Origin of the sequence: Cupriavidus sp. OV096 (assembly GCF_900115455.1) — a bacterium.
GTDB lineage: Bacteria > Pseudomonadota > Gammaproteobacteria > Burkholderiales > Burkholderiaceae > Cupriavidus.
The window spans coordinates 34,443-92,113 of the sequence record NZ_FOWM01000018.1; the positions used below are offsets into that span (position 1 = coordinate 34,443).

Annotated in this window: 46 protein-coding genes (1 of these 46 only partly in view); 24 read left to right on the plus strand and 22 right to left on the minus strand. The window is 68.9% G+C overall.

The annotated features are described in order from the left end of the window. Window positions 1–109: 109 nt before the first annotated feature. Complete coding sequence (locus BM115_RS25830; protein ID WP_255370992.1) at window positions 110–2,005, minus strand: PAS domain-containing hybrid sensor histidine kinase/response regulator; 1,896 nt, start codon at window positions 2,003–2,005, stop codon at window positions 110–112. Between the two features lie 307 nt (window positions 2,006–2,312). Next, the gene (locus tag BM115_RS25835) at window positions 2,313–2,495 is read right to left on the minus strand and encodes a hypothetical protein (RefSeq protein ID WP_092301406.1); all 183 of its coding nucleotides are present in this window, start codon (window positions 2,493–2,495) and stop codon (window positions 2,313–2,315) included. A 244-nt stretch (window positions 2,496–2,739) separates the two neighbouring features. Here BM115_RS25835 and BM115_RS25840 point away from each other — a divergent pair, with 244 nt between their 5' ends. The 4 genes from BM115_RS25840 (at window position 2,740) to treY (ending at window position 11,772) form a co-directional block, all read left to right on the plus strand. Next, complete coding sequence (locus BM115_RS25840) at window positions 2,740–5,265, plus strand: glycogen/starch/alpha-glucan phosphorylase (protein ID WP_092301409.1); 2,526 nt, start codon at window positions 2,740–2,742, stop codon at window positions 5,263–5,265. A 364-nt stretch (window positions 5,266–5,629) separates the two neighbouring features. Beyond that, window positions 5,630–7,234 carry a glycogen synthase GlgA gene (gene glgA, locus BM115_RS25845; RefSeq protein WP_255370993.1) on the plus strand — a complete coding sequence of 535 codons (1,605 nt, stop codon included), beginning with the start codon at window positions 5,630–5,632 and terminating at the stop codon, window positions 7,232–7,234. Window positions 7,235–7,249: 15 nt separating this feature from the next. Beyond that, window positions 7,250–9,193, plus strand: a complete 1,944-nt coding sequence (treZ, locus tag BM115_RS25850) for a malto-oligosyltrehalose trehalohydrolase (protein ID WP_092301551.1) — start codon at window positions 7,250–7,252, stop codon at window positions 9,191–9,193. Further along, window positions 9,190–11,772 carry a malto-oligosyltrehalose synthase gene (treY, locus tag BM115_RS25855; protein WP_092301411.1) on the plus strand — a complete coding sequence of 861 codons (2,583 nt, stop codon included), beginning with the start codon at window positions 9,190–9,192 and terminating at the stop codon, window positions 11,770–11,772. The genes treZ and treY overlap by 4 nt, the downstream gene beginning before the upstream one ends. A gap of 28 nt (window positions 11,773–11,800) precedes the next feature. Here the strand turns inward: treY and BM115_RS25860 are convergent, their stop codons facing one another. Next, on the minus strand, window positions 11,801–12,802 hold the full coding sequence (locus BM115_RS25860) for an SDR family oxidoreductase (protein ID WP_092301554.1): 1,002 nt from the start codon (window positions 12,800–12,802) through the stop codon (window positions 11,801–11,803). Window positions 12,803–13,093: 291 nt separating this feature from the next. Between BM115_RS25860 and ligD the strand changes: the two genes are divergently transcribed. The 4 genes from ligD to BM115_RS25880 all read left to right on the plus strand — a co-directional run bounded on the left by ligD (window position 13,094) and on the right by BM115_RS25880 (window position 19,832). Beyond that, window positions 13,094–15,757 (plus strand): DNA ligase D, encoded by a 2,664-nt coding sequence (gene ligD, locus BM115_RS25865; RefSeq protein WP_092301413.1) that lies wholly within the window; start codon window positions 13,094–13,096, stop codon window positions 15,755–15,757. A 151-nt stretch (window positions 15,758–15,908) separates the two neighbouring features. After that, entirely contained in the window at window positions 15,909–16,283 is a 375-nt protein-coding gene (locus BM115_RS25870; RefSeq protein WP_177220017.1) for a hypothetical protein, read from the plus strand. Between the two features lie 228 nt (window positions 16,284–16,511). After that, on the plus strand, window positions 16,512–18,593 hold the full coding sequence (locus BM115_RS25875) for a hybrid sensor histidine kinase/response regulator (RefSeq protein WP_092301416.1): 2,082 nt from the start codon (window positions 16,512–16,514) through the stop codon (window positions 18,591–18,593). Between the two features lie 195 nt (window positions 18,594–18,788). Next, a complete protein-coding gene (locus BM115_RS25880) occupies window positions 18,789–19,832 on the plus strand; it encodes a non-homologous end joining protein Ku (RefSeq protein WP_092301419.1) in 1,044 nt (347 codons plus the stop codon). Window positions 19,833–19,948: 116 nt separating this feature from the next. On the opposite strand, the gene BM115_RS25885 is transcribed toward BM115_RS25880, so the two are convergent. Further along, complete coding sequence (locus tag BM115_RS25885) at window positions 19,949–20,443, minus strand: BON domain-containing protein (protein WP_092301422.1); 495 nt, start codon at window positions 20,441–20,443, stop codon at window positions 19,949–19,951. 320 nt (window positions 20,444–20,763) lie between these two features. On the opposite strand from BM115_RS25885, the gene BM115_RS27405 reads away from it, so the two are divergent. Further along, entirely contained in the window at window positions 20,764–21,033 is a 270-nt protein-coding gene (locus BM115_RS27405) for a hypothetical protein (protein ID WP_177232283.1), read from the plus strand. A gap of 200 nt (window positions 21,034–21,233) precedes the next feature. Here BM115_RS27405 and BM115_RS25895 read toward each other — a convergent pair whose 3' ends face one another. Both BM115_RS25895 and BM115_RS25900 read right to left on the minus strand, forming a co-directional pair. Continuing rightward, entirely contained in the window at window positions 21,234–22,235 is a 1,002-nt protein-coding gene (locus BM115_RS25895) for a tripartite tricarboxylate transporter substrate binding protein (RefSeq protein WP_092301425.1), read from the minus strand. A 91-nt stretch (window positions 22,236–22,326) separates the two neighbouring features. Then, window positions 22,327–23,460, minus strand: coding sequence for a hypothetical protein (locus BM115_RS25900; protein WP_092301428.1), 1,134 nt, complete (start codon window positions 23,458–23,460; stop codon window positions 22,327–22,329). 122 nt (window positions 23,461–23,582) lie between these two features. Here BM115_RS25900 and BM115_RS25905 point away from each other — a divergent pair, with 122 nt between their 5' ends. After that, window positions 23,583–24,545 carry a LysR family transcriptional regulator gene (locus BM115_RS25905; RefSeq protein ID WP_092301431.1) on the plus strand — a complete coding sequence of 321 codons (963 nt, stop codon included), beginning with the start codon at window positions 23,583–23,585 and terminating at the stop codon, window positions 24,543–24,545. A gap of 46 nt (window positions 24,546–24,591) precedes the next feature. Here the strand turns inward: BM115_RS25905 and BM115_RS25910 are convergent, their stop codons facing one another. After that, window positions 24,592–25,245, minus strand: a complete 654-nt coding sequence (locus tag BM115_RS25910; RefSeq protein WP_092301434.1) for a dihydrofolate reductase family protein — start codon at window positions 25,243–25,245, stop codon at window positions 24,592–24,594. A 122-nt stretch (window positions 25,246–25,367) separates the two neighbouring features. Next, complete coding sequence (locus tag BM115_RS25915; protein WP_092301437.1) at window positions 25,368–26,252, minus strand: LysR family transcriptional regulator; 885 nt, start codon at window positions 26,250–26,252, stop codon at window positions 25,368–25,370. Window positions 26,253–26,381: 129 nt separating this feature from the next. On the opposite strand from BM115_RS25915, the gene argC reads away from it, so the two are divergent. Further along, the gene (gene argC / locus BM115_RS25920) at window positions 26,382–27,305 is read left to right on the plus strand and encodes an N-acetyl-gamma-glutamyl-phosphate reductase (protein WP_092301440.1); all 924 of its coding nucleotides are present in this window, start codon (window positions 26,382–26,384) and stop codon (window positions 27,303–27,305) included. A 100-nt stretch (window positions 27,306–27,405) separates the two neighbouring features. Here the strand turns inward: argC and BM115_RS25925 are convergent, their stop codons facing one another. Further along, window positions 27,406–28,338, minus strand: coding sequence for an MBL fold metallo-hydrolase (locus BM115_RS25925; RefSeq protein WP_092301443.1), 933 nt, complete (start codon window positions 28,336–28,338; stop codon window positions 27,406–27,408). Between the two features lie 236 nt (window positions 28,339–28,574). Here BM115_RS25925 and BM115_RS25930 point away from each other — a divergent pair, with 236 nt between their 5' ends. Further along, a complete protein-coding gene (locus tag BM115_RS25930; RefSeq protein ID WP_092301446.1) occupies window positions 28,575–30,266 on the plus strand; it encodes an ABC-F family ATP-binding cassette domain-containing protein in 1,692 nt (563 codons plus the stop codon). An 88-nt stretch (window positions 30,267–30,354) separates the two neighbouring features. On the opposite strand, the gene BM115_RS25935 is transcribed toward BM115_RS25930, so the two are convergent. From BM115_RS25935 to pcaH, 7 genes are all read right to left on the minus strand, one after another. Next, a complete protein-coding gene (locus BM115_RS25935) occupies window positions 30,355–33,051 on the minus strand; it encodes a tannase/feruloyl esterase family alpha/beta hydrolase (protein ID WP_255370994.1) in 2,697 nt (898 codons plus the stop codon). A 131-nt stretch (window positions 33,052–33,182) separates the two neighbouring features. Continuing rightward, entirely contained in the window at window positions 33,183–33,737 is a 555-nt protein-coding gene (locus BM115_RS25940) for a lipocalin family protein (RefSeq protein WP_092301449.1), read from the minus strand. 92 nt (window positions 33,738–33,829) lie between these two features. After that, a complete protein-coding gene (gene pobA / locus BM115_RS25945; protein WP_255370995.1) occupies window positions 33,830–35,026 on the minus strand; it encodes a 4-hydroxybenzoate 3-monooxygenase in 1,197 nt (398 codons plus the stop codon). 47 nt (window positions 35,027–35,073) lie between these two features. Further along, complete coding sequence (gene pcaD / locus BM115_RS25950; RefSeq protein WP_092301452.1) at window positions 35,074–36,243, minus strand: bifunctional 3-oxoadipate enol-lactonase/4-carboxymuconolactone decarboxylase PcaDC; 1,170 nt, start codon at window positions 36,241–36,243, stop codon at window positions 35,074–35,076. A gap of 24 nt (window positions 36,244–36,267) precedes the next feature. Continuing rightward, window positions 36,268–37,644, minus strand: coding sequence for a 3-carboxy-cis,cis-muconate cycloisomerase (locus BM115_RS25955; RefSeq protein ID WP_092301455.1), 1,377 nt, complete (start codon window positions 37,642–37,644; stop codon window positions 36,268–36,270). A 76-nt stretch (window positions 37,645–37,720) separates the two neighbouring features. Continuing rightward, entirely contained in the window at window positions 37,721–38,290 is a 570-nt protein-coding gene (pcaG, locus tag BM115_RS25960) for a protocatechuate 3,4-dioxygenase subunit alpha (protein ID WP_092301458.1), read from the minus strand. A gap of 4 nt (window positions 38,291–38,294) precedes the next feature. Then, on the minus strand, window positions 38,295–38,999 hold the full coding sequence (pcaH, locus tag BM115_RS25965) for a protocatechuate 3,4-dioxygenase subunit beta (protein WP_092301461.1): 705 nt from the start codon (window positions 38,997–38,999) through the stop codon (window positions 38,295–38,297). A 101-nt stretch (window positions 39,000–39,100) separates the two neighbouring features. Here pcaH and BM115_RS25970 point away from each other — a divergent pair, with 101 nt between their 5' ends. The 5 genes from BM115_RS25970 to BM115_RS25990 all read left to right on the plus strand — a co-directional run bounded on the left by BM115_RS25970 (window position 39,101) and on the right by BM115_RS25990 (window position 43,852). After that, complete coding sequence (locus BM115_RS25970; RefSeq protein WP_092301464.1) at window positions 39,101–40,042, plus strand: LysR substrate-binding domain-containing protein; 942 nt, start codon at window positions 39,101–39,103, stop codon at window positions 40,040–40,042. A gap of 83 nt (window positions 40,043–40,125) precedes the next feature. Beyond that, window positions 40,126–40,431, plus strand: a complete 306-nt coding sequence (locus tag BM115_RS25975; protein WP_255370996.1) for a HigA family addiction module antitoxin — start codon at window positions 40,126–40,128, stop codon at window positions 40,429–40,431. A gap of 56 nt (window positions 40,432–40,487) precedes the next feature. After that, a complete protein-coding gene (gene treF, locus BM115_RS25980; protein ID WP_092301466.1) occupies window positions 40,488–42,323 on the plus strand; it encodes an alpha,alpha-trehalase TreF in 1,836 nt (611 codons plus the stop codon). Between the two features lie 483 nt (window positions 42,324–42,806). Beyond that, the gene (locus BM115_RS25985; RefSeq protein ID WP_255370997.1) at window positions 42,807–43,199 is read left to right on the plus strand and encodes a cupin domain-containing protein; all 393 of its coding nucleotides are present in this window, start codon (window positions 42,807–42,809) and stop codon (window positions 43,197–43,199) included. A 23-nt stretch (window positions 43,200–43,222) separates the two neighbouring features. After that, window positions 43,223–43,852 carry an MliC family protein gene (locus BM115_RS25990; RefSeq protein WP_092301469.1) on the plus strand — a complete coding sequence of 210 codons (630 nt, stop codon included), beginning with the start codon at window positions 43,223–43,225 and terminating at the stop codon, window positions 43,850–43,852. Window positions 43,853–43,871: 19 nt separating this feature from the next. On the opposite strand, the gene BM115_RS25995 is transcribed toward BM115_RS25990, so the two are convergent. Further along, window positions 43,872–44,282: a hypothetical protein gene (locus BM115_RS25995; protein ID WP_092301472.1), complete on the minus strand. Its 411-nt coding sequence runs from the start codon at window positions 44,280–44,282 to the stop codon at window positions 43,872–43,874. A 292-nt stretch (window positions 44,283–44,574) separates the two neighbouring features. Between BM115_RS25995 and BM115_RS26000 the strand changes: the two genes are divergently transcribed. Next, window positions 44,575–44,913 carry a 2TM domain-containing protein gene (locus tag BM115_RS26000; protein WP_092301475.1) on the plus strand — a complete coding sequence of 113 codons (339 nt, stop codon included), beginning with the start codon at window positions 44,575–44,577 and terminating at the stop codon, window positions 44,911–44,913. Window positions 44,914–44,928: 15 nt separating this feature from the next. Here BM115_RS26000 and BM115_RS26005 read toward each other — a convergent pair whose 3' ends face one another. The 4 genes from BM115_RS26005 to BM115_RS26020 all read right to left on the minus strand — a co-directional run bounded on the left by BM115_RS26005 (window position 44,929) and on the right by BM115_RS26020 (window position 49,239). After that, a complete protein-coding gene (locus BM115_RS26005; protein WP_092301572.1) occupies window positions 44,929–45,702 on the minus strand; it encodes a LytR/AlgR family response regulator transcription factor in 774 nt (257 codons plus the stop codon). Between the two features lie 5 nt (window positions 45,703–45,707). Then, window positions 45,708–46,619: a sensor histidine kinase gene (locus BM115_RS26010; RefSeq protein WP_092301478.1), complete on the minus strand. Its 912-nt coding sequence runs from the start codon at window positions 46,617–46,619 to the stop codon at window positions 45,708–45,710. A gap of 298 nt (window positions 46,620–46,917) precedes the next feature. Continuing rightward, complete coding sequence (locus tag BM115_RS26015; protein WP_092301481.1) at window positions 46,918–48,189, minus strand: NAD(P)/FAD-dependent oxidoreductase; 1,272 nt, start codon at window positions 48,187–48,189, stop codon at window positions 46,918–46,920. 123 nt (window positions 48,190–48,312) lie between these two features. Next, a complete protein-coding gene (locus tag BM115_RS26020; RefSeq protein WP_092301484.1) occupies window positions 48,313–49,239 on the minus strand; it encodes a LysR family transcriptional regulator in 927 nt (308 codons plus the stop codon). A gap of 234 nt (window positions 49,240–49,473) precedes the next feature. On the opposite strand from BM115_RS26020, the gene BM115_RS26025 reads away from it, so the two are divergent. Further along, window positions 49,474–50,433, plus strand: a complete 960-nt coding sequence (locus tag BM115_RS26025; RefSeq protein WP_092301487.1) for a Bug family tripartite tricarboxylate transporter substrate binding protein — start codon at window positions 49,474–49,476, stop codon at window positions 50,431–50,433. Window positions 50,434–50,464: 31 nt separating this feature from the next. Continuing rightward, window positions 50,465–51,988, plus strand: a complete 1,524-nt coding sequence (locus BM115_RS26030; protein ID WP_092301490.1) for an amidase — start codon at window positions 50,465–50,467, stop codon at window positions 51,986–51,988. A gap of 19 nt (window positions 51,989–52,007) precedes the next feature. Here BM115_RS26030 and BM115_RS26035 read toward each other — a convergent pair whose 3' ends face one another. Then, a complete protein-coding gene (locus BM115_RS26035) occupies window positions 52,008–52,940 on the minus strand; it encodes a LysR substrate-binding domain-containing protein (protein ID WP_092301494.1) in 933 nt (310 codons plus the stop codon). A 142-nt stretch (window positions 52,941–53,082) separates the two neighbouring features. Between BM115_RS26035 and BM115_RS26040 the strand changes: the two genes are divergently transcribed. The 4 genes in view from BM115_RS26040 to hpaI are tightly spaced (at most 47 nt apart) and all read left to right on the plus strand, a layout consistent with a single transcriptional unit that may run on beyond the window. Further along, complete coding sequence (locus tag BM115_RS26040; protein WP_092301497.1) at window positions 53,083–54,144, plus strand: tripartite tricarboxylate transporter substrate binding protein; 1,062 nt, start codon at window positions 53,083–53,085, stop codon at window positions 54,142–54,144. 42 nt (window positions 54,145–54,186) lie between these two features. Beyond that, window positions 54,187–55,710 carry a UxaA family hydrolase gene (locus BM115_RS26045; RefSeq protein ID WP_092301500.1) on the plus strand — a complete coding sequence of 508 codons (1,524 nt, stop codon included), beginning with the start codon at window positions 54,187–54,189 and terminating at the stop codon, window positions 55,708–55,710. A 25-nt stretch (window positions 55,711–55,735) separates the two neighbouring features. Next, window positions 55,736–57,211, plus strand: coding sequence for an NAD-dependent succinate-semialdehyde dehydrogenase (locus tag BM115_RS26050; protein ID WP_092301503.1), 1,476 nt, complete (start codon window positions 55,736–55,738; stop codon window positions 57,209–57,211). Window positions 57,212–57,258: 47 nt separating this feature from the next. Next, window positions 57,259–57,671, plus strand: the 5' portion of a protein-coding gene (gene hpaI / locus BM115_RS26055) for a 4-hydroxy-2-oxoheptanedioate aldolase (protein ID WP_092301506.1). 394 nt of this gene lie beyond the right edge of the window; only the first 413 of its 807 coding nucleotides appear in the window; it begins with the start codon at window positions 57,259–57,261; its stop codon lies beyond the right edge, outside the window.

Sequence of the window (57,671 nt, forward strand, 5' to 3'; positions counted from 1 at the left end):
GGTCTCCCCTATCGCCCTCGGAGAGGGGAGAAAACCCTCGGTGGTCTCCCCTCTCCCCCTGGGAGAGGGGCCGGGGGAGAGGGGCGGCGCATCAAGCCACCCACCACGCTCACCCCGCCCCATCCCCCGCCAGCGCCCGGCACAGTGTCTCGATCGACAGCGGCTTGACGAGGTGCTCATCGAAGCCGGCCGCCAGCGTGCGCTTGCGGTCGTCCGACGTGCCGTGCCCGGTCAGGGCGAAGATGCGCGGGCCGGTGCCATCGGCATTGGCGGTGTTGGCCGGATCGGGCCGCAGCACCGCCAGCACCTCGAAGCCGTTCATGTCCGGCATCTCCAGGTCGAGCAGCACCACGTCCGGGGCGAAGTCGCGCACCAGTTCCAGCGCCTGCATGCCGCTGTAGGCCGGCCGGGCGTCGTGGCCGAGCACGGTCAGCAGTTCGGCCATGCTGTCGGCGGAGTCGGCGCTGTCATCCACGATCAGGATGCGCAGCCCGGTGCAATCGGTGGCGGTTGCGCGCGGCACGGTGGCGCCGTCCATTTCCACCTCCGGCAGGATCACGGTGAAGGTGCTGCCGCGCCCCGGCCCGCCGCTGCTGGCCTGGATGGCGCCGCCATGCGCTTCCACCACGGCGCGCGCCAGCGCCAGCCCGATGCCGAGCCCGCCGCCGCGCTCGCCATCATCGCCCTCCTGCGCGAACAGGTTGAAGATGCGGTCCAGCGCCTCCGGCGCGATGCCCTTGCCCGAGTCGCCAATCGCCGTGATCACGTTGCCACCCTCGGTGGTCATGTGGATCGAGACGGCGCCGCCACGCGGCGTGTACTTGGTGGCGTTGCTCAGCAGGTTCGAGAGCACCTGCCCCAGCCGCCCGGCATCGGCATTGACGAAGACCGGGCCGGCGGGCAGCGTGAGCGAGAGGCTCTGCCCCGCCGCGTCCAGCGCGGGCCGGATGGCCTCCACGGCCGACGTGACGATGTCGTTGACCATCGTCGGCACCGGCTGCACCTTGAGCTTGCCCGTGGTGACGCGGCCCACGTCCATCAAATCGGCGACCAGCCGCGTCAGCAGTTGCAGCTGGCGGCCGATGATTTCGGCGCAGTGGCGGATGCGCGTGTCCGTCGAGGGCGTCAGGCGGATCACGTCCACGGCGTTGCGGATGGGCGCCAGCGGATTGCGCAGCTCGTGGGCCAGGATGGCGAGGAAGGCCTGCACGCGCCGGCCGGCGCCCTCCAGTTCCTCGAGCCGGGCCATGTCAGACATATCGCGCGCGGTCCACAGGATGCCGACCGGGCAGCCGCCGGCGTCGCGCAGCAGCGCCTGCCGGATATGGCAGCGCACCAGCATGCCGTCCTGCCGCTGCAGGCGCGCCTCGCCGGTCCACTGGCCGTTGGTGCGCACCTCGCCCAGCGTGGCGAGGTCATGGCCGCTGGCCACGTCCTGGCGGGAATACAGCAGCGAGACCGGCCGGCCCACCGCCGCCTCCGGGCTGTAGCCGAACAGCGCCGTCGCGCCAGCATTCCAGACGCGGATCTCGCCATCGAACCCGAGTTCGCAGACTGCCTGCTCGTGCAGCGTGTCGAGCAGTTGCTGGTGGCGCGCCTCCACCTCCCGGGCGCGTTCCTCGGCGGCGTAGCGGATGGTGATGTCGCGATAGACCACCGCGAAGCCGTCCGGGGCGCCATCGGCGTAGTTGATGGCCTGGATCACCACGGCGGCGTAGAACGCGGTGCCGTCGCGGCGCACGCGCCAGCCGCGTTCCTCGGCCCGGCCCAGCGTACGGGCGGTGTCCAGCAGGCGCGCGGGCTCGCCGGACTGGATCGATTCGGGGGTGTGGAAGCGGGCGAGCTGGCAGCCGGTCACCTCGTCGGCGGTGTAGAGCAAGGCACGTTCGGCGGCCTCGGACCACGTGCGCACGCAGCCCTCGGGCGTGAGGTCGAAGATGGCGACGTCATCCAGCGCGGCGAGCCAGGCACTCGCGCGCGGAGCAAGGGGCGCCGTGTCATGCATGGCGCCTGCGGCGGCACGGGCCCCCTCACCCATGGATGCGAGGCCCGGCATCTGCCGATCCGGCATAGGAACTCCCTCTCTTATGGCGCAGTCGCGGCTATTCTTGGAAGCCAACCTGAAGGGACCGGGGGATGGCGGTTATCCCGGCCCGTAGGTGGGAGCACGATTTGGGAGCACGACTCCCGCCGGCGTGAGCACCGGCGCTTTCATCATAGACGGTGCTCACGCCCGCGCCATGGACGAGGTGAGGGCGCCGCCGGGGGTGAACCAGACGGCGCCGCCGGGGGTCTGTCGATAATGAACCGTTTCAGTAATTCTCGACGGGCGGCTCGTCCGATTCGCTGTTGTGCCGCTTCACGGAAGGCGGCACCGGATGCTTGTCGGGCAGGTTGCGCGCGGGCTGGTCTCCCTTCTCCTTGTTGTGGTCGGGACACTGGTCGGGCCGGCGGTCTGGCCGGCGCGCGGGATCATGCGGAATATGGTTCGACATGCTGGGGGCCTCGTCGTCGCAGGGAGTGGGTGGAACACCCATGGGTAGGGCACCCACAGGTAGACACCCCCGACAAGGCAGCAGTTTCCATACCAGCCAGCTTTTTCAGCCTTTCAGGAGCCAAGTGATGAACGAAGCATCCCGGCTGCGGCCAGCCCCTTCCGGCCCTTCTGGTCCCGCTGGTCCCGCTGGTCCCTCTGGTCCCTCTCCCGCGGCCGAACACTCGGACGACACCCGGACGTCGATGTCCAGCGCCACCATCCGGCGGGCCTTTCTCGATCACGTGTTCTACACCCAGGGCATGGTGCCCAGCCACGCCAGCGGCAACGACCTCTACCAGGCGCTCGCCCACACCGTGCGCGACCGCCTGGTGCAGCGCTGGATCAGCACCGCCGAGGCCTACCAGAGCCAGCCGTCGCGCACGGTGGCCTACCTGTCCGCCGAATTCCTGATGGGGCCGCACCTCGGCAACAACCTCGTCAACCTCGGCATCGCGGACGAAGTGCGCGCCGCCATGGCCGCGCTCAACCTGGACCTCGACCATATCCTCGCGCAGGAGGAGGAGCCCGGCCTCGGCAACGGCGGCCTGGGGCGACTGGCGGCCTGCTTCATGGATTCGCTCGCCACGCTGGAGATTCCGGCGCTGGGCTACGGCATCCGCTACGAGTACGGCATCTTCCACCAGAGCATCATCGACGGCATGCAGGTGGAGAGCACCGACACGTGGCTGCGCAACGGCAATCCGTGGGAGATCCAGCGCTCCGAATGGGCGGTGGAGGTGCGGCTGGGCGGCCATACCGAGCACTACACCGACGACCGGGGCCGCTACCGCGTGCGCTGGGTGCCGGCCAAGATGGTGGTGGGGGTGCCGTTCGACTCGCCGATCCTCGGCTACCGCGTCAACACGGTCAACACGCTGCGGCTGTGGCGCGCGGAAGCCACCGAGGCGTTCGACTTCCACACCTTCAACCGGGGCGATTATCTCGGCGCGGTGAACAAGAAAGTGACGTCGGAGAACCTCACCAAGGTGCTCTACCCCAACGACGAGACCCAGCAGGGCAAGGAGTTGCGGCTGGAGCAGCAGTACTTCTTCGTGTCCTGCTCGCTGCAGGACATGCTGCGCCTGCTGGCCACGCAGGGCCTGCCGGTCACGCGCTTCCACGAGAAGTTCACGGTGCAGCTCAACGACACCCACCCGGCGGTGGGCATTGCCGAGCTGATGCGGCTGCTGATCGACGACCATGACCTGGCCTGGGACGAAGCCTGGCACATCACCCGCCGCGCCTTCGCCTACACCAACCACACCCTGCTGCCGGAGGCGCTCGAGCAATGGCCGCTGCCGCTGTTCCAGCGCATCCTGCCGCGCCACCTGGAAATCATCTACGAGATCAACGCGCGCTTCCTGGACGAGGTGCGCATCCGCTTCTATGGCGATGAATCGCGGCTGGCGCGGCTCTCGCTGATCAGCGAGCACGGCGAGCGGCACGTGCGCATGGCCCATCTGGCGTGCGTTGGCAGTCACACCATCAACGGGGTGGCGGAGCTGCACTCCCGGCTGATGCGCGAGGACGTGCTCAAGGATCTCTACGAGATGTGGCCGGAGAAGTTCACCAGCATCACCAACGGCGTCACGCCGCGCCGCTGGCTGGCGCTGGCCAATCCCCGGCTGACGCGGCTGGTCAGCGAAGCCATCGGCGACGGCTGGATCAAGGACCTCGACCAGATCCAGGCGCTGGAGCCGTACGCCGACGACCCCGCCTTCCGGGAACGCTGGCAGGCCGTGCGGCGCGAGAACAAGCAGGACCTGGCTCGCCTCGTGCGCGACACCACCGGCGTGGTGGTGGACCCGGACTCGATGTTCGACGTGATGGTCAAGCGCATCCACGAGTACAAGCGCCAGCACCTGGCCGTGCTCCATATCATCGCGCTCTACCACCGCATCAAGTCCGATCCGCACGCGGACGTGCAGCCGCGCACCTTCCTGTTCGCCGGCAAGGCCGCGCCCGGCTACCACTACGCCAAGCTGATGATCCGCTTCGTCACCTCGGTGGCGGGCGTGGTCAACCGCGACCCGCAGGTGCGAGACCGCCTCAAGGTGGTATTCCTGCCCAACTTCAACGTCACCCACGGCCAGAAGATCTACCCCGCCGCCGACCTCTCCGAGCAGATCTCGCTGGCCGGCAAGGAGGCCTCCGGCACCGGCAACATGAAGTTCGCGATGAACGGCGCCATCACCATCGGCACCATGGATGGCGCCAATATCGAGCTGCGCGACGCCATCGGCGCCGACAACTTCTTCCCGTTCGGCCTCAACGCGTCCGAGGTCTACGCGCTCAAGGCCGCCGGCTACCACCCCTCCACCTACTACGACAGCAGCCCCGAGCTGCGCGCGGTGGTGGACCTGATCCAGCACGGCTTCTTCTCGAAGGGCGACGCCGCCGTGTTCCGCCCGCTGTTCGACGGCCTGCTCCAGCACGACCCCTACCTGCTGATGGCCGACTTCGCCTCCTACCTGCACTGCCAGCAGCAGGTCTCGGCCGCCTACGTCGACAACGAGCGCTGGCAACGCATGTCCGTGCTCTCCAGCGCGCGCTCGGGGCGGTTCTCGTCCGACCGGGCGATCGAGCAGTACTGCCAGCGCGTCTGGCGCGCACGGGCGGTGCCGGTGTGCCTGCTGCACCGGTCCAGCGGGCAGGTGCAAGGCGCCCGTCTTGCGGAGGCCGAAGGCATCGACACCTTCAGCGAGCGCTGCGGGGGCAGTGGATCGTAAATGTTGTCGATGGCTCTTCGACGGCAGCAGGCGCGGTAGTTTCTACAACCGGGCGGGCACCTTATACACAACCCCGCCCTGCCGGGCCGCCGCCGTCCCCACCAGCCACGACGCGGCGCGCCCGTCACGCAGTGCAGCATGCTGGCACGGAGTTCGCATTGCTGAAGCCGCGCGATTTTCTGCGCCCCTTCGCACCCCGGGTTGTTCGCTCGCCATCCGCCGCCTTCCGGCCCCAGCGGATCGGCGCCCCCGTGCGCAGGGGGCGCAATGCGCAGGCAAGCCAAGAAGAACGAACCCGGCGCGATGGCGGCAGGCAAGCCGCCCGCGCGTTCGTTTCCAACCGACCTGGAAGCGGAGTCTCATCTTGAACGCGAACATCCTGTTTGTGGCGGCAGAGGCGCACCCCCTGGCAAAGACCGGCGGGCTGGCGGATGTGGTGGGCGGACTGGCGCAGGCGCTGCATCAGCGCGGCGCCGATGTCACGATCCTGATGCCCGGTTATCCCCGGGCCATGGCGGCGGCGAAGCAGTTGCGCAGCCTCGGCGCGATCCGGCTGCCGATGGCGCTTCCGCCCGGCCACAGCCCGGCGCGGCTGCTGGAAGGCCAGACGCCCGATAGCGGCGTGCGCGTGGTGCTGCTGGACTGCCCCTCGCTCTATGACCGGCCCGGCTCGCTCTATGTAGACGCCACCGGGCGCGACTTCTGCGACAACGCCCAGCGCTTCGCCGCACTGGCCCACGCCGCCACGCTCATCGCCGCCGGCGAGACCCCGCTGCCGGCGCCGCAACTGGTCCACGCGCACGACTGGCATGCGGCGCTCACGCCACTGCTGATGCGCGCGCGCGGCCTGCCGGTGCCCACCGTGGCCACCATCCACAACCTCGCCTTCCAGGGCGTGTTTCCGATGGAGCGCGCCGCCGCGCTGGGCCTGCCGCCGGCCTGCCTGACGCCGGATGGCATCGAGTTCTGGGGCAAGGTCAATTTCCTGAAGGCCGGTATCCGCTACGCGGACCGCGTGACCACGGTGAGCCACACCTATGCGCGCGAGATCCTCACCGAACCCTTCGGCCATGGGCTGGACGGCCTGCTGCGCCACCGCGCCGAGGTGCTCGGCGCCATTCCCAATGGCGTGGACACGGACGCGTGGTCGCCCCGCGCCGACCGCCTGCTGCCGCAGCGCTACGACGCCCGCGACCTCGCCGGCAAGCGCGCCTGCAAGGCCGCGCTGCAGGCGCGCCACGGCCTGGCGCAGGCGCCGGACCGGCCCCTGATCGCCATGGGCAGCCGGCTCACCCACCAGAAAATGGCCGATGTGGCCGTGCTGGCGATGGAGGCGGCGCTGCGCCGCCATGACCATGTGCAGTTCGCGGTGCTCGGCTGCGGCGATCCGGCGCTGGAGGCGGCCTACCGCGCGCTCGGCGCCCGCCACCCGGACCGCGTGGGCATCTCCATCGGCTATCGCGAGGAAGACGCCCACCTGCTCCACGCCGGCGCGGACGCCCTGCTGCACGGCAGCCGCTTCGAGCCATTCGGCCTGACCCCGGTCTACGCCATGCGCTACGGCACAGTGCCCATCGTCTCCCGCGTGGGCGGCATGGCTGACACCGTGCGCGATGTGGGCGAGGATGCCTTGCCTGCTCCCCGCGCCACCGGCATCGTCTTCGATGGCGATTCGGTCGAAACGATGGGCGCCGCCATCACGCGCGCACTAGACTGGTTCCACCGCCCCCGCCACTGGCGCGCGATGCAGCGTGCCGGCATGCAGACGGAGTTCGGCTGGGAAGGTCCGGCGCAACAGTATCTGGCGATGTACCGCGCGCTGGCGCCGGCCCTCGCCCATGTTCCCGCCGCAGTACCCGCCCCGCTGCCGGATGCCGTGGCGGCCCCCGCCGCGCGTCCGTCGCGCGCCCCTCGTCCCGCCCTGCCCACGCCCGCCGTGGAACCGGTCACACCGGGCCTGCCGGCCTGAAGGTAGCGCACCATGATGTATGCCATGCCCGCGCCCGGTACCGGCGCCAGGCCCGTGCCCCCGGTTCCGCAATGGCAGACGCTCGGCGCGGACACGCGCCTGCTGCCATGTGACGATGAAAGCGCCGAATCCTACCGCTTCGGCCCGGTGCGGCTGGCCGATGGCCGCGTGCGCTTCCGCCTCTGGGCGCCGGACGCCGCCGCGGAGGACCAGCCCGTGCGGCTCGAAGTGGCCGGCATGGCGCCGGTGATGATGGCGCCCACCGAGCACGGCTGGTTCGAAGCCGTGACCGCCTGCTGCGACGGCGCGCGCTACTGGTTCCGGCTCGACGACGGCACCATCGTGCCGGACCCCGCCTCCCGGCTTCAGGCCGAGGACGTGCACGGCGCCAGCGTGCTGTGCCAGCCGGCCGAGCCGTTCGCGTGGCACCACACCGAATGGCGCGGGCGCCCCTGGCACGAGGCCGTGATCTATGAAATGCACGTGGGGCTGGCCGGCGGCTACGCCGGCGCCACCGCGCAACTGCACCGGCTGGCCGCGCTGGGCTTCACCGCCATCGAACTGATGCCGCTGGCCGAGTTTCCCGGCGCGCGCAACTGGGGCTATGACGGCGTGCTGCCGTTCGCGCCCGAGCGCAGCTATGGCACGCCGGACGACCTGCGCACGCTGGTCGACACCGCGCACGGGCTGGGCATGATGGTGCTGCTCGATGTGGTCTACAACCACTTCGGCCCCGAGGGCAACTATCTGCACCGCTACGCCAGCGGCTTTTTCCGCGACGACCGCCAGACCCCGTGGGGGCCGGCCATCGATTTCCGGCGCCCCGAGGTGCGGCGGTTCTTTGGCGAGAGCGCGCGCTACTGGCTGGAATCGTTCCGCTTCGACGGACTGCGGCTGGACGCCGTGCACGCCATCGAGGACGAAGGCTGGCTGCCGCAACTGGCGCACGACCTGCGCCATTGCCTGCCGGGCCGCCATCTGCATCTGGTGCTGGAGAACGACCACAACGACGCCGCACTGCTGGCCGCCGGCTACGACGCCCAGTGGAACGACGACGCCCACCACGCGCTGCACGTGCTGCTGACCGGCGAGCATGACGGCTACTACAGGGAGTACCACGCCGGCCTGCCCGAGACCGTGGCTGCCGACGCAAGTACGGCGCCCATCCACCACCTCGCCCGGGTGCTGGCCGAAGGCTTCGCGTGGCAGGGCGAGGTATCGCCCCATCGCTCCGGCGACGAGAACGGCCCGCTGCAGGGCCGCGAGGTGCGGCGCGGCCAGCCCAGCGCGCAACTGCCGCCCACAGCCTTCGTCACCTTCCTTCAGAACCACGACCAGACCGGCAACCGCGCCTTCGGCGAGCGGCTGGCCAGCCTGGCGGAGCCGGACGCGCTGCGCGCCGCCGTGGCGCTGCAACTGCTCTGCCCGCAGATCCCGCTCGTCTTCATGGGCGAGGAGCACGGCGCGCGCACGCCGTTCCTGTACTTCACCGATCACCCGCCCGAACTGGCGCAGGCCGTGCGCGATGGCCGCCGGCGCGAGTTCGCGGCGTCCGAAGCCTTCCGCGACGACACCCGCTCGGCGCAGATCGCCGATCCCAACGCGCCGGAGACCTTCGAGGCGTCCCGCCCGATCTGTGACGACACCGACGGCTATTGCCGCGCGTGGCACCACTACTACGGCGAGTTGCTGTCGATCCGCCGCAACGAGCTGATGCCGCGCCTGCGCAACGCCCGCGCCGAGGGCGTGACCGTGCTGGGCGACAAGGCCCTCGTGGCGCGCTGGCGGTTGGGCGACGGCAGCTGGCTGTCGATCTGGCTCAATCTGGGCGAGGAACCCGTGGTGGTCGACTGTGACGGCGGCGCGATGATCCACGCCAGCCAGCCCGGCGCCATCGCCACGCTGGCCGCCGGCACGCTCCCCGAACACTGCTGTGTGACCTGCCTGCAACATCCATGAGCGACCTCGACCACGCCGGGGTGCCGCGCGCCACCGCGCGCCTCCAGCTGCACGCCGGGTTCACCTTTGCCGATGCCGAGGCGCTGGTGCCCTATTACGCCGGGCTGGGCGTCAGCCACCTGTACCTGTCGCCGGTCACCACCGCGCGCCCCGGCTCCACGCACGGCTACGACGTCACCGACTTCACGCAGGTCAACCCGGAACTGGGCGGCGAAGATGGCCTGCTGGCGCTGGCCACGCGCGCCCGCGCGGCGGGGCTGGGCCTGGTGGTGGACATCGTGCCCAACCACATGGCGGCCGATGCCACGCACAACGGCTGGTGGCGCGACGTGCTCGCACACGGCCAGCGCAGCGCCCATGCGCAGGTCTTCGACATCGACTGGCAGCCCGCCGACCCCGCGCTGCAGGGCAAGGTGCTGCTGCCGATCCTCGGCGATCCGTACTGGGACACGCTGACCTCCGGCGCGCTCAAGCTGGAGCGCCCGCCCGGCGGCCCGGCCACGCTGCGCTATGGCGACCACAGCCTGCCGCTGGCCGAGCCCATGCTCGACATGGCCGCGCCGGGCACCCCGGAAGCCCTGCACGCGCTGCTGGAGCGCCAGCACTACCGGCTGGCGTGGTGGCGCACTGGCGCCGCCGAACTGACCTGGCGGCGCTTTTTCGAGATCACCGAGCTGGTTGGCGTGAGGGAGGAAAACGCGGACGTGTTCGAGGCCGTCCACGCGCTGGCCTTCCGCCTCTATGCCGAAGGCTGGGTGGACGGGCTGCGCGTCGATCATGTCGATGGGCTGGCCGACCCCGCTGGCTACTGCCGGCAGCTTCGCGCCCGGCTGGACATGCTGCGCCCCGGCCGCCCCGCCGAGGGGGCCCGCGCGCACCCGTGGATCGTGGTGGAGAAGATCCTGGGCGAGGACGAACCGCTGCCGGCCGACTGGGGCGTGGACGGCACCACCGGCTACGACTTCATGGACGAGGTTTCCGCCGTACTCCACGACGCCAGCGGCGAAGGCGCGCTGAACATGCTCTGGATGCGCATCAGCGGCGACAGCCGGCCCTACCCCGACTATGTGAAGTCGGCCCGCCACCGCGTGATCGCCCGGCATCTCGTGGCCGAGATCGACGCGGTCTGCACCCGCCTGCACGCGCTGGCGCGGTCGGTGCCGGCCACGCGCGACCTCACCGCCCACGCGCTGCGCCACGCGCTGACCGCTTTCCTCGCGGCGGTGCCGGTTTATCGGAGCTACTACACCGGCGTGGCCGGCGAGCCAGCCTTCGACGACGCGATGGTCGCCAGCGCCGCCGGGCAGGCGCGCACCCACCTCGCCCCGGACGAGGCGGCGGCGCTCGACTTCCTCCTGGGCTGCCTGCAAAGCGATGCCGCAGCCGACACTCCGGCCGGCGCCATCCGCACCCGGCTGCAACAGGTCATGCCAGCGCTGGCGGCCAAATCCACGGAGGACACCGCCTTCTATCGCTACGGCCGGCTGCTGTCCCGTAACGAAGTCGGCAGTTTTCCCGGCACGCTGGCGCTGGCGCCGGAACGGTTCCACGCGCGCATGGCGCACCGGCAGGCGCACTGGCCGCACGCCATGCTGGCCGTGGCCACGCACGACCACAAGCGCGGCGAGGATGCCCGCATGCGGCTGGCGGTACTGAGCGAGGTCGCCGAGCCATGGGCCGAGGCCGTGGCCGGCTGGGAAGCGCAGATCGGGCCGCTGCTGGTGGCCTCCCCCAAGGGGCCGGACGGCACCGATCGGGCAATGCTTTACCAGACGCTGCTGGGCGCCTGGCCGGCGGAGGCCGGCGCGCTGGCGAGCGAGGACGCCCAGCGCGATTTCATCGAGCGGATTCTGGCGTGGCAGCGCAAGGCCATCCGCGAAGCCAAGCGCCACGGGAGCTGGACCCATCCCGACGAGGCCTACGAGGCAGCCTGCGAAGCGTTCCTCGCCGCGTTGGGGTCCGGTGGCGAAGACAGCGTGCTGGAGCAGATCGGCCGCTTCGCGGACCGGATCGGCCCGGCCGCCGCGCTCAACAGCCTCGCCCAGACCCTGCTCGCGCTGACGGCGCCCGGCGTGCCGGACCGCTATCAGGGCAACGAGGGCTGGGACTTCAGCCTCGTCGATCCGGACAACCGGCGCCCGCCGGACTACGCGCAGCTTCAGGCGCGGTTGGACTGCCGGGCTGGCTGGGCCCAGTGGCTGGCGCGCTGGCGCGACGGCCGCATCAAGCAGCAGGTGATCCGATCGGTGCTGGCGTACCGGGCCGAACAGCCGGCGCTGTTCAGCCGGGGCGAATACACGGCGCGGGCGGCGATCGGCAAGCTGGCGCCGCAGGTGCTGGCGTTCTCGCGCCGCTGCGGGCCGGTGGAAGCGATGGTCATCGTGACGCGGCTGGCCGCCGCCCATGTGGACCCGGCGCTACCCCGCATTCCGCCCCATTGCTGGGGCGACACCGCGCTGCATGCCGAGGGGGATTGGGTCGATGTGCTGACCGGCCACGCGGTGCCGTCCCACGCGGGCTATGTGCGCGTGAAGGACGCGCTGGCCAGCCTGCCGGTGGCGCTGCTGGTGCGGGCTTGAATCGACAACCGGCCCGCACCCTCTCACCCTAGCGCCGCCTCAGTTGCACCAGCCCCGCCATCGTCGCCGCCGCGCCCACCATCAGCGCCGTCGTCAGCAGCGGATGCCGGGCCGACGTCGTGTACGGGCAGGACTGGATCGCCTTGCGGTTGCCAGTGCGCTCCCGCAGGCAGTTGCCAGCCTCGTAGAGCGTGTTGTCCTCGCGCGGGCCGGCCGGGTCGCGCGTCTGCTGGGCGCGGCCCATGAAGCGACTCATAAAGCGGTCGAACGCGTGCGGCGCGTGGTAGGCGGCGGCCGAGAACGCCTTGGCGGAGGCGCCCACGAACATGTCCCGGCGCGGGTGCGCGGCGGCGAACAGGATCGCGTCGGCGGCCATCGCGGGGTCATAGAGCGGCGCCGCCAGTTTCGGCTCCACATGCAGGAAGTTCTTGGCGTGGCTGACCATGGGCGTCTCCAGCCCGGCCGGTTTGATCAGCGTTACCGAGATCGGTGCCTTCTCCTGCTCCAGTTCCAGCCGCAGGGTGTCCGTGAAGCCCTTGATGGCGTGCTGGGACGCCGCGTAGGCGCCCTGCAGCGGCATGGCGCAGTCGGAGGCCTCGCTACCCATGTTGATGATCGCCCCGCCATGCTGGCGCAGGTGCGTGGCGGCGGCCAGCGAGCCGTGCACCACGCCCCAGTAGTTGGTGTCGAACAGGCGGCGCTGGTCTTCCAGCGGCACGTCGTCATGGCGGCCGAAGATGGTCACGCCGGCATTGTTGACCCAGGTGTCGAAGCCGCCGAAGCGCTCGATGGCCGCCTCGGCCAGCCTGGCCACGTCGTCCTGGTTGCCCACGTCGGTCCTGACGGTGATGACCTCGGTCCCGGTTTCGCGCAACTCCTCGGCCAGCTTGTGCAGCACGTCCTCGCTGCGCGCCGCCAGCACGAGCCGGGCGCCGGCGGCGGCCGCCTTGCGCGCCGTGATCAGGCCTACGCCGCTGGTGGCACCCGTCAGCACGATGACCTGCGAGCCAATTGGTTTCAGGGGTCTCATTTCCGTGTCGTCCTCTGCCAGGCCCGGTTCGGATGGGATGCGGCGCGCGGGCATCCGGGCTGCTGCGGGCGCACTGTTGACGCTGACGACACTGTGGCGTGTCTCCCCTGTCGAGTCCGCAAGTCCCGTTCCCGGCTGGCGGCGGCGACACGCCGATGTGCGGCGCAGCATCGGCTGTCAGGAATTACAACAACGGGTAAGGGGCGGCGTGTAGGACGGCTCCCGCTTTCGCAAGCGGCGTGTGCTGCATAAGCTGAAAGCCGCAGCCCCGCCGCCTCCGAAGGACAGATCATGGCTCAACCTAACCGTGCCACCCGTGCCGCCGACCCCGCTCCGGACGCCGCCGAACCGCTCGGCAAGTACCGGGGCAAGCGCGACTTCGCGGCCACGCCGGAGCCCAGCGGGGGCAAGGCAGCCAAGGGAACCAAGACCGCCCGCAAGCGCGCGGCGCCGGCGCTGTCCTTCGTGATCCAGAAACACGCCGCGCGGCGGCTCCATTACGACTTCCGGCTCGAACTGGACGGCACGCTGAAGAGCTGGGCCGTGCCCAAGGGGCCGAGCTACGACCCGGCCGACAAGCGCATGGCCGTGCACGTGGAGGACCACCCCCTCGACTACGCCAACTTCGAAGGCGTGATTCCGGCCGGGCACTACGGCGCCGGCACGGTCATCGTGTGGGACCGGGGCACCTGGGTGCCCGATGGCGACCCGGCGGCCGGCTATCGGGACGGCAAGCTCAAGTTCGAACTGCGCGGGGAGAAGCTGCAGGGCCACTGGACCCTCGTGCGCATGGGCGGCAAGCGCCAGCGCGACGACCAACGCGACAACGGCTGGCTGCTGATCAAGGAGCGCGACGAGTACGCGCAGGCCGCGTCGGCCTTCAATGTGGTGGACGCCATGCCGGACAGCGTGCTGGCCGGCACGGCCAAGGCGGCGAAGAAGGCTGCAAAGAAGGCACCGGCCAAATCGGCCAAGTCAGCAGCCACCAAGAAGGCCAAGGCCCGCGACCTCCCCGCCCTGCCCGAGGGCGCCAAGAAAGCCAAGCTGCCACTGGCGCTGGCACCCCAGCTCGCCACGCTGGTGGAGAAGGCACCGGCCGACAGCAGCCAGTGGCAGTACGAGATCAAGTTCGATGGCTACCGCGTGCTGGCCCGGGTCGATGGCGACGACGTGCGCCTGTTCACCCGCCAGGGCAACGACTGGACTTCCAAGCTGCGCGCCCTCGCGGCGGAGATCCGCACGCTGGGCCTGCCCGACGGCTGGTTGGACGGCGAGATCGTGGTGGTGGACGCGCAGGGCATCACCGACTTCCAGGCGCTGCAGAACGCGTTCGAGACCTCGCGCGCGGACGCCATCCAGTTCTACGCTTTCGACCTCCCCTACTACGCCGGCCACGACCTGCGCGCCGTGCCGCTGGACCAGCGCCGGCTGCTGCTGCGCCGGCTGTTCGAGGCCAACACCGCGCCCCGGCTCCATTTCAGCGAGAGCTTCGAGGCCAGCCCGGACGAGATGCTCGCCGCCGCCTGCCGCATGAAGCTGGAAGGCGTGATCGGCAAGCGCAACGACGCGCCCTACGTCAGCACGCGCGCCAACACGTGGATCAAGCTCAAATGCACGCTGCGGCAGGAGTTCGTGATCGGCGGCTTTACCGACCCGAAGGGCAGCCGCAGCGGGCTGGGCTCCCTGCTGCTGGGCGTGCACGACGCGCAGGGCAAGCTGCGCTACGCCGGCAACGTCGGCACCGGCTTCGACACGGCGATGCTCGGCACGCTGCGCAAGCAGCTCGACCCCCTGGTCACGGACGCCCCGCCGTTCGACGACCTGCCGCGCGGCATTCGCGGCCACTGGGTCAAGCCGAAGCTGGTGGCGGAGGTGTCCTTCGGCGCGTGGACCAAGGAGGGCCGCGTGCGGCATTCGGTGTTCCACGGCCTGCGCACGGACAAGCCGGCCGGCGCGGTGTCGGTGGAGAAGCCGGCGGCGGCGGCGAAGTCGGGCACGTCGGCCAAGGCGGCCAAGTCGGCAGCAAAGAAAGCCCCGGCCAGGAAAGCCCCGGCCAAGGAGACCATCGGCAAGATCGTCGTCAGCCATGCGGACCGGGTGATCGACACCTCCACCGGGCTGACCAAGGGCGACCTCGTGCGCTATTACGCCAGCGCCGCCGGGCTGATGCTGCCCTACCTCAAGGGTCGGCCGATTGCGCTGGTGCGCGCCCCATCCGGCGTGGATGGCGAACAGTTCTTCCAGCGCCACGGCGACACCCTCAAGATCGACGGCGTGAAGCCGCTCGACCCCAAGCTTTGGCCCGGCCATCCGCCGCTGCTGGAGATCGCCACGGAGGCGGCCATCGTGGCGGTGGCGCAGCTCAACGTGGTGGAGTTCCACACCTGGAACGCGGTGGCGCGCAGCCTCGACAGGCCGAACCGGGTCATTTTCGACATCGACCCCGGCGAGGGGGTGAAGTGGCCGGCCATCCGGGAGGCCGCCACGCTGACCAAGGGGCTGCTGGACGAACTGGGGCTGCAAAGCTTCCTGAAGACCAGCGGCGGCAAGGGCCTGCACGTGGTGGTGCCGCTGGCGCCGCGTGCGAACTGGGGCTGGGACCCCGTGCGGGACTTCGCCCAGGCGGTGGTGCAGCACATGGCGACCATGATTCCCGACCGCTTCGTGGCCAAGAGCGGGCCGCGCAACCGGGTTGGCAAGATTTTCATCGATTACCTGCGCAACGGTGTCGGGGCTACCACGGCCGCCGCGTTCTCGGCACGCGCGCGGCCCGGGCTGGGCGTGTCCGTGCCGGTGGCCTGGGAGGAACTGGCCGACCTGACCTCGGCGGCGCACTGGACCATCGCCAACGTGGGCCCGCGCCTGGAGGAAATGGCCCGGCACGACCCGTGGGCCGGGCACGACGCCGTACGCCAGACGCTGACCCAGGCCAGCAAGCGGCTGGCCGGCTCCTGAGCCCGGCAGGACCACCCCGAAGGCCGTCCGGCACTGGCCCGGGCGGCCTGTCCGGCTCCGTCTGTCAGCGCCTCGGCATGCGCGGCACGCTTCTTGCCACTCCCATCGGAAAACCCCCGCCCACGCCGGCACATAAGACGAGGCAAATCCGATGAAACATCTCCCTGACCCATGGTTCTCGAACGACTTCTGGCAACGCGCGGTCCTGGGCGGGCTGACGCTCGCACTGGCCGTCCTGCTGGCCTCCACCGCCGAGGCCAAGCTGCCTCCGCCCACACCTGAACAGCAGCAGGCAGCCGAGGCCAAGAAGGTCAAGGAAGCCGAGGAAGCCAAGGTGCAGGCGGCTCAACTGGCCGCGGTGCAGGACAAACTGGCAGCCCGCTTCGGCAAGGGCCCTAGCCCCAGCGGTCAGACCTCGGAGAGCAAGGTGCCGCAAAAGTCCGTAGAGGCGCCGGGCTCGGCAGGCCCGCAAGGCGGGACGTCGCCCAGCGCGGAAGCCCACAGCGGCGAGGCGCAGCGCAAATAACAGCCCATCACAGCAAAGAGCACGTGAATTTATCGCCACTTTTCAAGCCTGAACTTCGTATGTCGAAACTACAACGGAACCGGGCGGTATGCAGGTAATTATTACAATACGATCCTTATTCCCGACACCTGACGCCGCCCTGCCGGCACGTCCGGCCGGCCTTGCCACGCGTGGCGCACTCCGGGCATCCGTCTTCACTATCGCGGCCGATCCTGCCGCCTGCCAGCCATGAACGCCTCGACCGCCCATCCCAGCCGGCGCCCGCTGATTCTCAACGTGGAAGACCGCGAGGGGCCGCGCTACGTCAAGAGCCGGATCCTCCACCGGGCCGACTTCTCGGTGCTGGAGGCGTCGAACGGCCAGGCTGCGCTGTCGCTGGTCCGCCAGCACACCCCGGATCTCGTGCTGCTCGGCACCCAGTTGCCCGACGTGGACGGACTGGAAGTCTGCCGCCTGATCAAGAATGATCCGCAGAGCGCGCGCACCCTGGTGCTGCTGACGTCACCCGGCATGTCCGATTCCCACCGGCGCGTACAGGCGCTCAACGGCGGCGCCGACAGCTTCCTGATCGAGCCAGTGGAGTCGGAGGAACTGGTCTCCAGCATCAACGCCCTGCTGCGCATGCGCGGGGCTGAGGATGCCTTCCGCCGCACCTCGCAGGCGCTGCACGAAAACGAAGACCTGTTCCGCCAACTGGCGGAGGCGCTGGCCGATGTGGTCTGGATTCTCGACCCGACCACCCGACGCTTCCTGTTCGTCAGCCCCTCGTTCGAATCGCTCTGGGGCCGCCCGACCCAGGCGGTGCTGCAAGACCCGCACCGCTGGCTCGAATGGGTGCTGCCCGAGGAACGCTCGCGCATGGAAGCCGAATGGCAGAGCATGCTGCGCGATGGCCTGCTCGACACCGAATTCCAGCTCGAACGCCCCAACGGCGAGATCCGCGAAGTCCATATGCGCGCCTTCCCCGTGCGCGGGGCGGATGGCCGCTGCCTGCGCGTGGCGGGCATCTGCCAGGACGTGACGCGCCACAAGCGCGCCGAGCGCACGCTGCATAACGAGGAACGCCGCAAGGACGAATTCCTCGCCATGCTGGCCCACGAACTGCGCAACCCGCTGGCGCCGATGCGCAGCGCGGTGGACCTGCTCCAGCAGTTCTCCCCAAGCCGCGAGGACATGTTCCGCGCGCGGGACATCATCGGCCGGCAGTTGCATCACATGACCCGGCTGGTCGACGAACTGCTCGACGTGTCCCGCTTCAACCAGGGCAAGATCACCCTGCGGCGGGACCTCGTGGAGTTGCGCGGCGCGCTGAACACGGCCGTGGAGACGGTGCGCCCACTGCTGGAGGAACGCCAGCACACGCTGCGGCTGTCGCTGCCCGAGCAGCCGCTGCCGATTCGCGGCGACATGGTCCGCCTGACCCAGATCTTCGCCAACCTGCTGCACAACGCCGCCAAGTACACGCCCGAGGGCGGCACGCTGGCCGTGGAGGCCGCCGCAGCCGATGGCCGGGTGATCGTGCGCGTGAGCGACAACGGCGCCGGGCTCTCCCAGGCGCTGCAACGGCAGTTGTTCGATCCGCTGGCGCCGGAGTCCGGCAATCCGCTGGAAGAAACGCCGACGCCCGATGCCGCGTCGATCGCAGCGGCCAACGTCGCGGCCAATCCGGTCCCGAGCCTGGCCGCGCTGCATGCCGAGCACGATGACCGGGACGGCGACGCGCCCCAGCCGGCCGATATCGCCACGGATCCCGATACCTTTGCCGCGCGCGAAGGCGCCGGCATTGGCCTGACGCTGGTGCAGAAGCTGGTCACGCTGCATGGCGGCCGGGTCAGCGCCGCAAGCCCGGGCCGCAACATGGGCAGCACCTTCGTCGTGGAACTGCCCGTGGAACCGTGGCAGAACTGGCATCCGCCGACCGGGAAATCGCGCCCCCAGCCGGGCACTGCGCACACCATCATGCTGGTCGATGACAACGTCGATGCGCTGGAGGCCATGACCATGACGCTGGAGACGCTCGGCCACACCGTGGTGACGGCGCCCGATGGCCAGAGCGCCGTGGCGTGCGCGGCCAGCGTGCGGCCGGACGTGGTGCTGCTGGACCTCGGCATGCCGACCATGGACGGCTTCGAGACCGCGCGCCGGCTGCGCGAGATTCCCGAGCTGCGTCACGCGCGCATCGTGGCGCTGACCGGCTTCGGCCAGCCCGACGACCGCCGGCGCACGCGCGCGGCGGGGTTCGACCTGCATCTGGTCAAACCCGCCGACCTCGGTGCCCTGACCCGCATGCTCGATGAACTAGACGCCTGACCAAGGAGCCTCATGCTGGATCTGCCCCTGCCCCCGCCCCTGCACCTGCACATCACGCCCGAACCCGACATCGTGCCCCCGCCGCCCGAGGCCCCGCCGCCGGAGCCGCCGCCGGGTCCGCCCGAGCCGGTCAGCGATCCGCCCCCGGGCGATCTCCCGCCCCCGCCGCCGCAGCGCGCGTAGGGGCCACGGGCCATGTCCCGCGTCATCTGGAAAGGGGCCATCAGCTTTGGCCTCGTCAATATCCCCGTCGCGCTGAAGACCGCCTCGCGCAGCCATACGCTGGACCTCGACCTGCTGGACCAGCGCGACATGGCGCCGGTGGGCTACCAGCGCATCAACAAACACACCGGCAAGGTCATCGACAGCGAGCACATCGTCAAGGGCTACCAGTACGAGAAGGACGAGTACGTGGTGCTCAACGACGAGGACTTCCGGCAGGCCAACGTCGAGGCCACCCAGACCGTCGACATCGTCAGCTTCGTGCAAGCGGACAGCATTCCGCCCTACTACTTCGACACCCCCTACTACCTGGAGCCGGACAAGCGCGGCGAGCGCGGCTACGCGCTGCTGCACGAGACCCTGCGCAAGACCGGCCGCGCCGCGCTGGCGCTGGTGGTACTGCGCAACCGCCAGCACCTGGCGGCGCTGCTGGTGGTGGGCAAGGCGCTGGTGCTGAATACGATGCGCTTTGCGGACGAGGTGGTGCCGATCGAGGATCTCAGCCTGCCTTCTGGTGGCAAGGGCAAGGCGGCGACCCCGCGCGAGGTGGCCATGGCCACCAGGCTGGTGAAGGACATGAGCGAGGACTGGAAGCCGGAGCAGTACCGCGACACCTATCGCGAAGACCTGATGGCGCGCATCCACGCCAAGATCAAGGCCGGCAAGACGCACCTGCTGACGCCGGCGTCCGAGGAAGCGGCGCCCAGCGGCAAGGGCGCGAAGGTCATCGACATGATGGCGCTGCTCAAGCAGAGCATCGGCCATCGGGGCAAGGCACCGGCCAGGCCGGCCAGCCGCAATGCCGATCTTCTGGATGACGAGGAAGAGGAAAAGCCGGCGACGAAGAAGGCTGCGGGGAAGGCGACGGCGAAAAAGGCATCGACAAAGGCATCGACAAAGGCATCGACAAAGACATCGACAAAGACATCGACAAAGGAAGCGGCGACCAGGAAAGCCGCGCCGAAGAAGGCCGCAGCCAGGAAGGCCGCCCCCGCCAAAAAGCGCAAAGCGGCTTGACCGAAGTCAAAGCCGCAAGACGAGCCGCAAAAAGAGCCGCGGTACGTGGGATGACCGCGGCTCCGCGCAGAGGGCGACGACGAGGTCGCCGCGCATAAAAAACTAGCGCGTGTGCATTAACGCGACGATACCTTCAGGTTGTCGCGCACCGAATTCACACCTTCCACCGAGCGCACCGTTTCCAGCGCCATCTCGTGCTGGTCCTTGGTCGGCACCGTGCCGGTCAGGGCCACCACGCGGTCCTTGGTCTTCACGTGGATGCCGGTGGACTTGAGGTCCTTGGTCGCCAGCAGCTTCGTCTTGACCTTGGTGGTCAACGCGCTGTCGGTGACAACCTGCTTGGAGTTATCCACGCCCTTGTCCACGCTGGCGTCCATCTTGGCGTCAGTGGTCGCGGCGGGACGCTTTTCCTTGTCACCTTCGGTATGGCCAGGCATGCCCGACGCATTGTTTGCCGGCGGGGCCGCGCTGTTATCGCTGCGGACACTGGTGTCGGCCACCTTGATGAAGCCGCCACCCCCCATGTCCAGGGCATGCGCGCCACCCGCAGCGGCGAGCGCGGCGGTCATCAGTGCAATACGTGTAATGCGCAGGGTCTGTGCTGTCTTCATGCTCGATCTCCTTGTTGAGGAAGTGACAGCCACTGTTCTGCACATCGCGTGCCAGATCGCCCAAATGACGCGTGGACAGGGCCTCGCGGCGGTTTTCCGCGCCGGGGCCACGTGGGCGACGCGCCCGACCGGTAAAAACACGGCACGCGTTGTAAATCGGCGCACATGGGGAGCCACGCATGCGTTACCTGTATGTCTGACAGATGCCCTAAAGATGCCATAACCCCCACTTTTCCCCCACATTCTCAACCTCCGAGGGCTTGGCACGGCCATTGCGACTCTGGGCCTGCGGCAGCCTCGCCGCGACATGGAGACTAGCAATGGGACAGCAGCAACAGGGGAACCAATCCCAACCGGGCCAGAAGCAGCAAGAGCAGCAGCAACCCGGCCAGCGCGGTAACCAGCAAGGTGGCAGCCAGGACCAACAACGCGAAGGCGGGGGCCAGATGGGCAACCAGGACCAACGCGGTGGTCAGCAGCAACAGGAGTCCGGCCGTCAAGGCCAGCAGGGCGGACAACAGGGCGGCCAGCAAGGACAACAAGGCCAGCAAGGTGGCCAGAAGGACCAGGACAAGAGCCGCCAGCCGTAAGTCGGCGCCCTCTTCGTTTTTTCTTCGTTTTTCCGGACCCCGCGCGGCATTTCCACGGTTGCCGCAGCGCGCTGAAATCAAGGCGCGGCAGATGAACGGGGTCCACCGCCGGGGCACTCGCAAGGGTGCCCCGGCGTCTTTCTTACCATCCTCTCTCTATATATATAGGCAGCTCGCCCGGACCAAGCCTGGACCAAGCGTCAGGCGAGCCGGCTGGCCACGCGCCCGATGGCCTGCCGCCATACCTCGCGGTCGCGCGCCAGGTAGTCGGCCGCCTGCGCGCCAGTGAGCGCCAGCGGCTCGGCGCCATCCTGCCCGAGGCGTTGCTGCAGTGCCGGCGTGCGCAGCAGCCGCGTGAAGCGGTCCGCCAGCGCCGCGCAGGCGCGCGCCGGCATGCTGGGCGCCGCCAGCACGCCGTACCAGGCGTCCTGCCGCATGCCGGGCACGCCGGCCTCCTCGAAGGTCGGCACACCCGGCGCAAGCGGGCTGCGCGCGGCGCCGGTCACCGCCAGCGCGCGCACCTTGCCCTGCCGCATCAGCGGCAGCGCGGCCTGCAGCGTGCTGACCAGCAGCGCCACGTGACCACCCTGCAGATCGACCAGCGCACGGGCACTGCCCGGATACGGCACGTGGTTCATCGACACCCCCGCCTGCTGGCAGATCAGTTCGCCCACCAAATGGGCGCTGGAATGGGTGCCGAGCGAGGCGTAGGCCAGTTCGCCGGGGCGCCGGCGGGCTTCCGCCAGCCGGGCCTGGAGCGTTTGCGCGGCGGCAGGCGCCCCGGCGGAGGCCAGCAGCACGTGCGGCGTGCTGGCGACGATGGCCACTGGCTGCAACGGCGTGGCCGGCGGCTCGGGCGCAGCGGCCAGCAAGGGGCCGATGCTGACCGAGCCCACTGTGCCAAGCAGCAAGGTGCGCGGGCCGGACGTGGCGCGCGCCACCTCGTGCAGGGCGATCTGGCCGGCAGCGCCGGGGCGGTTCTCGACGATGGTGGGCACGCCGTCCGTGGTCAGGCTGTCGGCAACGAGACGGGCGATATGGTCGGCACCCCCGCCGGCGGCATAGCCGACCAGCAAGTGCGTGGTGTCTGCGCCACATGCGGCGCGGGGGAACAGCGGGAGTACCGCGAGTCCGGCCAGTCCGGCCAGACCATGGGTCAGGCGGCGGCGGGCCCGGTCAGGCGGAACCGGAGGGAACGGCATGGATGCAGGGGCGCGAGTCGAATAGCTCGCGGCATCCTAGCACCACCCCGCCCCGCCTGCCGTGGGGGCAAACCCCGTCTTGCCCAGGCCTTTACAGCTGCGGCGCGCGGCACGCGGCGCCCGCCGCATTGGCGGCCGGGTCCATGCCGAACACTGCCTGCGCGCCACACTGCGAGCCGAACATGCGCGCCTGATCGTGGCCCACCCCCACCACTTCAAAGGCGCGATGGCGACTGGTCTGGCCCGGCTTGGCGAGGAATTGCTCGTAGCGCTGGTAGGCACGCCCGCGCTGGAGGCGCGTGGGGCCTTCGGCCTCGGCCCCACATGCCTTATCGAGCACACGATGGTTCGGATCGTTGTCCTCGCTACCCACCATATAGGTAACCTGACGCTGCATGTAGCGCTGGTAGAGCGTCATGCCATCGGCGCCCTTGGCGTAGGCCACGATGTCCTGCATGCCGTAGCGGTACTTGTTGTAATCGGCGCAGGCGGCGGTGCTGTAGGGCGCGAAGCGCTTCAGGTCCGGCGCCACCGGCCGGTCCGGCGTGAAATAGAGATAGGACGAGGGATTGGCCACCACGTAGCGCAGGTCGATGCCGCGCGCGCGCACGCGCTCGTCCACGTTGTTGAGCACCGCGTAGCGGTGGACGATCTGGGCGCCGCCGGAATGGCCCGCCACCGTGACCTTGCTCACACCGGGGAAGCGCGACTTGTCGGTGACGAAGGCCAGCAGGTCGTCCAGCACCTGGAGCGAGCTGACGCCGGCGCCGGGGCCGGACACCGCGTCTTCGCCGCCGATCCAGCCTTGCACGGTCCAGACCGGCATGTTGTCGAAATGCTTGGCGGCATCGGGCGTGCCGGGGAAGTTCGGGGCAATCAGCAACACCTCTTCCGGCTTGCGGCCGCTGGCCTGGAGCAGCGCGGCGCCGGCCGCGTAGTAATCGTCGCCATTGCGCTGGAGGCCGTGCTGCACGAACACCACCTCGCGGATGCCGCGCAGGTCCGCCGTCAGCAGATGGTTGGCGTAGACCGGGAAATCATAGCCGGCACCGCTGCCCAGGTGCACGCGCTGCCACTGGGGCTTGGCGGCGGCGGAGGGGGCGGCTGGCGCGGCGGACGGCGCGGAAACCGAAGGCGCCGGGGGCTGGCTGGCGCAGCCAGCGGCAAGCGCCGCCGTGGCGGCCATCAGCAAGGTGAATCGGGCGAAGCGTGGCGCGCCGGGCATGGGGGTCTCCTTGGTCTTATGTCTGCCGTATCAGGCAAAACGCCAATACTAGGCCGGCGGGGGCTGCTCGTAAAATATATGCTTTCTGCATCTGCCATATTCACAACATATCGGACCTACCGATGGAATTGAGACACCTGCGTTACTTCCTGGCCGTGGCCGAAACCGGCTCCGTGACCCGCGCCGCCGAGCAACTGGGCATCCAGCAGCCCCCGCTCTCCCAGCAGCTGAAGGCGCTGGAGACCGAGCTGGGCGTGTCCCTGTTCGACCGCCAGCCACGCGGCGTGGCGCTGACCGCCGCCGGCACCGCGCTCCATGGCGACGCCGTGGAGCTGTTCGCCCGCATCGAGCAGATGCGCGCGCGCATGCAGCGCATGGCGCGTGGCGATGAAGGCGCGCTGGCCATCGGCTTCACCAGTTCGGCGGCGGCGCACAAGCTCACCCCGGAGGTGCTGCGCGCATGCCGGCGGCAGTTTCCGCGCGTGACGCTCTCCTTGACCGAGCGCAACGCGGCCGAAGCCATCGAGCAACTGGCCGATGGCACGCTCAGCGCCGCCCTGCTCCGCGCGCCGGTGCAGCACCCGGAAGGCGTGCGCTTCGACCTCCTGCTCGAGGAAGAAATGGTGATCGCCCTGCCGCTGGACCACGCGCTGCTGCGGCGCCGGGCGGAGGAAGGCGTGGCCGGCGGCACGCCGGTATCGCTACGCGAGCTGAAGGGCGATCCGTTCATCCTGGTGCGCCGGCCCGGCGCGCCGGGCATGTACGGCGACCTGCTGCGCGAATGCGAGGCGCTGGGCTTCACGCCGCGCATCGGCGCCGAGGTGGAACGGATGCTGACCAACCTCAACCTGGTAGCCGCTGGCGCCGGCGTGAGCGTGGTGCCGGCGTCGATGGCCGGCCTCAACCGCCACGGCGTGGCCTACTGCCGCATGGTCGAGACCGACCGCCTGCGCGCCCCGCTCACCCTTGGCTACCGGGCCAACGACGCCGACCCGGCCGTTGCGGCGCTGGTGGCGCTGACCCATCGGATTGCGGCCAAGCACAGGAAGGATCGGGACGCGGTGGGCGAGGCGTTGCCGGACTGAAATCGGCCCTTCAGTAATGTCGGCCTTCAACGCGTGACTAGGCGTCCTAGCGCGCCTGGCGCCGCAGGATCACATGCGTAGCCTTCTCCGACGCTACGGATTTCACGCATTGGTATCCCAGCGCCACCAGGTCAACCCCGTCGAACAGCGACTCTCCCCGCCCAAGCAGGACCGGGGAGATTGCAATGTGCAGCTCGTCAATCAGGCCCTCGCGAAGATACTGCCGGATCGTATGCGCCCCACCGCCGATCCGCACGTCCATGCCGGCAGCGGCGTCGCGTGCACGGTCGAGCGCCTCGCGAATGCCGCCTGTTATGAAGTGGAACGTGGTGCCGCCTTCCATCTCGATGGAAGGCCGAGCATGATGGGTCAGGACGAAGACCGGAACGTGGTAAGGCGGACTATCTCCCCACCAGCCTTTCCAGCTTTCGTCCGGCCAATCCCCACGAATGGGTCCGAACATGTTCCGCCCAAGAATCCAGGCGCCGACATTCTGAAAGCTTCGGGCGGCGAAATCGTCGTCAATCCCGGTCGTACCGCCTTCCTTGCCGAACAAGGCTTGCTGGAAGGTGCGTGTCGGGACTAGCCACTGGTGGAGTTCCGTCCCGCCAACGCCGAGCGGATGGCTGAGGTCTTGGTTCGGACCCGCTCCGTATCCGTCGAGCGAAATGGTGAAGCCTTCAACGCGAACGCGTGCCATCGTTTTCCTCCGTGTAGACGCCTGACAGGTGATACATAAGTCATCCTGTTGTTCAGATGCGGGACTGGATCCACAAATTGTGCCATTGGACGGTGCGACGAGGCAGCGGAAAAGGACAACGCCTACGCCAAGCGCAGATCCCGCAACATATCAAGCACGTGTTGCGTCGAACGCTCAACGTACCCCGCACGATGTGCAATGCCGAGCCGACGCCACAGCGCCGGGCGCAACGGACGCATGACAATGCGCGTGTCGGGCAATGGCGACGTCGCCTCATGGGGCAACAGCGCGGCGCCGTAACCTGCCGCTACCAGACTCTTGATCGCGTCGTTGTAGTTGAGCTGAATGCGAGGCGCAGGATGACACCCCCCGGCTGCGAACCACTCCGCAGTCAGACGTGAAAGACGCGTGGTCGCGTCATTGAGAATGAGAGGTTGGGCAGCGAGCCAATCAGGCGTGACGCGGGCCGGACACTGCCAATGCGCCGGCACAAAGGCCATCACGGGGTCGCGCCGCCAAGGCTTGATCACGAGTCCAGCCACCGGGGGCTGAGGCAGTGCGACCAGCCCAACGTCCAGCGTCCCATCCGCCAGTCGGGACAAGGTTTCATGTGAAGTCAGCACCGCAACCTGAATGTCGATGGCGGGATGGTGCTGGCGCAGCACTTCAAGCGCTTGCGGCAACAGATGCGCGATCGCGCCAGTCGACGCACCGAGCCGCACGCGCCCTTCGAGCCCTTGCACCTGGCGTTGAATATCATCCAACGCCTGCTCCGCATCGGCCAGCAGTCGACGCGCGCGCTCCACCAGCACCTCCCCTATCGCCGACGGCCTGACATGTCCGCGCTTCCGCGACAGGAGTGGCGCCCCAATGCGGGCTTCCAGTTCAGCGATATGAAGGCTGACCGTTGGCGGCGCCAGGTGCAATGCACGCGCCGCTTCCGCAAATGAGCCGCGGTCTGCAATGGCGACCAGCGTGCGCAGGCGGTCCAGGCTGATCTCTCTCATGTCGGCGTCCAGGTTCAGGAAAACTGAATGTTCAGGTTATGAAATTCAACTTTCTCTATTGTAGTGGTCCACGCAATATGAGGCTTCGTTCTATTTCTTACAACCCAAAGTCAGCGGAGTCTTTCACGTATGAGCTCTCCCGTTGTTTTCATCGATGGCGACCAGGGCACCACCGGCTTGCTCATCCACGAACGGCTCCGTAACCGGACCGACATCAGGCTGATTACGCTTGCTGCTGCGGAGCGCAAGGATTTGCGGCGTCGCGCAGAAGCCATCAACGCCTGCGACATCGCCCTCCTCTGTTTGCCGGATGCCGCCGCGCGCGAGGCAGTGGCCACCATCGTCAATCCTGCGGTTCGCGTCATCGACGCAAGCTCCGCCCACCGTACACAGCCGGACTGGACTTACGGATTTCCGGAGATGGCGCCGGGGCAGGCCGAGCGCATTGCCAACGCACGTCGGGTCACCAACCCTGGGTGCTATCCGACCGGTGCGATTGGCCTGCTGCGTCCGTTGGTGCAAGCGGGGCTGATACCGGGCGATTACCCCATCAGCATTCATGCGGTATCGGGCTACTCCGGACGCGGACGCGCCGGCGTGGAGGAATATGAGGGGCCGGGAGCCGCTAACGCGCCTTCATATCAGGTCTATGGCCTGGAACTCGCGCACAAGCACACGCCGGAGATCCAGCAGCACGCCGGGCTCGCGCAGCCGCCCATTTTCGTCCCTGCATACGGAGCGTTCCGCCAGGGCATCGTGCTGACGGTGCCGCTAACGTTGCGGCTGCTGGCACCCGGCGCAAATGGCGCCACGTTGCACGCCTGCCTCGCGCGCCACTATGCCAAGACGGACCACGTACATGTCTTGCCGCTGCAAGAATCGAGCGCCGTAAAGCAGCTGGATCCGCAAATGCTGAACGGCACAAACGACATGCGCTTGAGCGTATTTCCCGGCATGGCGCACGGGCACGTTCTCCTGTCTGCGGTCTTCGATAATCTCGGCAAGGGCGCATCCGGCGCCGCAATTCAAAACCTGGACCTGATGCTCGCGTAGAAGACGCGTCGCGCATTCGTCCAGCATGCGATGAAAAAAAACCGCCGCGAGTCTTGTGAACTCGCGGCGGCTTCTTTGACAGTCGTCAGTGCAACCGATATCAGTAATCCCACTGCACCGGCACGAAGCGGTAGGCATCACCGTTCTTCGCAATATGACCGATGGACGGGAACGCGATGTGCGCGGCGGCCAGCATGGAGCCGGTTTCGGCGGCTTCATCGAGCAGCGCGATGCGGACTTCCGTGGCCACTTCAGGCTCGTGCTCGAAGCCGTTTTGCCATGCGGGATGCTCGAAGCCGACCTCGAAGATCGCGTCGCCGACGAACGTCAGCTTCTCGCCCTTCGATGCGACGTCCACCACGCAGTGTCCCGGCGTGTGGCCACCGGTCACGCGCGCCGACACGCCCGCCGCCACTTGCACGGTCTGGCCGAACTGCACGATGTTCTTGCTGTAGAGTTCCACGAACGTTGCGGCGGCCTTGCGGAGCGCGGGCGGCACCGCTTCCGGCATCACGGTCTTGCTAAAGTCCGGGTTCTTCCAGAACTCCACTTCCGCGGCCGCCACGTGAATGCGCACGTCCGGGCGCAGCTTGGCCTTGACGCCATCCACATTCAGCCCGCCGACGTGGTCCATATGCATATGGGTAATCACGATGTCGGTGATGGCTGCGAGGTCGATGCCAGCCGTTTCCAGGCGCAGCACCGAGCGACCGGCGCGCGAGAAGTATTCGAAACCGTCGCCCACACCGGAGTCGACCAGGATCAGACGGTCGCCGCTGCGCACGAGGGCGATATTCAGCGCCCAGTCGAACATGTCGCGCTGCAGGAAGCGATCGTCGAACCATTCGTTGCGGTCGGCTTCCTTCACGTTGGTGGACATGGTGGAGGTCGGCAGCGGCAGAACCCCATCGCTGATCAGCAGGACGTCGACGTCACCCACGCGCACGGCGTAGCGGGAAGACACGAGTTCGCCAAAACCTTCTTTGCCAACGTTGGCGATAACCGGCTGCACATTGTGGATTGTTTCGCTCATTTTCAGTAGTCCTGTTGGTTTGCGTGGGGTGAGCCGCGTGAGGCGGCGCGGTGGACGAGAACGACCGCGAAATTCGCGCGCTTCGTTGTGCTCGCGATTCGACCTACCGTGTGACGCAGTGTAGTCAGGGGGAGCCGGCGCCAGTAGTATCGTGAAGGCCCTCAGCATGTTGTCCTGGCGGCAACAATCGCCGGCCTTCGTGAGACACTCGGCTGTATCAACATTTGAATTCGACTATGGCGGATATCGAACGCGAAGCTCTTGGGGTATTAACGCTTGCGCCTCCCGTTGCTTCCGATGGCCTCCCACCGGACGCCACGGGTTTCTCCATCTCCGTGCGGCATGTCACGGTGACGTTGCCGGACGGCAGGACGCTCCTACACGATCTGAATGACACCTTCCAGCGCGAGCGTACCGGCTTGCTCGGCCGGAATGGCGCGGGCAAGAGTGTGCTGGCGAGGGTGTTGGTCGGTTTGTTCCAGCCGGAGACCGGGCAGGTCACGCGCCATGGCACGGTCGCCTACGTGCCGCAGGAAATCGTCCCCGCAAAAGGCGCGACGGTTGCCGATGTCGCCGGATTGACACCAATACTCGATGCGCTGGCGCGAATGGAAGGCGGTACGCCGCATCCCACCGACTTCGATTTACTCGATGGACGGTGGCATATCCGCGCCAGTCTGGAGCAGGCGCTGACGGACAGCGGACTGCCGCACCTGCACCCAAAAGGGCTGGCGGGATCGCTGAGCGGTGGCGAACTCACCCGCGTGGCGTTGATAGGGGCCTTCCTTTCCGACGCCGAGGGCCTGGTCCTCGACGAACCCACGAACCACCTGGATCACACCGCGCGCGAATGGCTGCGTGACAAGTTGCAGCGATGGACCGGCGGCCTGATTCTCGTCAGTCACGACCGGGAATTGCTGGACCTGATGGACCGCATCGTCGAACTGACACCGGGCGGGATGCGCAGTTACGGCGGCAATTACACGCTCTATCAGGCTCAGCGCAGCACCGAAGCGGCGGCGGCGCAGGCTTCGCTCAACCGCGCAAGGACGGATCGCGACGCCGCCGAGCGTGCGGCGCAGCGTCAACATGACGCCCAACAGCGCCGCACCGCACGTCAGACGAAAGGCGCAAAGGACGCGAATCTTCCGGGGATCGCCATGGGCCGCCGCAAGGATGGCGCAGAGGTATTTGCAGGCCGGCAGCGACTTCGCCAGCAGGACGTGCAGTTCAAGCTCGACGAGGCGGTTCAATTGGCAGCACGTCGAATCGAGCCCGACAAAGCTGTCGCACTTATCCTGCCAGCAACTGCCATTGCGGCTGGCAAACGCGTGATCCATCTGGAAGACGCCGTCGCGCCGTTTCCGGAAGACAGTGCGCCCCTTACGCTGACGCTGGCGGGACCCGTGCGCGTCGCCGTGACCGGTCCGAATGGCAGCGGCAAGACAACGTTGCTGAAGATGTTGGCGGGCACCATTGCCCCGGTCTCTGGCATTTGCCAGACCGGCGTGCGCAGCGCATGGCTCGATCAGCGAGCGACCAGCGTGTTGCCACCCCACCTGTCGGTTCTCGAACGCCTGCATGAACTGGAAACGCCGCTGCCGGACGGGGTATTGCGCAGCCATCTTTCGCTGCTGGGCTTGAACGCCGACCTTGTGAACCTGCCGTCCGGTGCGTTGAGCGGCGGTGAGCGACTCAAGGGTGCGCTGGCGTGCGTGCTGTGGAGCACCGAGCCCGCGCAACTGCTATTGCTGGACGAGCCGACCAATCACGTCGATCTGGAATCCATCCAGGCGGTAGAGCAGGCATTGGACGATTATCCCGGCGCCCTGGTCGTGGCCTCTCACGACACACGTTTCCTGCAGTCGCTTCGATTGACGCACCGGCTGGAGTCAGACGGAAGACATTGGAAGTTGATAGCGGAATGAATCGCGGGCGGGGGCCGGCGCTACCGCCCAAAAAGGAGCGCTAAAAGCGGGCCATCAAGGCCCGCCTTTTCGTCATCACCGCATCACATCAATTCAGTAACCCCAGCTCGAACCGTCCCGCCGACGTACCGATCAGCAGGCCACCGTTCGACAGGTACGACGCCACCACCCCGCCCGAGGCGTCGAGCACGCCCGCCACCGGCTGGTTGTAGGTCAGCACGCCCGAGGCGCCGTCGCGCACGATGGCCGTAGCGTTGAGGTCGGCGCTGACCTGGCTGCCATCGGTGCCCATCAAGCGATACCGGCCATCGGCCGCGCCCGCCGTCAGCGGTGCCGTGGGCTGCGAGGCGTACACGTTCATCCCGTAGGCCGTGGCCGAGCGCGTGAGGACCAGCGGCACCGGCTTGCCGTTGACGATGCCGCTGATCAGCGACCCGCTCAGCACGCCGTCGCCGGCGGCGATGGTGCCGCCCACGAAGTAGTCGAACGCGTTGCGCGCCGGGTTCCAGACAATGTAGCCCTTGCTGGTGTTGGCGCAGGCCGCGTCATAGACCATGAAACCGCCCGCCGCCGTTGCCGAGCAGGTCTGCCACGTGGCTGCCGACGAGCGCAGCCGTGCCGAGCCGGTACGCAGTGTCACCGCGCCACCCGCCACCGCCGTCTGCACGCCATTGACGTTGTAGATGTCGGCCACCGCCTTGAAGTCCGACGACACGGTCTGGAAGGCCACCAGCGGCAGGAAGCCAGCGCCCGAGAGCGGCCTCACCCCGCCCGCCAGCACCCCGCCGCCGGTGAAGGTGAAGTTGGCGCCGTTCTCGTCGCTGGCATAAGTGCACCCGCCCTGCGAGACAAGCTGGCCGGTGCGCGTCACGCCGGCGGTCCGTTGCAGGCTGGCATCGATCGTCACGGTGTACTGGAGGGTGGCCGGGTCCACACGCACCGACAGTTCCTCGCCGTTGGTATTGCCGCCCTTCCACGTGGTAGCCACGGCCGGCAGGTTCAGGCAGGACTGCACGATGCCCGACGCCCCCTCGCAGGTGTAGTTGATGGACGCGTCCTGGCTGCCCGAGCCCTTGTACTTCGGCCACGCCGGGTACTGGCACAGCGGCCGCGTGCGGCCATAGGTGCCGGCGTTGGTGTCCATCACCGTCCGCTGGCCCGGCGCCACGCCCATCTCCACCCAGTTCTCGAGTGCGGTCAGGGAGTTCCACGCCGGCAGGAAGCTGCCCGTGCCATGGCCCATGCCCGGCACCGTGTAGAACGTGATGCCCTGGTCCACCGCCGCCTGCCCCACCCGCGCGATCACGGCCTTGTACCAGGCGATGGTCGAGTTGGGGCTGATGACCTCGTCGGCCAGCCCGTGCAGCAGGATCAGCCGGCCGCCCTTCGCCAGGAACGCGGACAGGTCCGGGTTGGTGGCATCGGTCAGCGCCGAGACGGTCTGCACGCGCGAGGTCCAGCTACCCGGGCTGGCGGGGTCGAAGGTCAGCGCGTCGAACGTGGCGGCGCGGGTGACGAAGTACTTCACCCACTGGTCGCCGGTCAGGTACATGTTCGAATCCGCCGTGGTGGCCGGATTGCCGGGCACCGGCCGCGTGCCGAGGTCACGTGTGGTGAACGGCCCCGCCACCAGCGCGCCTTCCAGGATGTTGTAGCCGCCGGCCACGGTCACGCCGTTGGCCAGCGGGTAGGTCAGCTGGAGCGGCTGCTCGATGGTCTTGACGGTGGCAATCTGCGCATCCGAGAGACAGGTGTCGCCCGTGTCCGTACCGCCGGGGCAGCGCAAATTGGCCAGCACCTGCATCGCGCCCAGACGGCAGCCCTCGACATTGCTGACCACCTTGTCGGCCACGCCGTCCAGCGTGTCGCAGGCGGCCATGGCAGCGGCTTGCACCATCAGCGTCTTGTTGATGTTGAGCCAGCCGGCGCCGCCGTTCAGGTAGAGCGCGCGGCCCACGGCCACGTTGGAGAGGCGCGTGCCGGTGTAGTTGAGCGCCGGCTCGTTGGCGATGACGCCGTCGTAGTCGGCCGGCCAGCGCTGGATGTAGCTCAGCGCATCCCGCCCGCCCGTGGAGGTGCCGAGGAAGTACGCCCGCGTGGGCGCACGGCCATAGCGCTGGCGGATCATCGCCAGGGCCACGTCATGGGTTTTCTTGAGCGTGTCGCCACCATAGTTGGCGAGCTGCTCGTCGTTGGTGGCGAAGCGGCCATCGGTGATGCTGGTGCTCTGGTGGCCGGAATCATCGCCCCAGGTGGCGTAGCCGCGCGCCAGCGGCGCCGGGTCGTCCGGCAGCGCGAAGCGTACGGTCTCGGTGCCGTCGATCAGCGTGCCGTCGAACCCGCCGCCGCCGAACTGGATGCCCTTGCCGTTCCACTGCGTGGGCAGGTTCACCGCGAAGTTGATGTTGGACGCGGCAGCGTCCACGGGAGCGATGGTGCCGCGCACCTGGCAGTACTCGCCGAGCGTGTTGCCGGTGGCATCGGCGACAACCAGCGTAGCCGCCTTGACCGTGGCGCCGCCCGAGGCCAGCGTCAGCGCCGAGGCCGGCAGGCTGGCGCCGTTCAGCGCGTTGCAGGCCTCCAGCGCGCTTAACGTCGGCTGGGTCGGCTGGGCCGGCTGGGTCGGGATGTCGGGGTTGTCAGTGCCGGGGGCGCCGGTGCTGGGCGCCCCGCCCGACGCCGTCGGGGCGTCGTCGCCACCGCCGCACGCGGCCATCAATGCAGTGGCCGCACAGGCAGCCGCCAGCAGCGCCAGGCGCCGCCGGACGTTCGATCCGGATGTCATGTTGTGGTCTCCTCCAAGCGCATGCGGTGCTTGTGCCGCATGTTGGAGCGAGACGGTATCACCGGCTTGGTGCTACGTAAAATATATGTCGGATGGCGCATCCATACTTCATGAATATGGATGGCTGGACGTCAGTCCTGCGGCGTAGCCTGGAGCCGGGTGATGTCGAAGCCCTTCGCCTCCAGCCGGCGCAGCAGCGCCTGATAGGCGCCGGAATCCACGGTGGGCGTGCGGGAAAGAATCCAGAGGTAGTCGCGGCCCGGCTCGCTGACGGCAGCCAGCGTGTAGCCGGGGTCGAGGTCGATCACCCAGTAGTCGCCCCAGACCCACGGCAGGAAGGACAGCCACGCCGGGGCGAATCGCACCTCCAGCTTCGGCGTGCCGGCCTCCCCCACCGGCCGAGCCACGCCGGTGGCGTCATCGCTCGTCCCATCCGCCTTGCGGCAGCGGTTCACCACATCGACGCGTCCATCGGAACGCGCCGCGTACTGCGCCGTGGTGTGGCCGGCGCACTGGCGCTGGAAGCGGTTCGGGTATTTGGCGATTTCGTACCACGTGCCCATGTAGCGGGCCACGTCGAGCGAGGCGATGGGCGCCAGCGGCGCGGCCGGCTCGGCGCGCGCCGGGACCAGCGCGGCAGTGGTGAGGGCAGCGAGGGCAGCAAGCCCGAGCACGACACGCTTCATGGTGGACCTCCGAGGGGCGATAGCGCCATTGTCGCGTGCCATCGCCGCCCCCTGCTGTCCGCCGGCAGACGACTTGCGCCTCGGCAAGCGTCCTACGCCGGCAGCCCCACGTAGTTCTCGGCCAGCGCCCGGCAGGCAGCCTCGGAGCCGACCAGATAGTCGAGTTCGGCCTGCTGGATGCGATGCGCGAACGCATCGGCATCGGGGAAGCGGTGCAGCAGCGCGGTCATCCACCACGAGAACCGCTCCGCCTTCCACACGCGCCGCAGGCATTTCGCGGAATAGGCGTCGAGTTCGGCCGGATCGCCGTGCTGGTACTGGGCGATCAGCCCGTCGGCGAGGTACAGCACGTCGCTGGCGGCCAGGTTCAGCCCCTTGGCGCCGGTGGGCGGCACGATATGCGCGGCATCGCCCGCCAGGAACAGGCGCCCGAAGCGCATCGGCTCGCAGACGAAGCTGCGCAGCGGTGCGATGCTTTTCTCGATGCTCGGGCCGGTGACCAGCGCCTGCGCGGCGGCGGGATCGAGCCGGGCGCGCAGTTCGTCCCAGAAGCGCGTATCGGACCAATTCTCCGCGCGCTCCGTGGCCGGCACCTGCACGTAGTAGCGGCTGCGCGTCTTCGACCGCATGCTGCACAGCGCAAACCCGCGTTCGTGGCTGGCGTAGATCAGTTCGTCGGCCACCGGCGGCGTCTCGGACAGCACGCCGAGCCAGCCGAACGGATAGACCCGCTCGAAGATCCGTGTCGATGCCTCCGGCACGCTGGCCCGGCTCACGCCATGGAAGCCATCGCAGCCGGCCACATAGTCGCAGGCCAGTTCGTGCGCGCTGCCGGCGTGGCGGAAGGTCACGCGGGGCCGGTCCGTATCGAAATCGTGCAGGGAGACCTCGGTGGCCTCGTAGACGATGGGCATGCCAGACGCTGCGCGCGCCGCCATCAGGTCCCGCGTGACCTCGGTCTGGCCATACACCGTGACGTCGCGGCCAATCAGCGCGTGGAAGTCGATGCGGTGGCGCGCGCCCTGGTACGACAGCTCGATGCCATGGTGCCGCAGCCCCTCCGCGCGCAGCCGCTGGTCCACGCCGGCGCGCGTGAGCGCATCCACGGTCACCGATTCGAGGATGCCGGCGCGGATGCGCCCCAGCACGTGTTCGGCGCTGCGCTGCTCGATGATGACGTTGTCGATGCCGGCCACGGTAAGCAGTTGCCCGAGCAACAGCCCGGCCGGCCCTGCTCCGATGATCGCCACGCGCGTGGCGCGCGGCATGCCGTTGCCCTGCTGACCCATGGCCTGTCTCCCGATCTGTTTTTTTATGGTGTGCGGCTGACTACCAACTACCGGTCAAGCTCGGCGAAGACCTCCTCCGCCATGTGGAACGCCGAATTCGCCGCCGGCACGCCGCAATAGATCGCGGTCTGCAACAGCACTTCCTTGATCTCGTCGCGCGTGACGCCGTTGTTGGCGGCGGCGCGCAGATGGAGCTTCAACTCCTCCGAGCGATTCAGCGCCACCATCATCGCAATCGTGATCAGGCTGCGCGTATGGCGCGGCAGGCCCTCGCGCGTCCAGATCTCGCCCCAGGCATAGCGGGTAATCAGGTTCTGGAATTCCTCGGTCAGCGGCGAGATCCGTTGCAGCGAGCGGTCCACGTGGGCGCTGCCCAGCACGTCGCGCCGCACCGAGAGGCCGGCCTCGTAGCGCGCGGCATCGTCGGTCACCGGGCGGCGGCCGAGGATAAAGTCGAGCAGCGCGGCGGTGAAGCGGCCCGGCTGCTCGCGGTTGGACAGGTGCGCCGCGTGCAGTTCGACATAGATCGCCCCGGGGATGGCGGCGGCGAGTTCGCGGCCCTGCGCCGCCGTGGTCGAGGGATCGTCGCTGCCCGCGATCACCAGCACCGGCACGGGGATGGTCTTCACGGCCTCGCGCAGGTCCGCGTCGCGCACGGCGCCGCAGCTACCGGCGTAGCCACGCGGGTCGAGGCCAGCGAGCACCGCGCGCAGGTCATCGAGCGCATGGCCGGCGGTGGCGAGGAAGCCCGGCGTGAACCAGCGTTGCAGCGAGGCATCAGTCAGCGGCGCCATGCCGTCGCGCAGCACCATGTCGATGCGGCTGTTCCAGGCGTCTGCCGTGCCGATCTTGGCCGCCGTGTTGGCCAGCACGATGCGGCTGAAGCGCTCCGGCGCATGCGCGCCCAGCCACATGCCGGTAAGGCCGCCCATCGACAGGCCGCAGAACACGGCCCGCCCGATCTGCAGGGCGTCGAGGATGGCCACCACGTCGCGGCCCAGCACGTCCACCGTGATGGCGCCCTCGGGCGCGGTGGAGCGGCCGTGGCCGCGCACGTCGTAGCGCACCACGCGGAAGCGGCCCGCCAGCGCGGCGGCCTGCGGCTGCCACATTGTGTGATCGGTGCCCAGCGAGTTGGAAAAGACGATGGCGGGCGCGGTGTCCGGGCCATCGACGGTGTAGAACAGCCGGGCGCCGGCGTGGTCGAGATAGGGCAACGTGGTCTCCTTGTCGGTATAGGGTCAGGCGGCGCGCAGGGCCTGCCAGGCGGCCACGGCGGCATCGGCGAAGGCGGCGGACTGCCCGGCGTAGTGCGCCGGGTCGCTGAGGCGGTCCAGTTCGGCGTCATCCAACAGCGTGGCGTGCGCGGGATGGGCGGCGAGCGTGGCGGCCAGCGCCACGCGCAGCGTCTCGCCCTGCTCCCCCGCGCGGCGCGAGGCCGCTTCCACCACGTGGTGCGCCTCCAGCCGGCCGATGCGGCCGCCGAGGGCCAGCATCGCAGCCTCGCCCAGGATCAGGCCGTGTGTCAGGTCGAGATTGGCGCGCATGCGGGCGGCATCCACTTCCAGGCCCGCCGCCACGTCGCCCAGTTGGCGCAGCGCGCCGGCCGCGAGCGTGACGATTTGCGGCAGCGTGTCCCACTCGGCCTGCCAGCCGCCCAGCGCGCGCTCATGCTCCTGCACCATGCCGGCGAGCATCGTCGCCACCAGCGGCGGCACGCGCACGGCCACGGTCAGCACCGCCGCGCAGCCCACCGGGTTGCGCTTGTGCGGCATCGTGCTGGAGCCGCCCCGGCCCGGGCCCGATGGCTCGGCCACCTCGCCCACTTCGGTTTGCATCATCAGCGACAGATCGCGCGCCATCTTGCCGAGCGTGCCCGTGAGCATGCCCAGCGCCGTGGCCACTGCCACCAGTCGGTCACGATGCGCGTGCCACGGCAGCGCGGGCAGGTCCAGGCCCAGCTCGCGGGCGAACTGCGCGGCCACGGCGGGCGCCTTGTCGCCCAGGCTGGCCAGCGTGCCGGCGGCACCGCCGAATTGCAGCACGCGCGCCTGATCGGCGGACTGGCGCAGGCGGATCACGTCGCGGCGCAGCGCATCGAGCCAGCCGCCAGCCTTCAGGCCGAAGGTGGTGGGCAGCGCGTGCTGGAGCCAGGTGCGCGCCACCATCGGCGTGGTCCGGTGGGCGGTGGCCAGCGTCGCGCAGGCATCGCCCAGGCGCAGCAGGTCGGTATCGATGGCCTGCAGGGCATCGGCCAGTTGCAGCATGGCGCCGGTGTCGATGATGTCCTGGCTGGTCGCGCCCCAATGGACGTAGCGGCCAGCCTCGGCATCGCGCCGCGCCACGGCGGCGGTCAACTGCTTTACGAACGGGATGGCGAGGTTGCCGGCGGCGACGGCGGACTGCGCGAGGGCATCAAGGTCGATCACGCCGACATCGGCACAGACTTCGGTGATGACGGCAGCAGCCTGCGCGGGAATCACGCCGCAGTGCGCCTCGGCGCGCGCGAGGGCCGCCTCGGCATCGAGCATGCGCCGCACGGTGCCGGTATCGGAAAAGATCGCGAGCACGGGGGGACTGCCGAACATCGGATCGGTCAGGCGGGAAATTGAGGGCATCGTCGGCGGGGGCGGACCGGTAGGAATGCTCCGATTGTGCGGCAAAACGCCTCGCGGAGGGCGAGGCGTGCCGGGGTCAGATATCGAAGAACACGGTTTCGTCCGCGCCCTGCAGCACCACGTTCCAGCGGTAGCTGCCGGGCGCCGTGGCGTCTGCAACCAGCGTGGCGCGGCGCGCGGGCGGCACCAGGCCGAGCACGCTGTCGGCGGCGTTGGCGGCGGCTTCATCGCCGAAGTACAGCCGCGTGGCCACGTGCTTGACCAGCCCGCGTGTGAACACGGACACCATGATGTGCGGCGCCTGCAGGTCACCGGCGAGATCCGGCACCGGGCCGGGCTTCACCGTGACGAAGCGGAAACCGCCATCCGGGCCGGTCGGCACGCGGCCGAAGCCGGTGAAGCCGGGCACCAGCGGTGCGTCGCCGGTGTCTTCCTCATGCCGATAGCGGCCGGCGGGATTGGCCTGCCAGATCTCGACCATGCCGTCCGGCACGGGCTCGCCGCGGCCATCGATCACACGGCCCTCGATCACGATGCGCTGCCCGGCCAGGTCGGGGGCATCGGCGGTCAGGTCGGCGCAGTCCAGCGCGGCAAGGCCGATATGGAGGTACGGCCCAACGGTTTGGGAGGCGGTAGCGTAGAGCATGGCCTTACTCCATCGGCGTGGCATCGCGGCCACGCAGCACGATATCGAATTGGTAACCGAGCGCGTATTCGGGCGAGGTGGTCGCCCAGTCGAACGTGGCGATCAGGCGGTCGCGCGCCTTGGCATCGGGCACGCAGTTGAAGATCGGGTCGAACGCGAGCAGCGGGTCGCCGGGGAAATACATCTGCGTGACCAGGCGCGTGGCGTAGGCATTGCCGAACAGCGAAAAGTGAATGTGCTGCGGACGCCACGCGTTGTGATGATTGCGCCAAGGGTAGGCACCCGGCTTGATCGTCTTGAACTGGTAGCGGCCCTGCGCATCGGTCAGGGTGCGGCCATCGCCCGTGAAATTGGGGTCGAGCGGCGCGTCGTGCTGGTCGCGCTTGTGCACATAGCGGCCGGCGGCGTTGGCCTGCCAGATCTCGATCAGCGCGTGCGGCACCGGGCGGCCGTTCTCGTCGAGCACGCGGCCCGTCACGAGAATCCGCTCGCCGATCGGCTCGCCGCCATGGCCGGCGGTCAGGTCGTTGTCACCGTCACGGACGAATTCGGGGCCGAAAGTCGGGCCAGTCAGCTCGGAAATCGATTGCGGCAGCGCGATCAGCGGCTGGGACGGCGCGCGCAGTTGCGTGGACCCATAGGGGTCGAAGCGGTACGGGGGCTGGGTGTCCCAGTACGGGCGACGGTAGGGACCGGGGCGTGGGGGCATCGCGCTGTCTCCGTTTTGGTGTGTGGGGCGAGACTTAGACTGTAAGCACCGCCGGAAGTCATGTAAATTGAGTTTTTGCGTAATTTGGATGACTTTTAGTTATGGATGTATCGGATCCGTCGCCCGATCTGTTCCGCACCCGTATCCGGCTGCGGCACCTGCACTGCTTCGTCACCGTGGCGCAGACCCAGCACCTGGGCCGGGCCGGTGCGCGGCTGGGCCTGACCCAGCCGGCGGTGTCCAAGACGCTGACCGAACTCGAGGAACTGGTCGGCGCCCGGCTGCTGGTGCGCCAGCGCGCCGGCACGGACCTGACGGCGGCGGGCATGCGCTTCCTGCGCCATGCGCTGCGCATCATCGAGGACGTGGACGCGGCGGCGGACAGCCTGGCCGGCGCCGATGCCCCGCGCCACGAACGCATCCGGCTGGGCGCGCTGCCGAGCATCGTGCCGGCGCTGCTGCTCGACGCCGTCGCGCAATTCCGCACCGCGCACCCCGAGGTGGCGCTGGCCGTGCAGACCGGCATGAACCGCACGCTGATCGACCTGCTCAAGGCCGACGTGCTCGACCTCGTCATCGGCCGCATGGACGACCCCGCCGCGATGGAAGGCCTCTGGTTCGAATCGCTCGGCCCGGAGCCGCTGGTGCTGGCCGTGCGCGCGGGCCATCCGCTCGCCGACAACGCGCGCCCGACCATGCGCGAGGTGCTGGCGTGGCCGCTGGTGATTCCCGCCATCGGCTCGATCCCGCGCCACAGCACCGAGAGCCTGCTGGCACGCCACGGCCACACCCTGCCCGAAGGCTGCGTGGAAACCGCCGACGCCTACCTCGGCCGCCTGCTCACGCAGCAGAGCGACACCGTCTGGGCCGCCCCCCTCTCCGCCACCCGCCGCGCCGTCGCCGCCGGCGAAATGGTCCTCCTGCCCGTGGACACCCAAGGCACCGAAGAACCCATCGGCCTCCTCCGCCGCAGCGACCGGACACTGGAACCGGTGGCGGAGGCATTTGTGGCGGGGATTCGGGGGATTGCGGCGGGGCGGTGAGGGGGGCGTTGCAGGCGAGTTTGTCGCCGCTGGACAACGGACTGCATCAGGATTTGCACGCTTCGTAACAGATCCGCGCGCGTTTGGCCAAATGGGCGCGAAGGCGAACTGATTTAATCGAACATCGGGCCATCACTGAAAGACGCGAGACAACGCATGACTCGAATGGCTTCGCCCGCCATATCGGGGTGACGCGCGCCACGCTGTCGCGCATCGTGAATGGCCATGCGGCCATGACGCCTGATATCTCGATCCGGCTGGAAGAGGCACTGGGCGCGAGCCGAGAGATGTGGAGCGGCATGCAGACGACCTATGACCTGTGGCAGGCCGCGCAGAAGCCCCGCAAGCGCATTCCCCGCATTGCGGGTGCCGAGGGCCAGTCGGTTTGAACTTTGCCCAATCCCCCCGACTCTCACCGTGAAACAAACCCCTGGGAGGCATGGCAATGCGACTGCAAGGCAGGACGGCGGGAGACGGCGCCACGCCCGGGCAGGAGGCTCATGCCGGGCCCCACGCCGAGCCCCACGCCGTGCCGCACGTGGTGGCCCACACCCGCCCGGCGGCGGCCGATGCTGGCGCGCGGCAAGCCAGTTGCGCCGACACGCCTCGCCCCGCGCATTGCCACGCGCTGGCGCCATCGGTCACCCACCTCCCCTGCCCCGGTCCGCGCACGCTCCATGGCTGCGCGGCGGCCGATGCGGTGTCGCCGGCTGAGCGCTACGCCGAACTGTTCGTCGATGTGCAGGCCAGCGGCCTGTTCGCCGACAGCAAGACCTTTCCCGATTGCGTGCCGCTGGTGGCGCCGGAGGTCATCCTGGAGCGCTATCGCGCGCAACGCGAGTCGGCGGATTTCTCGCTCGCGGCCTTCGTGCAGGCGCACTTCGCGCGCGAATCGATTCCGGACGAGCACTACGTCTCCAACCCCGACCATTCCCTGCGCGACCATATCGACGGCCTGTGGCCGGTGCTGACGCGCGAGCCCGCCGAGCATCCGTCGCTCTGCTCGCTGCTGCCGCTGCCGCGCCCCTACGTGGTGCCGGGCGGGCGCTTCCGCGAACTCTATTACTGGGATTCGTATTTCACGATGCTCGGGCTGGCGGCCAGCGGCCGGCATGACCTGCTGCGCGCGATGGCGGACAACTTCGCCTACCTGATCGACACCTACGGGCTGGTGCCCAACGGCACGCGCACGTATTACCTCACCCGCTCGCAGCCGCCCGTGTTCTCCTTGATGACCACGCTGTTCGAGGACCATGCCGTCGAAGCGGCGCACGCCTACCTGCCGCAGTTGAAGCTGGAATATGCGTTCTGGATGGACGGCGCGGCGCATCTGCGGCCCGGCGCGGCCCACCGGCGCGTGGTGCGGCTGCCTGACGGCGCGGTGCTGAACCGCTATTGGGACGACCGCGCCCATCCGCGCGAGGAGGCCTACCTCGAGGACGTGGAGACGGCGCGGCGCAGCGGCCGGCCCCACCATATCGTGTACCGCGACCTGCGTGCGGCGGCCGAGTCAGGCTGGGACTTCAGTTCGCGATGGTGCGATGGCCAGCCCGATGCGATCACCGGGTTTTCCCAGGCGCCGGCGAGCGACCTCGCCACCATCCGCACCACCTGCATCCTGCCCATCGACCTCAACGCCCTGCTCTGGCATGCCGAAATCCGCCTGGCCGCGCTGTGCAACGCCACCGGCGAACCCGATTCCGCCAGGCAATATGCGGAAGCTGCCGAGCGGCGGCGCCACGCCATCTTCGCCACCATGTGGGACGAGGACGCCGGCGCGTTCTTCGATTTCGACTGGCAGCGCGGCAAGCGGCGCGAACTGTTGACGGCGGCTACGCTGATGCCGCTCTACCTGCGGATGGCCACGCCCGCGCAGGCCGCGCGCGTGGCCGACGTGGTGGGCGCCCGGCTGCTCGAGGCAGGGGGCCTGGCTACGACCGAGCGGGACTCCGGCCAGCAGTGGGACCAGCCCAATGGCTGGGCCCCGTTGCAGTGGATCGCCATCCACGGGCTGCGGCGCTACGGCTGCGAGGCGCTGGCCGACGAGATCGCGCACCGCTGGCTCGCCACGGTGGGCAGCCTCTACACCCACGAGTACAAGCTAGTCGAGAAATATCGGCTGGAGCCGCGCATGGACGGCGCAGAGGGCGGCGGCGGCGGCGAATATCCGCTCCAGGACGGCTTCGGCTGGACCAACGGCGTGGTAAGCGCGCTGCTCATGGAATACCCCCACCATCCCGCAACGCACAGCGCGGCCGGCCGGCGCGACGCCAACGGGTAACCGCGCCCATCACCCTAACGAGTGATGCCACGCGTGCAGCGGGGCTGGCGGCGCCTTTCGGTGCGCATCATGGAATTTCGTTCTTTTGTTCAGAATCTCGCAGCGCAGCAGCCGAATTTGCGAGCTTTGTCCCCGTTTCCCGCAATAACTCAGCTGAGTTATTGGCGGGCGTAGCAGCGCAGGTCACACTTGCCCCAGGGTCACTCGACACGACCCCAAACGACTTGGCAACTCTTACTACCCCGACGATCCCGCGCGTCGGGGTATTTCTTTGTGGGACCGCTTTTTATGCGCGCAGGTTTTGCCACGCGCCCCCCCCCACACGCCGACCTTTCTTGCGCTACATCAGCATCACGGCCCGACCAAGCCGTGATGCCCCAAGCGCACATCCGTGACGGTGCGGTGGCCCACCCCGCGAAGCCGACCGGGCGGGCTACACTGGCGGCTGCCATTTGTTGAGCATTCATTCCGTCCAGTACAGCCGTGTCCAAACCCCTTTCTACCCTTCCTACCCTACCCGCCCTGACCGATTTCCGCGCCGACCCCGCGCCCACGCACGACCGGCCTAGGCCGGATCGCCTTGTCGAGGGCAACCCGGATCGCACCACGTGGACACACTACAGCGCCGCGGCGGGCGATTTCGATTGCGGGATCTGGGCGTGCGAGCCCGGTGCATGGCGCATTGCGTTTCCGGCTGGCAAGGAGGAGTTTTTCCACGTCATCAGCGGCCGGCTGCGGATCACCGACCATGCCGGCGTGACGCGCGAGTTCGGGCCCGGGGATGCCTGCGTGATCCCGGCTGGTTTCGAAGGGGTATTTGAAGTGATCGAGCCCGTGCGCAAGCACTTCGTCGTCCTGGAACGCAACGCGGGCTGACCACGCCCGGAGGAGGTCTGGCCATGCTTCCACGCCGTATCCTGCTGGGTGCCGTGCTCGGCGTGCTGACAGGCGCGGGGCACGCCGCCAGCCCCAGCTTCGACTGCAAGCGGGCCGAAGGCCAGATCGAGCAGATGATCTGCAAGGACGATACGCTGGCGAAGCTCGACAAGGAAACGACGCGCCTGTACGGGCTGGCGCTCGACGCGCGCTCCATGAGCACGAGCCGCAAGAAGACGCTACTGGCCGAGCAGCGCGGCTGGATCAAGGGCCGCAACGACTGCTGGAAGGCGAGCGACGCACGTGCGTGCACCACCGCCGAATACATCGATCGGATTCACTTGCTGCGGCAGAACTACGCCGGCCCGCGCACGCAGGACGCCAAGGGCATCACCAGGGGGCCGTTCTCGGTGCGCTGCCCCGGCGCCGACGCGCTGATCCTGGCCACCTTCGTGCAGACCGAACCCGGCTACGCCTACCTGACGTGGCTGGACAAGAAGCTGCTGTTGTCGCAGACGCGCGCGGCGTCGGGTGCCCGCTATGCGGCCACGACCGACGCCGGCGAGGCGATGTTCTGGGACAAGGGCCCCGAGGCGCAGCTTGAGCTACCGGGCAAGCCCGCCATGACTTGCCGCGTGGAGGCCCCGGAATAAGATCCCGGGGAGACCCGAGTCAGTGCGCGCGATGGGCATCGACGTCCAGCGCCGCCTCGGCGGCATCGCCGGTCTTGCCCTTGTAGTACAGGTGCACGCCGATGGCCAGCGAGTCATGGCGAATCTCGTGCATGGCGCGCCAGGCTTCGGTCGGGTCCTTGAAGACGAGGTAGTGCGCTTCCTGATCCACCAGTTCCGCCACCCGATGCAGGCCGTGGCCGTGCAGCGCGTTGACCAGATGGCCGAGGCTGCGGTGCGTGCGCGCATCGGTGCGCGGATAGAGCATGTGCAGCACCGCCACTTGCTGCGAAGCCATCAGCGCGGAGAACGCGACAACGATGTCCTGATGTTGAATGGCAGTGACCGAGTCCCCCACGGCCGCGCCGGTTTCACGTTGGGCGGGCAGAATGGCTTCGAGCGTCAGGTTCATGGCGGTACCTCCTTGTTGTAACCGAAAGAACTGTCCCACGAAGATTAGGTGGTGATTGCTGCAATGCAATGGACGGGATGGGCAACAGACTGTTCCAGCTAATGTGTCTAATCGCTGCGATAGTCGCGCGTTAACCCGCCATAAGCTTTCAATTCCCTTGCAACGCGCCCTGTCGTTGACGCCCCGTTCCGGTCATTCGCGAAGCGGATCCGTCGATTCGGCGCCTCGCCCTGGCATCCCACCCGCCGGCGGCGTAATTTGTCCTCATCCACCCTTTCCGATGAGGTTCCCGATGCGACACGACGCGATGCACCGCCCGACCCACCCCGCCGACGAGAACGCCATGGCGTACTGGCGCGCCCACCGCATGGTCCGGGCGCTGCGCGGCTGGTATCTGCACCTGCTGATCTACCTCGCCGTGAACGGATGGCTCTGGTTCCGCTTCCTGTTCATGCCGTCGCCCAGCTGGGCGCACCGCTCGCTTGAGGCCGGCTGGCCGTGGCCGCTCACCACCACGCTGGCCTGGGGGCTGGGGCTGACGATCCATGGCCTGCTGGTCTGGTGGCGCGTCTCGCAACGTGGGCGCGACTGGGAGTCCCGCAAGATCGACCAGTTCATGAACCGCGACTAAACCTCCCCTCGCCCGCTACATCTGGCGGAAGCGGTGCACGTAGGCGCGCGAGACCGGCAGTTCGGTCTCGCTTTTGGTTTCCCGATTCTGGAGGCGCACGAACAGCCGCCCGCTGTCATCCCGCCGCGTGCCGGCCACGTATTCCATATTGACGATGGTCGAGCGATGCACCTGCCAGAAGGTGTCCGGGTCGAGTCCTTCCATCAGCTCGGCCAGCGGCGTACGGATCAGGTGCTCGCCGTCGCGCGTATGCACCACCACGTATTTGTCGTCGGCCTGGAAGTACAGCACGTCCTGGATCGGCACGTGGCTGGTGGTGTTGCCCCGGCTCGCCCGCACCCAGCGCAGCGGCGCCGCGCCGGCCTCCGGGCGGGCCGGGCCGCGCGTGAGCTGGCTCAGCAACTGCGCCAGCTCCGGCAGCGGCGCCGCCTCCTGGAAGGCCTTGCGCAGCCGCTCCACGGACCGCGCCAAACGTTCGTCCGTCACCGGCTTGACGAGGTAGTCCACAGCCTCGCGCTCGAAGGCGTCCAGCGCGTACTGGTCGAAGGCGGTGACGAACACCACCCGCGTATCGGTCTCGATGCCCTGCGCCACCTCCAGCCCGGACAGCCCCGGCATCTTGATATCGAGAAAGGCCACCGCCGGCGCCAGTTGTGCGATGGCCTGCGCGGCCTCCACGCCATTGGCCGCCTCCCCCACGATGCGCAACTCGGGCCACAGCCGCTCCAGCTTGCCGCGCAGGTGCGTGCGCAGGTGTTCCTCGTCATCGGCAATCAAGGCGGTGGGCATCCGGGTCATGGGGTCTCTCCGTTGCGGAAGGGGGCGGACAGCGGAATGTCGATGTGGACGGCCGTGCCGGGCGAGCGCTCCTCGATGCGCACCTGTGCCTCGCCGTCGTAGAGCACGGCCAGCCGGTCGCGCAGGTTGGACAGCCCCACGCCGGCGCTGGCCGATGGGCGGAAGCCCATGCCGTCATCCTCGATCGAAGCCAGCATGCGCCCGCCGCGCCGCGTCAGCCGCACGGTCAGGTGCCCGCCCTCGATCTTCGGTTCCAGCCCGTGCCGGATCGCGTTCTCCACCACCGGCTGCAGCAGCATCGGCGCCAACGGCACCTCGTTCAGCGCCGGGTCCACGTCGATCCGGTACTGGAGCCGCTCGCCCATGCGGATCTTGATCAGGGCGAGGTAGTCGCGCAGCAGCGTGGCCTCCTGCGCCACCGTGCCCTGCGTAGCCCGGCTCGCGGCCAGCGACGCACGCAGGTAGGCGATGAAGTGTTCGAGCATCAGCGTCGCCTTGCGCGGCGCCGGCTCGATCAGGCTCACCACGTTGGCCAGCGTGTTGAACAGGAAATGCGGCTCGATCTGGGCCTGCAGCAGCCGCATCTGCGCCTCCACCAGCTGCTTCTCGGTGGAGATCGTGCGCACCTGCTCGCGCGCCATGTACTCGGCGATCTTGCGCTCCTCCCAGCGGCGGCCGAGCAGGCCCACGCGGCTCCAGACCAGCACGCCATGGGCGGTCAGCCCCAGGCCCCAGCCCAGCAGCGGCGCGCCGGACCAGGGCCGGTGCGAGGCGCCGAACACGTTCCAGAGCACGAGGATGGTGTTGACCACCACGTAGAGCGTCAGGTGGATATAGAAGCCGCGCAGCGCGCGCACGTTGCGGCGGGCTTCCTCATAGGCGCGTTGGTCGGCGGCGGACCGCCACATCTGCGGATCGGAATGGCGCACGGTGGGGGGCTTTGTGGCGGATCGGGAACGCTGGGAGGTTACCACCGGCGCCACCCGGCGCAACAGCCCCACGCGGCGAACCGACGGCGGCGCGGCGTCAGCCGCAATCTGCCGGCGCCAGTGAAGGGAAGCGCCGGCCCTCTCCCCCGACCCCTCTCCCGCAAGCGGGCGAGGGGAGCAAACCGTCGGCACTTGGAAATCTCGCCGTTTTCGCCCCTCTCCCTCCGGGAGAGGGGCCGGGGGAGAGGGTCGGCGTCTCGGACGAAGTCCGGCCCGCTCAATCTCCAAACCGACGCGGATCGTACGGTGCGGCGTCGACATACGTCGCGTCCCCGTCGAACAGCTCGGCCAGCAGCCGGGCGGTGGCCGGCCCAAGCGTCAGCCCTTGATGGCCATGCCCGAAATGGAACCAGAGGCCGGGATGGCGCGGCGCGCGGCCCACCACGGGCAGCATGTCCGCGATGCACGGGCGGGCACCCATCCACGGCTGCGCCTCCACGGGGGCGCCCAGCCGCACCATCTGCGCGGCGATCTGCTCGGCCCGGCCGGACTGGACCGGCGTGGGCGGAGCGTCGCGATGGGCGAACTCCGCGCCCGTTGTCACGCGCAGGCCCTGCCGCATCGGCACCAGCAGCACGCCGTTCTCGGCGTCCAGCACCGGCTTGGACGGCATCGCCTCGGTCGCATAGTGGCGGTGATAGCCGCGTTTTACGAATAGCGGCAGCCGATAGCCCAGCCGCGTGGTCAGATCCGCCGCCCACGGCCCCAGCGCGATTACGGCCTGCGCCGCCTCGACCTTGCCGTCCTCCGTAGACACCTGCCAGCCCGAACCGCTGGCGCGCAGCGTGGCGGCGTCGCCATGGCAGAAGGTGCCGCCCTGCCGCTCGAACAGCGCGGCATAGCGGGCGACCAGTTCGCCGGGATCGCTCACGGTCCATGGGTCGCGCCAGTGGATGGCGCCGGCCAGCACGTCGCGCAGGGCCGGCTCGGCCTGCTGCAGCGCCGCGCGGTCCAGCAGGGCGTGATCGAGCGCATGGTCGGCGGCCACGGCCGTGGCGTCGCGGGCGGCGGCGTCGAACTCGGCTTCGCTGCGGTAGGCCTCCAGCCAGCCATCGTGGCGGACGAGGTCCTGCGCCCCGGCCCGGGCAATCCACGGCGCGTGTTCATCGAGGCAATGGCGGATCAGGGCGCTGTAGGCCGCCACCGTGCCGGCATAGCGCGCGGGCGCCGAGGCATGCCAGTAGCGGGCCAGCGCCGGCACCAGTGCCGGCAGCGCGCGCAGGTGGTAGTGCACGTCGTTGCCCTGCCCCGTGGCCACGCGCAGCAGCGCCTGCCAGTCGCGGGGGAAGGCGTAGGGCCGCACCGCCTCGCGCTGGAGGATGCCGCAATTGCCGTAGGAGGTGGCCCGGCCCGGCGCCTGCCGATCGACCAGACAGACCGCGTGGCCGCGCTGCTGCAAGGCCAGCGCGGTGGAGACGCCCACGATGCCGGCGCCCAGGACGATCACTGCGGTGGAGGAAGGGTTACCGGGCGCGGACGAATCGGTCATATCGAGAGGTATCTATATAGAGGGGGGCGGCGTCAGCCACGATTCTGCCAAGGCAGGCCGGGCGGCGGTGCATCCATGATGTGCAATGAATCGAAGACTTGATTGCCGGTTTGGCAATCCATGTCAATCATGGAGATCCCCCATGCCGGTCAGCGAATCAGTCAATTGCTGGAGGAAGGCCCGGGCGGCCTCGGGCAGGTTGCGCTTGGCCAGCGTCTGGATCTCGATATAGCGCTCGTTCATCTCGCGGTCGCGCAGTGGCACGGCGGCGATCAGCCCGGCGGCCAGCCGGCTGCGCACGGACACCTCGCCATAGAACGTGATCGCGCCCCCGCCTGCCGCCGCGAACGACACCAGTGAATCAAGGTAATTGCTGGAAAAGATGGTTTCGTAGTTCAGGCCCTGCCGGCTGCAACTGGTGTCCAGCAACTGGCGCAGCGAGCTGTCCGCGGGCGCCAGCGCCAGCGGGTAGGCCACCACCTGCGAGAGCGAGATCTGGCGCTGGCTGGCCAGCGGATGGTCGGGCGCCATGATGGCCAGCACCGGCGCCGGATGGCGCAGTTCCACCTCGATGCTCGGCTCGGGCAGCCCGCTCAGGGTCACGCCGATATCGGCCTCACCGTCGCGAATGCGGCGCGCCACGTCAGCCTGCGGGCAGACCTCGAGATCGAAGCGGATGCCGGTGTGCTGGGCGCGGAACGCCGCCGCGAGCGAGGGCAGGAACTCGTGCGCCAGCCCGGCCACGCTGGCCAGCCGCACCCGGCCGGCGCGCAGGCCGCGCAGGGCCTGGATGTCGCCGGTCACCCGCTCGATGTCCTGTTGCGTGCGCTTGGCGTAGGCGGCCAGCAATTCGCCCGCCGCATTGGGCACCAGCCCGCGTGCGCGGCGGTCGAACAACAGGGTGTCCAGTTCGGCCTCCAGCCGCGCCACCTGCCGGCTCACGGCGGAGGGCGCCACGTTCAGCTTCAGCGCGGCGTCCTTGACCGACCCCGTCCGCACCACTTCCAGGAAGTAGCGGACGGCGGTTTCCTGCAGGGTGCGATACGACATGGAATCTCCGGGATGACACGTGACATCAACGTCGCCAGTCTAGCGAAGATTGCCGATATGGCAATCGAATATTCGAAAGATTGCGCACACCGCAAGCATGGACCGGCTTACGATGAGATCCAACGAAGCCTGTGACGTGTCCTTTCTCTCTACCGCCGGAGCCTGTTCATGCTTTTCCCCGCCCCCCGTCTTTCGAATCGCTTTTCGCGTGGCCGTCGCCTGACGCTGGCCCCCATGGCCGGCGCCCTCGCGCTCGGCCTGGCCAGCGTGGCCGGCACCGCCGCCGCGCAGGGCGGATATCCGACCAAGCCGATCCAACTCGTGATTCCGTTCCCGCCGGGCGGATCCACTGACGTGATCGGCCGCATCGTCGGCCAGAAGCTCGGTGAACGGCTCGGCCAGACCGTGGTGGTGGACAACCGACCCGGCGCAGGCACCATCGTTGGCGCCAGTTTCGTGGCGAAGGCGGCACCTGACGGCTACACGCTGCTGGTTACCTCCGGCACCACCTTCACGGTCAACCCGGCCATCCACGCCAAGCTGCCGTACGACCCGATCAAGAGCTTCGACCCCGTGGCCCAGGTGGGCGTGACCGGGCTGATCCTGCTGGCCAACCGCGACACGCCGGCCAACAACCTCAAGGAATACGTGGCGATGGTCAAACCCTCGCCGGGCAAGTATTCCTATGGCTCGTTCGGCGCCGGCACCACGGCGCACTTCGCGGGCGAGGCGCTGCAAACCCTCACCGGCACCAAGATGCTCCACGTGCCATACAAGGGCAGCGCGCCGGCCATGACCGACCTGATCGGCGGCCAGATCCCGTTCAGCATGGACACCGTCACCGCCGCCATCCCGCAGGTGAAGGCCGGCAAGGTCAAGGCGATTGCCGTGACCACGGCCAAGCGCTCGGCCCTGCTGCCGGACGTGCCCACGGTGGCCGAGAGCGGCTACCCCGGCATGGACGCCGCCACGTGGCTCGTCATCGTCGCCCCGGCTGGCGTGCCCGCCGAGGTGAAGGCCAAGCTGGAGAAGACCCTCGGCGAAGTGGTGGCGGACCCCGCCACGCGCCAGAAGCTGATCGACAACGGCTTCGAGCCGACCTACGCCACCGGCGCGCAGGTGGCCGCGAAGATCGTCAAGGAAACGCCCCAGATGCGCGCCATCGCGCGCGCCGCCAATATCCAGGCCGAGTAACCCAACCCTGACGCCTGGCTCCGGAGACAGCATGCCCCTGCAAGACAGCCTGCCGACCTTGTCGGCAGTGGAACTGCGCCGCCTGATCGGCAACAAGGAAATCTCGCCCGTCGCACTGCTCGATGCCTGCATCGCGCGGATCGAGGCCTACAACCCGAAGATCAACGCGATTACGGCCACGGACTTCGAGCGCGCCCGCGAGCAGGCGCGCGAAGCCGAACGCGCCGTGATGCGCGGCGAGCCGCTCGGCCTGCTGCACGGCCTGCCGCTCGGCGTGAAGGATCTGGAGGCCACCGCTGGCCTGCTGACCACCTTCGGCTCGCCGCTGTATCGCGGCAATGTGCCGGCGCAGGACAACGTGCTGGTGGCCCGCCTGCGCGCCGCCGGCGCCATCGTCACGGCGAAGACCAACGTGCCCGAGATGGGCGCCGGCGCCAATTCGCGCAACGTGGTCTGGGGCGCCACCGGCAATCCGTTCAATCCGAATCTCAATGCCGGCGGGTCCTCGGGCGGCTCGGCCGCCGCGCTGGCGGCGGACTTCCTGCCGGTCTGCACCGGCTCGGACACGGGCGGCTCGCTGCGCATTCCGGCCGCCAAGTGCGGCGTGGTGGGCTTCCGGCCTTCGCCGGGGCTGGTGCCGAGTTCGCGCAAGCTGCTGGGCTGGACGCCGATCTCGGTGGTCGGCCCGATGGGCCGCACGGTGGCCGATGCCTGCCTGCAGTTGGCCGCCTCGGCCGGAATGTCGGTGACGGACCCGCTGAGTTACGAGAGCGATCCGCTTGGTTTTCTGGTGCCGGCCAACGTCGACCTGGGCTCGCTGCGCGTGGGCTACACCGAGGACTTCGGCTGCTGCGATGTGGATGACGACATCCGCCAGACCTTCCGCGCCAAGATCGCCGCGATGAAGCACCTGTTCCGCACCTGCGAGCCGGTGGCGTTCGATCTGGGCGATGTACACCGTTGCTTCGACGTGCTGCGCGCCGAGAGCTTCGTGGCCGGCATGCACGACGCCTACACGCGCGATCCGTCGAGCCTGGGGCCGAATACCCGTGCGAATTACGAGATGGGCGCGCGCATGTCGCTGGTGGACAGCGCGTGGGCACAGGCCGAGCAGACGCGCATTTTGCAGCGCTTCCAGGCCGCGTATCGGGACTATGACGTGATCCTGTCGCCGACCACGCCGGTCTCCCCGTTCCCGTGGACGCGCCTCTACGCCGACACCGTGGGCGGCCAGCCGCAGGCCAACTACTACCGCTGGCTGGCGCTGACCTATGTGGTCACGCTGACCACGCATCCGTCGATCGCGCTGCCCTGCGGCACCGACCTCGCCGGCATGCCGTTCGGGCTTCAGGTGACGGGTGGCTTCCGCGCGGACCGGCAGACGCTGGGCGTGGCGCAGGCGATGGAAACCGCCTTCGCCACCTCGCCCGCCCTGCGCCGCCCGGTGCCGGACCTGGCCGCGCTGGCCGCGCCCGAACCGGCGCTGCGCTCCATCGTTACCGATCCGCCGTTGTCCGGCGCGACGGAGCCGGCGCGGGACGTTTCGGCGGTTTGATCGACGATTGACCAGACGATTAGATCGACGCTGCCTCCGCCCGGAGGCAGTCGATCAACTGCTCCGCGCTCGGGGCCTGCCGGCGCTCGCGCAGCCGGATCAGGCCCACGGGCGGCAACGCCACCTCCACGTCCAGCGGCAGCACATGGAAGCGCCCTTCCGCCGCCAGCTGCTGCCCCACCGACCTCGCCACGAACCCTGCCGCGCCGCGCTGGGCGACGAAGGTCGTCACGGCCAGATAGGATGACGATTCCATCACATCGGCAGGCGGCTGCTGGCCGTGCCGGAAAAAGGTCTGTTCGATCTTCACGCGCAGCGAGGCCCACGGCGGCGGCAGCACGCAGGGCATGGCCGCGAGGTCGGCCCAGTCCGGCCGGGCCTTGCCGGCGAGCGGATGACCGGCGCCGACGATAGCCACCATCGGCTCGTCATAGAGCGGCTCGGTCACCAGATCCGGCGCCGCGTAGGCGGGCTCCAGCCGCCCCACGATCACATCCAGTTCGCTCAGGCGCAGGCGCGGCAGCAGGTGCGTCAGGTCGCCCTCCTCCACCAGCACCGTGGCGCGCGGGGACTGCGTCTTGAGCCGCGTGACGGCGCGCGCCAGCAGCACCGGCAGCGCCGCGCCCATCGACCCCACCCGCACCCGGCCGGCGGCGCCGCTGGCCACGGACTCGATCTCGTCGCGCGTGACCTCGTACTGCGCCAGCACCGAACGCGCGAAGCGCACCAGCGATTCCCCCGCCGGCGTGGGCTCCGTGCCGCGCGTGGAGCGCGTGAACAGCGTCATGCCCAGCATCTTCTCCACCTCGGCCAGCACCTTGGACACCGCCGGCTGGCTCACGGCCAGGAACTCGGCGGTACGGCCCAGATGGCGGAATTCGTCCAGCGCCACCAGCAGTTGCAGGTGGCGCAGCTTGATATTGGAGCGCAGCGCGCGGTCGATATGGGCCATCCGGGCAGTCTATCTAACCTTAAGGTTATGAAGCAATGCCATTTCTTGATTGGATTGTTATGACTGACATGCCCACAATGAGGGCATGGCGATGGCAAAGCACCATCGCCCAGAACGCAAACACAAAAGAGACGGAGACAACATGCCACACGGTATCCCCACCGCTTCCCTCATCGCTTCCCCTTCAGAACTGCCGACCAGTCTCGCCCGCCGCCGGCTGTTGCTGGGCGGTGCGGCCAGCGCCGTGGCGGCTGCCACCGGCCCCGCCGGGCTGATCCTGCCGAGCGGCGCCCGCGCCGCGGCGGCCTACCCCGAGCGCCCGATCAAGTTCATCTGCCCGTGGCCCGTGGGCGGCACGGCGGACCAGTCGATGCGCGCGCTGTGCCAGGTGGCAGCCGGCCTGCTCGGCCAGTCGGTGGTGGTGGAAAACCAGGCCGGCGCGTCCGGCATGATCGGCACCAAGGCGCTGGCGCGCGCCAACCCGGACGGCTACACCATCGGCCAGATCCCGATCTCCGTCACGCGCTTCTCCCAGCTTGGCATGCTGCAACTGGACCCGCGCACCGAGCTGACCTATCTGGCGCGCACCTCCGGCCAGACCTTCGGCATCGCCGTGCCGGCCAATTCCCGCTTCCACACGCTGCAGGACGTGATTGCCGCCGCCAAGGCGGACCCGGGCAAGCTGACCTATGCGCACGCCGGCATCGGCGGCGCCACGCACGTGGGCATGGAGCAGTTTGCGATGGCGGCCGGCGTCAAGTTCAACGCCATCGCCTACAAGGGCGGCTCGCAGGCGCTGCAGGACGTGCTGGCCGGTCAGGTGGACCTGCTGGCGGACTCCAGCTCGTGGGCACCGCATGTGGAGGCCGGCAAGCTGCGCCTGCTGGCCACCTGGGGCGAGCAGCGCACGCCGCGCTTCGCCAGCACGCCCACGCTCAAGGAGCTGGGCTACAACGTGGTGGTGGAGGCCCCCAACGGCATCGGCGCGCCCAAGGGCCTGCCGCCGGCTGTCGAGAAGAAGCTGCGCGAGGCCTTCCGCGCCGCCGTGGCCAGCAACGAGTTCAAGGCCGTGGCCGCTCGCATCGACGCGCCCGTGATGTACCTCGACGGACCGGACTACAAGAAGTACGTGTCCACGGTCTACGACCAGGAAACCCAGTTGATCCAGCGCCTGAAACTGAAGGAAATGCTTCAGCAGAGCTGACCTGAGCTGATCCCAACGCATTTTTGAACGGCAACGTCCATCGTGAATCCGAACCCCGTCATCCGGCTCCATGCCAACGACAACGTGCTGATCGCGCGCAGCGACCTCACGCTGGGCCAGCCCCTGCCCGACCTGGGCGTGCGCGCCCGCGCGCAGGTGCCGGCCGGCCACAAGATTGCCGCGCGCGCCATTGCCCAGGGCGAGGCCGTGCGCAAGTACGACACCGTGATCGGCGTGGCTGACCGCGACATCGCGGCCGGGGAGCACGTGCACAGCCACAACCTGCGGCTGGTGGACTTCTACCGCGACCCCGAGTTCTGCCGCGACGTGCGCCCGGTGCAGTACGTGCCCGAGGCCGAGCGCGCCACCTTCATGGGCTACGTCCGCCCGGATGGCCGGGTCGGCACGCGCAACTTCATCGGCATCCTGTCCTCGGTGAACTGTTCGGCCACGGTGATCAAGCACATTGCCGCGCACTTCACGCCGGAGCGGCTGGCGGCGTATCCCAATGTCGATGGGGTGGCCGCGTTCGCCCAGAGCAGCGGCTGCGGCATGTCCTCCCCCAGCGAGCATTTCGATGTGCTGCGCCGCACGCTGGCCGGCTACGCGCGCCATCCGAACCTGGCTGGCGTGCTGATCGTCGGGCTCGGCTGCGAGCGCAACCAGGTGGCCTCGCTGGTCGACTCGCAGGGGCTGGTGCCGGGCGAGAACCTCCACACGCTGGTGATGCAGGACACCGGCGGCACGCGCGAAACCATCGCCGCCGGCATCCGGGCGATCGAGGCCATGCTGCCGGCCGCCAATGCCGCCACGCGGCAGCCGGTGCCGGCCAGCCATCTCAAGATCGGGCTGGAATGCGGCGGATCGGACGGCTTCTCGGGCATCACCGCCAACCCGGCCCTCGGCGCGGCCATGGACATCCTGGTGCGCCACGGCGGCACGGCCATCCTCTCCGAGACCCCCGAGATCCACGGCGTGGAATACATGCTCACGCGCCGCGCCGTGACACCCGAAGTCGGCCAGAAGCTGCTTGACCGCCTCGCCTGGTGGGAGCGCTACACCGCCGGCCACAACGCCCAGTTCAACGGCGTGGTGGGCCACGGCAACCAGCAGGGCGGCCTGGCCAACATCTTCGAGAAATCGCTCGGCTCGGCCATGAAGGGCGGCACCACGCCGCTGCAGGCCGTGTACGAGTACGCCGAGCCGATCGACCAGGCCGGATTCGTGTTCATGGACTCGCCCGGCTACGACCCGGTGGCCGCCACGGGCCAGATCGCCAGCGGCGCCAACCTGATCTGCTTCACCACCGGGCGGGGGTCGATGTTCGGCTCCAAGCCGGCGCCGACGATCAAGCTGGCCTCCAACTCGCCGATGTTCCACCGGCTGGAAGAGGACATGGACATCAACTGCGGCCTCGTGCTCGACGGCGAACTGAGCGTGGCGCAGATGGGCGAGCAGATCTTCGCCCATATCCTGCGCGCCGCCTCCGGCGAAGCCACCAAGAGCGAGCTGCTGGGCCTGGGCGACCATGAATTCGTGCCCTGGCATCTCGGCATCGTCAGCTAACCCTTCATCCACCGTCCCCGCACCCATGCTTGATTCCCTCGCTCAGGCGGACCTGTTGCGTTCGCAGAACCTCGTCGGCCAGGAATGGTCCGATGCCCGCGCCGGCCAGCGGCTGGCCGTGACCAACCCGGCCACCGGCGAGGTCATCGCCAGCGTGCCGGACAGCCACGCCGCCGATGCCGCGCTGGCCGCCGACGCCGCCGCAGCCGCTTTCCCCGCCTGGAGCCGCCGCACCGCCCGGGAGCGCGCGCAGATCATCAAGCGCTGGCACGCGCTGATCCTCGCGCATGAGGCAGATCTGGCCCGCATCATCTCCGCCGAGCAGGGCAAGCCGCTGCACGAGAGCACGGGCGAGGTGCGCTACGGGGCGTCTTACGTCGAATGGTTCGCGGAGGAAGCCACGCGCATCTGCGGCGACGTGATTGCCGAGGCCGTGCCGGGCCGCAAGATGCTGGTGATCAAGGAGCCGGTGGGCGTGGTGGCCGCCATCACGCCGTGGAATTTCCCGCTGGCGATGATCGCGCGCAAGATCGCCCCGGCGCTGGCGGCCGGCTGCACCGTGGTGGCCAAGCCGGCCGAGGACACCCCGCTGACCGCGCTGGCGCTGGTCTGGCTGGCCCAGCAGGCCGGGCTGCCGGCGGGCGTGCTCAATATCGTCACGGCCTCGCGCGAGCACACGCCGGCCGTGGTGGATAGCTGGCTGGCCGATCCGCGCGTGCGCAAGATCACCTTCACCGGCTCCACGCCGGTGGGCAAGCATCTGGCCCGCGAGTCGGCCTGCACGCTCAAGAAGCTGTCGCTGGAGCTGGGCGGCAACGCGCCGTTCATCGTCTTCGACGATGCCGACCTGGACGCCGCCGTGGACGGCCTGATGGCCGCCAAGTTCCGCAACGGCGGCCAGACCTGCGTGTGCCCGAACCGCGTCTACGTGCAGGACGCCGTGCATGACGACTTCGTCGCACGGCTGGCCGCCCGCGTGCAGGCGCTGCACGTGGGCCCGGCCACCGAGCCGGCCGCGCAGATCGGCCCGATGATCAACGCCCGCGCCGTGGACAAGATCGACCGCCATGTGCAGGATGCCGTCGCCCATGGCGCGCAGGTGGTCACCGGCGGCACGCGCGTGCGCACCGCCGACGGCCCCCACTACTACGCGCCCACCGTGCTCGTGAACGCCACCCCGGCGATGGCGCTGGCCGGCGAGGAAACCTTCGGCCCGGTGGCGCCGGTGTTCCGCTTCCACGACGAGGACGAGGTGGTCCGCCACGCCAACGACACCCCGTTCGGGCTGGCCGCGTACTTCTATTCGAACGATGTGCGGCGCATCTGGCGCGTGGCGCAGGCGCTGGAAACAGGCATCGTCGGCATCAACGAGGGCGCGCTGGCGTCCGAGGCAGCACCGTTCGGCGGGGTGAAGGAATCCGGCTACGGGCGCGAGGGATCTCGCCACGGCCTGGACGACTACATGCATACTAAGTACCTCTGCCAGGGCCAGCTGCTCTGAGCACCTTGGTCCAAACCGGCCGACCCCATCAAAAGAGGAGATTCCCGATGCCCGCCCACAACCCCTTCAAGGCCGCCCTGGCCGCGCGCCAGGCCCAGATCGGCCTGTGGATGTCCGCCGCCACGCCCTACCTGGCGGAAATCACCGCCACGGCCGGTTTCGACTGGCTGCTGATCGACGGCGAGCACGCGCCCAACGACGTGCGCACCATCCTCCAGACCTTGCAGACGCTGGCGCCCTACCGCTCCCAGCCCGTGGTGCGCGCCGTGGCCGGCGAGACCGCGCTGATCAAGCAGCTGCTGGATGTGGGCGCCCGGACCCTGCTGGTGCCGATGGTCGATACCGCCGAGCAGGCGGCGGCGCTGGTGCGCGCCACGCGCTATCCGCCCTTCGGCGTGCGCGGCGTGGGCAGCGCGGTGGCACGGGTGTCGCAGTGGAGCGCCCGTACGGACTACCTCGA

Bases quoted from the DNA above. Each gene is read 5' to 3' on its own strand.
- BM115_RS26000 (WP_092301475.1), top strand. From the start codon at position 44,575: ATGCGACACGACGCGATGCACCGCCCGACCCACCCCGCCGACGAGAAC.
- pobA (WP_255370995.1), bottom strand. From the start codon at position 35,026: ATGGGTCAGCAGGGCAACGGCATGCCGCGCGCCACGCGCGTGGCGATC.
- BM115_RS25895 (WP_092301425.1), bottom strand. From the start codon at position 22,235: ATGCCGTTCCCTCCGGTTCCGCCTGACCGGGCCCGCCGCCGCCTGACC.
- BM115_RS25935 (WP_255370994.1), bottom strand. From the start codon at position 33,051: ATGACATCCGGATCGAACGTCCGGCGGCGCCTGGCGCTGCTGGCGGCT.
- BM115_RS25940 (WP_092301449.1), bottom strand. From the start codon at position 33,737: ATGAAGCGTGTCGTGCTCGGGCTTGCTGCCCTCGCTGCCCTCACCACT.
- BM115_RS25875 (WP_092301416.1), top strand. From the start codon at position 16,512: ATGAACGCCTCGACCGCCCATCCCAGCCGGCGCCCGCTGATTCTCAAC.
- BM115_RS25900 (WP_092301428.1), bottom strand. From the start codon at position 23,460: ATGCCCGGCGCGCCACGCTTCGCCCGATTCACCTTGCTGATGGCCGCC.
- BM115_RS25860 (WP_092301554.1), bottom strand. From the start codon at position 12,802: ATGAGACCCCTGAAACCAATTGGCTCGCAGGTCATCGTGCTGACGGGT.
- BM115_RS26020 (WP_092301484.1), bottom strand. From the start codon at position 49,239: ATGTCGTATCGCACCCTGCAGGAAACCGCCGTCCGCTACTTCCTGGAA.
- BM115_RS26005 (WP_092301572.1), bottom strand. From the start codon at position 45,702: ATGCCCACCGCCTTGATTGCCGATGACGAGGAACACCTGCGCACGCAC.
- BM115_RS25990 (WP_092301469.1), top strand. From the start codon at position 43,223: ATGCTTCCACGCCGTATCCTGCTGGGTGCCGTGCTCGGCGTGCTGACA.
- BM115_RS25955 (WP_092301455.1), bottom strand. From the start codon at position 37,644: ATGCCCTCAATTTCCCGCCTGACCGATCCGATGTTCGGCAGTCCCCCC.
- BM115_RS25835 (WP_092301406.1), bottom strand. From the start codon at position 2,495: ATGTCGAACCATATTCCGCATGATCCCGCGCGCCGGCCAGACCGCCGG.
- pcaH (WP_092301461.1), bottom strand. From the start codon at position 38,999: ATGCCCCCACGCCCCGGTCCCTACCGTCGCCCGTACTGGGACACCCAG.
- treZ (WP_092301551.1), top strand. From the start codon at position 7,250: ATGTATGCCATGCCCGCGCCCGGTACCGGCGCCAGGCCCGTGCCCCCG.
- BM115_RS26030 (WP_092301490.1), top strand. From the start codon at position 50,465: ATGCCCCTGCAAGACAGCCTGCCGACCTTGTCGGCAGTGGAACTGCGC.
- BM115_RS25925 (WP_092301443.1), bottom strand. From the start codon at position 28,338: ATGAGCGAAACAATCCACAATGTGCAGCCGGTTATCGCCAACGTTGGC.
- argC (WP_092301440.1), top strand. From the start codon at position 26,382: ATGAGCTCTCCCGTTGTTTTCATCGATGGCGACCAGGGCACCACCGGC.
- BM115_RS25840 (WP_092301409.1), top strand. From the start codon at position 2,740: ATGTCCAGCGCCACCATCCGGCGGGCCTTTCTCGATCACGTGTTCTAC.
- BM115_RS25970 (WP_092301464.1), top strand. From the start codon at position 39,101: ATGGATGTATCGGATCCGTCGCCCGATCTGTTCCGCACCCGTATCCGG.
- BM115_RS25910 (WP_092301434.1), bottom strand. From the start codon at position 25,245: ATGGCACGCGTTCGCGTTGAAGGCTTCACCATTTCGCTCGACGGATAC.
- BM115_RS25885 (WP_092301422.1), bottom strand. From the start codon at position 20,443: ATGAAGACAGCACAGACCCTGCGCATTACACGTATTGCACTGATGACC.
- BM115_RS25870 (WP_177220017.1), top strand. From the start codon at position 15,909: ATGAAACATCTCCCTGACCCATGGTTCTCGAACGACTTCTGGCAACGC.
- BM115_RS25995 (WP_092301472.1), bottom strand. From the start codon at position 44,282: ATGAACCTGACGCTCGAAGCCATTCTGCCCGCCCAACGTGAAACCGGC.
- pcaG (WP_092301458.1), bottom strand. From the start codon at position 38,290: ATGCTCTACGCTACCGCCTCCCAAACCGTTGGGCCGTACCTCCATATC.
- BM115_RS25915 (WP_092301437.1), bottom strand. From the start codon at position 26,252: ATGAGAGAGATCAGCCTGGACCGCCTGCGCACGCTGGTCGCCATTGCA.
- BM115_RS26035 (WP_092301494.1), bottom strand. From the start codon at position 52,940: ATGGCCCATATCGACCGCGCGCTGCGCTCCAATATCAAGCTGCGCCAC.
- ligD (WP_092301413.1), top strand. From the start codon at position 13,094: ATGGCTCAACCTAACCGTGCCACCCGTGCCGCCGACCCCGCTCCGGAC.
- BM115_RS25880 (WP_092301419.1), top strand. From the start codon at position 18,789: ATGTCCCGCGTCATCTGGAAAGGGGCCATCAGCTTTGGCCTCGTCAAT.
- BM115_RS26040 (WP_092301497.1), top strand. From the start codon at position 53,083: ATGCCACACGGTATCCCCACCGCTTCCCTCATCGCTTCCCCTTCAGAA.
- BM115_RS26050 (WP_092301503.1), top strand. From the start codon at position 55,736: ATGCTTGATTCCCTCGCTCAGGCGGACCTGTTGCGTTCGCAGAACCTC.
- BM115_RS26010 (WP_092301478.1), bottom strand. From the start codon at position 46,619: ATGTGGCGGTCCGCCGCCGACCAACGCGCCTATGAGGAAGCCCGCCGC.
- BM115_RS25830 (WP_255370992.1), bottom strand. From the start codon at position 2,005: ATGCATGACACGGCGCCCCTTGCTCCGCGCGCGAGTGCCTGGCTCGCC.
- treF (WP_092301466.1), top strand. From the start codon at position 40,488: ATGCGACTGCAAGGCAGGACGGCGGGAGACGGCGCCACGCCCGGGCAG.
- BM115_RS26015 (WP_092301481.1), bottom strand. From the start codon at position 48,189: ATGACCGATTCGTCCGCGCCCGGTAACCCTTCCTCCACCGCAGTGATC.
- treY (WP_092301411.1), top strand. From the start codon at position 9,190: ATGAGCGACCTCGACCACGCCGGGGTGCCGCGCGCCACCGCGCGCCTC.
- BM115_RS27405 (WP_177232283.1), top strand. From the start codon at position 20,764: ATGGGACAGCAGCAACAGGGGAACCAATCCCAACCGGGCCAGAAGCAG.
- BM115_RS25930 (WP_092301446.1), top strand. From the start codon at position 28,575: ATGGCGGATATCGAACGCGAAGCTCTTGGGGTATTAACGCTTGCGCCT.
- BM115_RS26025 (WP_092301487.1), top strand. From the start codon at position 49,474: ATGGCCGGCGCCCTCGCGCTCGGCCTGGCCAGCGTGGCCGGCACCGCC.
- BM115_RS25905 (WP_092301431.1), top strand. From the start codon at position 23,583: ATGGAATTGAGACACCTGCGTTACTTCCTGGCCGTGGCCGAAACCGGC.